Raw genomic sequence first — 56828 nt, forward strand, 5'->3', positions numbered from 1 at the left:
CCGGGTCCCGTTCGCAGAACGCGGCCCGCACCCTGGCCGGCCACGGCGTCGTCGCCGGCAGCCTGACCGGCGGGACCGGCGCCTGGTCCGCGGCCGGGCACGCCCTGGAGTACCCCGCCGAGGGCCGTCGGGCCGTGTGGGCCATGGAACGGCAGGTGAGGATCACCGTCGGCACGCTCGTCCTGCTGGGGTTGGCCCTGGGCGCCCTCGCGCACCCGGCGTTCCTGCTCCTGAGCGCCGCGGTGGCGGGTGGCCTCGTGTTCTCCGCGCTGACCGACACCTGCGCGATGGCGTCGGTGCTGGGAAGGCTGCCGTTCAACCGGCGCCGGTGATCCGAGCCCGCCCCTGGCCGCGTCCCCCTCCACCGCCCCGTCCCTCCACCGCCCCACACCGTCCCACTTCCCGGAACTCTCGCGTCCACGATACGGACCGCGCTTGTCCCGGATGGTCGAACCCCGACAGGATGCGGCCATGGCCCCCCTTCTCGTCTCGCGTCGTCACGTGGATCTGCTGCGCGTGTCGACCATGCTCTGTCGGGCCGACTCCTCCCGTACGCAGGGCTGTTGATCCGCCGCTCCTGACACCGTACGGATGACCGCGCGCCGCCCGGCGCGCCGCGATCCGCGTGCCCGTCCGCCCTCGCGCGGCTCCGGCGCGCCGCTCTCGCACCCACCCGGGCGTCCTCGCTCCCTCCGCGCTCGCCCTTGACTCCCTTCTGCCCGTGTACACGTGCCACCGCCGGGCGGTGGCACGTGCCGCGCTGCCCCGACGAGGTTTCACCATGCCCGAAAGCCCCCTCCTGCTCCACTGGTTCCTGCCCACCGGCGGGGACGGCCGCGACCCCGGCGGGGTGACCTCCGTCCAGGGCCGCACCGGAGCGGCCACCCGGCGACCGGCCGACATCCCCTACCTGGCGCAGGTGGCCCGGGCCGCCGAGCAGGCCGGCTTCCACTCGCTCCTGACACCGGTGGGGCTCGGCTGCGTGGATCCCTGGATCCTCACCTCCGCACTGGCCCGGCACACGGACCGGATCGGGTTCCTCGTCGCCTTCCGGGCGGGCCTGGCCACCCCCACGCTGATCGCACAACAGGCCGACGCCTTCCGCCGGTTCTCGGACGGTCGGCTCGGTCTGAACGTGGTGACCGGTGGCGACCCCGCCGAACAGCGCGCCTACGGGGACCACTTGGAACACGACGCCCGTTACGCGCGCACCGACGAGGTGATGGCCGTGCTCCGGGACCTGCTGGACGGCAAGCGGGTGGACCATCACGGAACCCACCTGCGGATCGAGGGGGCCCGGCTCACCGATCCGGCGACGAGACACCACGTCCCGCTGTACTTCGGCGGGGCCTCGGCCGTCGCGGAGGACGTCAGCGCCCGCCGGGCCGACGTACAACTGCTGTGGGGCGAACCGCCCGCCGCCGTCGCCGCACGGGTGGGTCGGCTCCGGGAGAAGGCCCGCGCCGCCGGCCGGGCCCTGCGCTTCGGGCTTCGGCTGCACGTCATCAGCCGGGATTCCGCGGCCGAGGCCTGGTCCGAGGCCGACCGGATCCTCGCCGGGCTGGACCCGCAGGCCGTCGGGGCGAGTCAGGAACGCTTCGCGACCATGGATTCCGTCGGGCAGGCCCGGATGACCGCGCTGCACGGCGGGGTCGCGGACGCGGCGCGGCTGACCGTGTCGCCGAACCTGTGGGCGGGCATCGGCCTGGTCCGCGAGGGCGCCGGCACCGCGCTGGTCGGCTCGCACGACGAGGTGGCCGCACGGCTCGCGGAGTACCGGGCCCTGGGAGTCGACGAGTTCATCCTGTCCGGATATCCCCACCTGGAGGAGGCCTTCCGGGTCGGCGAGGAAGTGGCGCCTCGACTGCGGGCCCTGACCGGGACGGCGGCCTCGACGTGAGCGCCCTGCTGACCGCCGCGACCGACCGGCTCCCCTCCCCCGACACGGACCCGACCGTCATCTCCGGGCGCCGGCGCCGGCTCCGGGAGGCATCGCGCCGCGGCGCCCTGCGGCTCGTGTCGCTGATCGTGTTGATCGGCGTCTGGCAAGCGGTGGTCGCCGCCGAGGTGTGGCCCCGGGTGCTCGTCCCCTCACCCGGTGACGTGTGGCGGCAGTTCGTGCTCGCCTCCACCACGCACGACGGGGTGCGCGGCCACGGCGGGCACCTCCTGATCGAGCACCTCGGGGTGAGCCTGGGCCGGATCGGCACCGGCGTCGGGTACGCCGTGTTGGCCGGGGTGCCGCTCGGGCTGCTGATCGCAGTGGTCCGGCCGCTGGCCGTCGTACTGGAACCGGTGGTGACGTTCCTGCGGACCCTGCCCCCACTCGCGTACCTGTCGTTGCTCGTCATCTGGTTCGGCATCGACGAGGCCCCGAAGATCTGGTTGCTGGTGATCGCCGCCCTGCCACCGATCGCCGCCGCCACGGCCGCGGCCGTCCGCACCGTGCCCGATCAACTGGTCGAGGCGGCACGCGCCTTGGGGTCGGGCCCGGTCCACCTGCTGCTGTCGGTGCGACTGCCCGCCGCGCTGCCGGAGATCCTCACCGGCATCCGGATCGCGGTGGGTGTCGCGTACACCTCCGTCGTCGCGGCGGAGACCATCAACGGGACTCCGGGCATCGGCGGCATGATCCGCGACGCGCAGCGCTACAACCAGACCGCGCTGGTGATCGCGGGCATCCTCGCCATCGGACTGTCCGGGATCGTGCTGGACGCCCTGCTGCGCGGCGTGGAACGGGTCGGCGTGCCGTGGCGCGGCCGCACCTGAGCGGCCACGCCGAGCCCCTCACTCGCACCACTCACGCCCCTCGGACACACCAGTCAGACCACTCAGACCACTCAGACCCTCAGACCGGAGCACAGCCATGACCGGATTCCTCTCGCGCCGCACCGTCCTGCTGGCCGCCGTCGTCACCCTGACCGCCGCCGGCGCCACCGCGTGCGGGGACGACGGCGCGACTGCGGGCGGTGCGGGACGCACCACCGTGCGGATCGCCTACCAGGCGATACCCAACGCCGACCTCGTCGTGAAGAACCAGCGACTGCTGGAGAAGGCCCTGCCCGAGGCCGATGTGAAATGGGTGAGGTTCGAATCGGGAGGTGATGTCAACACGGCTGTCCTCGCGGGGGCGGTGGACATCGGCCTGGCCGGGTCCAGCCCGGTCACCAAGGGGCTGTCCGCGCCGCTGAACATCCCGTACAAGGTGGTGTGGATCCACGACCTGATCGGTGACAACGAAGCTCTCGTCGCCAAGCCCGGGATCGGCTCGGTGAAGGACCTCGTCGGGAAGAAGGTCGCCACCCCCTACGGTTCCACCTCGCACTACTCGCTGCTCGCCGCGCTGACCGCCGCGGGGGTCGAGCCGTCCTCCGTCAAGACCGTCGACCTGCAACCCCAGGACACGCCGGCGGCGTGGCAGCGCGGGGACATCGACGCCGCGTACGTGTGGACGCCCACGCTCGGCGAACTGACCAAGGACGGAAAGGTGTTGATCACCAGTCGGCAGGTCGCGCGGCAGGGCAGGCCGACGGCGGACCTGGGGGTGGTGACGAACGACTTCGCCGCCGGGCACCCGGAGGTGGTGACCGCCTGGCTGAAGGCCCAGGACCGGGCCGTCGCGCAGGCGCGCACCGCGCCCGACCAGGCGGCCAAGTCGATCGGCGCGGAGCTCGGGCTGTCGGCGGACGAGGCCAAGCGCCAGCTGTCGGAACTGGTGCTGCTGAGCGCGAAGGAGCAGACGGGGCCCGAGTACCTGGGTACGCCCGGCGCCCCCGGCAAGCTGGCCGGCCACCTGCACGACGCCGCGGTGTTCCTCAAGGGGCAGGAGGCGGTGGACGCGGTCCCGGACGAGGCCGTGTTCGGGCGGGCGCTCGCGGTGGAGGAGCTCGGCCGTGCCACGAACTGACGCGTCCCCGGCGACCGCCGCCGTGGAGCTGGCCGGGGTGTCGGTGCGCTTCGGTCCGGCGAAGCAGCGGGTCACGGCGGTCCAGGGGGTGGACCTGCGGATCCGCGCGGGCGAGTTCGTCGTCCTGGTCGGCCCCTCCGGCTGCGGCAAGACGACCTTGCTGCGGGTCGCCGCCGGATTCGAGCGTCCGGCGACGGGAACGGTCCTGGTCCGGGGCGGCGCCCCGGAGCCCGGCCGGGGCGCGGGGGTGGTGTTCCAGCAGCCGCGACTGTTCCCGTGGCGCACGGTCGGCGGGAACCTCGACTTCGCCCTGGCCCGGCACGGGGTCCCGCGCGCGGAGCGGCCCGCGCGGATCGCGGGACTGCTGGAGCGGGTGGGGTTGCCGGGCCTGGCGGGGCGGCGTACGTGGGAACTGTCGGGCGGTCAACAGCAGCGGGTGGCCATCGCCCGGGCGTTGGCGGCCGAGCCGCAGCTGTTACTGATGGACGAGCCGTTCGCCGCGTTGGACGCGCTGACCCGGGAACGGCTCCAGGAGGAGGTGCGGACGCTCGCGGCCCGCCTCGGCACGACGGTGCTGTTCGTGACCCACTCGGCGGAGGAGGCCGTCCTGTTGGGCTCCCGCGTCCTGGTGATGGCGGCGGGCCCGGGCAGGGTGGTGGCGGAGCTGCCGATCCCGCTCGACCGCGCTCCGACCACGGACGTCGCCGCACTGCGTTCTTCCCCGGAGTTCGCGCACCTGCGCGGCCGGCTCACGCAGGCCATGCGTCGACCGTGACCGGCCCGGCGGCCGGGCCGGGCGGGGGCCTGGCCTCACCGACCGCTCCGGCCGCCCGGCCGCCGCCGCTCAGGCCGTTCGCCCGCCCGCCCGCCCGGTCAGTCAGTCGGTCAGTCGGTCAGTCCGACACCGACTCCCGGCCCCCGGCCCAGCGTGATCGCGGTGTTCACCAGGCCGACGTGACTGAACGCCTGCGGGAAGTTGCCCAGTTGGCGGCCGGCGACCGGGTCGTACTCCTCCGCGAGCAGACCCACGTCGTTGCGCACGGACAGCAGCATCTCGAAGAGTTGCCGCGCCTCCTTGCCCCGGCCGGTCATGTGCAGGGCGTCGGCCAGCCAGAACGAGCAGGCCAGGAAGGCCCCTTCGTCACCGGGCAGACCGTCCACGGAGGGGCCTTCGGTGCTGTAGCGGCGGACCAGGCCGCTGCGACCGAGTTCCTCACGGACCGCGTCGACCGTGCCGACGACGCGTGGGTCGTCGGGAGGCAGGAACCCCACACGGGGGATCAGCAGGGTCGCGGCGTCCAGTTCGCGCGAACCGTAGTACTGGGTGAAGGTGTTGCGCTCGGGGTCGAAGGCCTTCTCGCACACGTCCGCGTGCACCTCGTCCCTTATCGTCCGCCAGCGTTCCAGGTCGCCCGGCATCGACGGGTCCGCCTCCAGGGTCCGCACCGCCCGGTCGGCGGCCACCCAGGCCATCACCTTGGAGTGCGTGAAGTGCCGGCGCGGGCCGCGCACTTCCCACAACCCCTCGTCCGGGCGGCGCCAGTTCTTCTCCAGGAAGTCGAGCAGCGCGAGTTGGATCTGCCAGGCGTGGGCCTCCTTGGCCAGCCCGGTGGACCGGGCCAGATACAGGGAGTCGATGACCTCGCCGTACACGTCGAGCTGGAGCTGGTCGACGGCCGCGTTGCCGACGCGGACGGGGGCGGACTCCGCGTACCCGCGAAGCCACGGCAGGTCGAACTCCGGGATCCGCCGTTCGCCCGCGATCCCGTACATGATCTGCAGGTCGGCGGGGTCGCCGGCGACGGCCCGCAGCAGCCACCTCCGCCACTCGCGGGCCTCGTCCTTGAAGCCGGTCGCGATGAGGGAGCCGAGGGTGAGGGTGGAGTCGCGCAGCCAGCAGTAGCGGTAGTCCCAGTTGCGGACGCCGCCGAGCTCCTCGGGCAGGGAGGTGGTGGCGGCGGCGACGATCCCGCCGGTGGGGGCGTAGGTGAGGGCCTTGAGGGTGATCAGCGAGCGGGTCACGGCCTCCTTGTAGGGGCCCTCGTAGGTGCACTGCGCGGACCACTGCGCCCAGTCGACGAGCGCGTGCTCCAGCGCCTGGTACGGGTCCACCTGCTCGGGGCGCGGCTCGTGGGAGGGGTGCCAGGTCAACACGAAGGCGACCTTGTCCCCGGCGGAGACGGTGAACTCCGACAGGGTGGTGTTCTGCTCGCCCCAGGTCCGTACGGCCGGCTCGCTGCGGAACCAGATGGAGTCGGGGCCCGCGACGGCGACCCGGTCACCGGCGGAGCGTCGGACCCAGGGGACGACGTGCCCGTAGTCGAAGCGCAGGCGCAGGGTGCTGCGCACGGTGACCTCACCGGAGAGGCATTCGACGATCCGCATCACGTCCGGCGCGGTGTCGCGCTGCGGCATGAAGTCGACGACCTTGATCGTGCCGTCCTCGGTCTCCCAGAGGGACTCCAGAACCAACGAGCCGTCGATGTAGGCCCGGCGCGTGCACCGCTCTCCGTCGGCGGCGCCCTCCGGGGCGATGCGCCAGTGGCCGTTGTCCTTCTCGCCGAGGAGGGCGGCGAAGCAGGCGGCCGAGTCGAAGCGCGGCAGGCACAGCCAGTCGATGGACCCGTCTCGGCCGACCAGCCCACTGGTCATCAGGTCGCCGATGAGTGCGTAGTCTTCGATGGGTTGTGTCATTTGTGCGCTCTTCCCCCGAATACCCGGGGCCAATCAGACCGGCCCCGGGACACCCTCTTGCGCGCGGGTTTTCGGTGGGTTTCGCCGCCGCCGGCGACCGGACGCGACGGGGGTTGCGCGACCGGGCCCAGGGGCCTGTCTAGCCGCGCACCAGCAGCAACGCGGCGCCGAGCACCACGCCGAGGGCGAGCGCGAGCGCGCCGTGGGCCGCGCGGTTCTCGCGCAGGACCGGGAGGAAGCGGTCGGCCGCGTACCGGCCGGGGCCGGTCAGGGCGAGGGCGGCGGCGCCGACGGTCAGGAGCAGTTCGTACTCGATGCCCTCGGGGGCGAAGAACGAGCCGACGCCGTGGACGGCGATCGCGTTGATCATGGTGCCGACAAGGGCGGCGCCGGCGAGCGGGGTGAGCAGGCCCGCGGCGAGGCCGAGGCCGCCGAGGGTCTCGGTGAGTCCGGCCAGGACGGCCATGGCGTCACCCGCCGGGTAGCCGCTCGCCGTGAAGAACCGGCCGGTGCCGTCGATGCCGCCCCCGCCGAACCAGCCGAACAGTTTCTGGCTGCCGTGGGCGGCCATGGTGAGGCCGAGGACGACGCGCAGGAGCAGCAGGCCGGTGTCCAGGCCGGCGGTGGTGGCGGGGAGGGCGGCCGGTGCGGCGGCCGGAGCCTTCGTCGTGGTGGCGGAGGCGCTGGTCATGGGGGTTCCTTCCGGTCGAGTCGGTCCGAGTCGGTAGTTCAAATTCGAACCGGCGGTCCGACCCTAGCCATTGATTCAAATTGGAACAACTTGTGTACCCTGGGATCATGGCTGAAACGAGATGGCTGGATGACCGCGAGATGCGGGCCTGGGACGGCTTCCTGGCCGCCTCCGCCCTGGTGAACCGACGCCTCGACCAGCAGCTCAAGGACGACTCCGGGCTCTCGCACCCCCAGTACGAGATCCTCGTTCGACTGGCCGCGGCGCCGGATCGCGAACTGCGCATGACCGAACTCGCCAACGGGCTGATCAACTCCAAGAGCGGGCTGACCTACCAGGTGACCCAGATGGAGAAGGCCGGGTTGGTCCGCCGCCGCAGCTGCCCCTCCGACGTGCGCGGGGTCTTCGCCGTCCTCACCGACGCGGGCAGCGCCCGGTTGGACGCGGCGGCGCCGGGCCATGTGGCCGCGGTCCGGGAGGCCCTCATCGACGTGCTCACGCCGGACCAGCTGGACGCCCTCGCCGCCGGCCTCGGCGAGGTCACCCGCCGACTGCGGGAACAGGGCGCCTGAGGTACGGACGGGCCGCCCGAGGTACGGACGGTCCGAGGAACGGGCCGCCCGAGGTACGGACGGTCCGAGGAACGGGCCGCCCGAGGTACGGCGCGCCCGGGGAACGGCCCGCCCCGAGGTTTGCGCCCCACGAGCGCCCCCGGAGTTTCCCCCGAGGGTTCCCGCCCGCACGGGGTATAGGAGTGGCATGGACGGAAAAGCCTGGCTCACCCTCGCCGTGATCGTCGCCGTCGGGCTGGCGGCCCTGGCCGCCGTACTGCTCGTGCGGGTGTTCAAGGCGCGGAAGCTGCTGGTCGACGCGGGCATCCCGCTGCGGGACAAGGCCCTGTTCTGGGTGGCCGTGGCCTACACGATCTCGCCGGTGGACCTGATCCCGGACCCCGTGTACCTCGACGACGTCGGGGTCCTCCTGCTGGCCCTGCGCTCCCTCCAGGCGGCCGCCTCCGCGGCCCGCGGCGCCGGGAGGGCCCCGGACCGCGCCCTGCCCTGAGCCGACCCCCGCCGCACCGCCCCCGCCACTCCCCCCGCCCCTGTCGCCCCCGTCGCACGCCAGGCACCCTGCCACCTGCCGCCCTGACGCCCCAGGCGCCACCCGCGCACCGGCCAATGAAACGATGGCCCGACCCAGGCGCGCCGGCTCCGACGCCGCGCGCCCCGGGGCCGAGAGTCGGGCCCGGCAGGACAGGAAGCGGCACCCATGGAACCTCTCGGCCCCGGCGATCCGATCCGACTCGGCCCCTACCGCGTCATCGGCGTCCTCGGCGAAGGCGGCATGGGCAAGGTCTACTTCGGCCGCGACCACACCGGCGCCACCGCCGCCGTGAAGGTGTTGCTGCCCGAGCTGACGCACGACCAGAACCTCGTCCAACGCTTCCTGCGCGAGGCGCAGACCGCGCGGGCGGTCACCGGCGGCGGCGTCGCCCGGGTCCTCGGCGCCGAGAGCGAGGGCAACCGCCCCTGGATCGCCACCGAGTTCCTCTCCGGTCCCACCCTGGACGAGGCGGTGCGCGCGTACGGCCCGTTCGACGGAGCCGGGGTGCGCGCGCTGGCCGCCTCCCTGGCCGACACCCTCCGCGACATCCACGCCGCGGGGCTGGTCCACCGCGACCTGAAGCCGGCCAACATCGTGCTGACCTCGACCGGACCACGGGTCATCGACTTCGGCATCGCCCGCCCCGAGCACGGACTGACGCTCACCACCACGGGCCAGGTGCCCGTCACCCCCGGGTACGGCGCCCCCGAGCAGGTGCTGGGGCAACGCGTGGGCCCGGCGGCGGACGTGTTCTCGCTGGGCGCGGTACTGGCGTTCGCGGCCACCGGGCAGCGCGCCTTCGACGGGACGCACGTGGCGGCCGTGCAGTACGAGGTGGTGCACGGGGAGCCCCGGTTGTCCACCGTGCCCGAGGAACTGCGCGCGCTGATCGCCCCCTGCCTCGCCAAGGATCCGGGGCCGCGCCCCACGCCCGAGCAGATCGCCGGGGCCTTCGCGCCGCCGCGCGGAGCGGACCGGGCCTGGCGCAAGGGCCCCCTCGCCGGCGACATCGCCCGCCGGCGGGCGGAGGCGGAACGCCAGGCCGCGCCGGAGGGGGTCACGCTCACCGGGGCGCCCTCGCGGCGCCGGTTCCTGCGCACCTCCCTCGGCGCCGGCGGGGTGCTGGCCGTGTCGGGCGGCGCCGCAGGGATCTGGTGGTCGACGCGCGAGGAGACTCCGAAGGGGCCGCCCCGGAACGGAGTCGTCCACCGGGCGGCCCTGTTGGACCGCCCGGCCAAGACACCGGGCCGCGCGCCGGAGCCCCTGTGGGGCCCTCTGCCGGTGGCGGCGAAGGAGTCGGACGGCGTGCCGACCACACCACTGTCGCTGGTCGACGTCGTGATGTTCGCGGGCAGGGACGGTGGCCTGGTCGCCCACCTGGCCACGACCGGCGAGGAGAAGTGGCGGCTGCCCGACATCGCCGCGCGCGCCGGCCTCCTGGCCATGACGGAGCGTCTGTTCCTCGCGGCGGACCCGGAGGGCGTCCTGCGCGTCCACAACGCCTCCACCGGCGCGTTGGAATGGTCGCTTCCCGCGGCCGAGGCGGCCCGCCTCCTCGCGTTCGACGGCGAGGCCGTCTACGTGGTGACCAAGGACAACCGGCTGCGGGCGATCAACACCGGTCTGCGCACCGTCCGTTGGACCGTTCCGATGCCCACCCTCGCCCTGCTCGGGTCCGGCCCCAGGGCCGCGGCCGTCCGCAACAAGCTCGTCCTGTCCGGCGCCAACGGGAACGCGTGGGCCTTCGAGTGCTCCCAGGGCACCGCCATCTGGCAGGCCGAGGGCCGGGCGGGCTTCGCCGTCGAACCGCTCATCGTCACCCACAAGCACCCTGACACGATCACGGAGTCCGTCTTCCTGGGCGGGTCGACCCTGACGGTCCGCGACCTCACCAGCGGCCGGGACACCTGGTCCGACGCCGCGGCCGCGACGTCCGTGGACGACGCCGGCGGCTGGGGACCGCTCGTGAGCGACGGCGACGCCGTGATCGGCGTGAAGGACGACACCCTGGTCAGGCTCGGCTCCGAAAGGATGCTGGTCCTCGGATACGGCGCGGTCGGCCCCGGCCCGCTGCCGCACGTCCGCCCCGTGGTCCAGGGCCGGACCGTGTGGGTGGTGCTGGCCCAGGGGAAGGGCGTCGCCGCGCACTCGACCACCGACGGCACGCGCTTCTGGAGCTGGTCCACCACCTCGCACGGGCCCTGGGCGATGTCCGGCGCCGAGAACCGCGTCTTCCTCGTCAACGACGGGAAGATCACGGCCATGCCCTCCGTCGGATGATCCCGGGACGCCGGCGCCCCGCCCCACCCGGTTCCCCCACTCCCCCGACCACCGCTTAGGCTCGGTGGGCCATCAGCCGACCCCGGGGGACCTCGCGCATGGAACGCCTACGTCAGGACGACCCTTCGCACGTCGGGCCGTACGTGACCCTGGCGCGGCTGGACGCCGGATCCGCGGAACGCGGCCTGCCCGAGCGCCGGTTCCTCGCCCGCGGCGCCGACGGCCGGCGGACCGTCCTCCTGTGTCTGCCGCGCGTGGGCGCCGACCCGTCCCGGTGGGCGGTCGAGGCCGAGGGCGCACGGCGGCTCCGTTCGCCGCGCCTGCTCCCCGTCACGGAGGTCGGAGGCGGCGCCGGATCCCCCTGGTCCACCACGCCCTACACGCCCGTACTGCCCCTGCCGGCCGCGCTCGCCGCGTACGGCGGACCGCTCCCCGAGGACCTCGTGCGCCGGCTCGGCGCCGACCTCGCCGAAGCCCTGGCGGACCTGCACGACCGGGGGTTCACCCACGCCGGGCTGTCGCCGGCGGCCGTCCTGCTCACGGCGGGCGGACCCGTGTTGACCTGTTTCGGCGCCGTACGGGCCGCCGCCCCCGACGGGACGCCTCGCTCCGGGCTGCCCGGTCTCGACCCGGGCTGTCTGGCCCTGGAGCAGGCGGCCGGCGGGCGGCCCACACCGCTGGGGGACGTCTTCGCGCTCGGCGCCGTACTGGCCTACGCCTCGACGGGCCACACCGTGCCCGAGCAGAGTGAACTGCCGCCGGGGTTGCGGCGGTTGATCGGATCCTGTCTCGCGTCGGCGCCCGCCGACCGGCCGCGGTCGGCGCGGGACCTGCTCCACGGGCTCACCGCGCACGCGGCCGACGCCCCGCCCGGCGCACCGACTCCGGCGACGGCCCCGGCCGGGCCGCCCACGCTGCCGGGGCGGGTCGTCGCCGCGCTCGCCGCCCAGTCCGCCGGACTCCTCGCGGCCGAACCGCCCTCCGCCGCAGAGCCCACCCCGCCCCCGCCGTTCCCGCCGGCCGCCCGGAAGGTGCACTGACCCCGATGCCCGCCACCCCGGCCGCCCGTTCCCCCCTCGCACCGCTCACCCACGACGATCCCCCGCACCTCGGCGGCCACGAGTTGCTCGCCCGGCTCGGCAGCGGGGGCATGGGCACCGTGTACCTGGCCCGTTCACCGCGCGGCCGGACGGTCGCGCTGAAGACCGTGCACGCCAGGATCGCCGCCGACACGGCCTTCCGTACCCGTTTCCGACTGGAGGCGGACGCGGCCCGGGTCATGGGCGGCAGGTACGGCGCGGCCGTCTTCGCGGCCGACGCGCTGGCGACGACGCCCTGGCTGGCCACCGAGTACGTCATCGGCCCGCAGCTCGACGAGGCCGTCCGTCTCGGCGGACCGCTGTCCGAGGCGTGCGTGCGGGTCCTGGGCGCCGACCTCGCCCGGGGCCTCGGCCAGTTGCACCGCTCCGACGTGGTGCACCGGGACCTCAAGCCGTCCAACGTGATGATCACGGCCGAGGGGCCCAAGGTTATCGACTTCGGCATCGCGCGGGCCCTGGGGGACGAGCGGCTGACGCGCGTCGGCGCGGCCACCGGCACCCCGGCGTTCATGTCCCCGGAGCAGGCCGGCGGACTCGACCACACGCCGGCGGGCGACGTGTTCGCGCTGGCGGGCGTACTGGTCTTCGCGGCGGCCGGGCACGGCCCGTTCGGCGGCGGTCAGGCCGCGGACCTGCTGTACCGGGTGCGCTACGCCGAACCCGACCTGAGCGGCGTCCCCGAGCGGTTGGCGCCGCTGCTCGCGCGCTGCCTGGACAAGGACCCCGCGCGGCGGCCCACGACGGCCGAGCTGGCACAGTGGCTCGCCCCCGCCGGCGGTGCCTTCGCCGACGGGCTCGCGCCCGCCGTGCTGGTCGACATCGCCCGGCGCGGCGCGGCGGTCTGGGAGGAGCCGCCGGCCCGACTGTCGCCGCCCGCCTCGGACTTCTCGACCGCGCCGCCGAACGTCGCACCGCCGGGCGGCCTGTCCCGCCGCAGGGTGCTCGTGTGGGGCGGCGCGGCAGGTGGCACCGCCCTCGCCGGCGGCGGACTGTGGGCCTGGCTCGCGAGCCGCGCAGGCGTGGCGGAGACGGCCGAGCCCCCGTTGCCCGGGGGGCCTTCGGCGCTGTGGGCGAAGGACGGCCTGAACACGAGCCGCCGCGCGGGGCCGACCCGGTCCGGGGACGTTCTCGTGGATCCGGGCGGATCGGCCGTCACCGGAATCAACCTGAAGACGGGCAAGTACGACTGGTCCGAGCTGGTCGAGGACGCCACCCGGGTCGCGGTCGACGGCAAGGCCACCTACATCCTGCGCATGTCGACCGACGCCGACAAGGCCCTCGCGGTCGTCGCCGTCCCGCGGGCGGCCGACGACAAGAAGCCGCCCGTCCTGACGCTCGCCGACTTCGACGGCGGAGAGCCGAGGAACCAACTGCTGTGCGTGCGCGACGGCACGGCCTTCTTGCACGCGAAGGCCGTGTCGGGCGACACGTGGTTCCTGCTGGCCGCGAACCTGGCGTCCGGGAAGGAACTGTGGCGCGCGCCGGCGCCGGCGCCTTCCGGAAGGTTCGACCGGGTCTACCTCCTCGCCGCCCTCACGAAGGGCGGGCTGCTGGTGTGCGAGAAGGCGCAGGCCATGGACGGCCTGACGCTGTCCCTGCGCGATCCGGCCACCGGCAAGGAGCGGTGGCGCAAGACCCTGATCGTCCCGGGCGAGCCGCCCTCCGGGTTCACCGCGGACGAGGAGCACGTCTACTTCGGCGCCGACGCCCTCCAGGCCGTGCGACTGACCGACGGAGGCGTGGCGTGGTCCTTCGGCGCGGACCGCGACCTCGGGAACAACGCCCAGGGGCAGCGTCGTTACGGGATCCCCGCGCTCCGCAACGGGGTCGTCTACGCCACGGAGGGCGGACGCGGGCTCGTCGGCGTGGACGCGCGCACCGGCGCCGGGAAGTGGGCGGAGAAGACCCGCAAGGACACCCTCACCACGGGGGAGGCCCCGCCGGTCGTGGGCGCCGCGTACGTGTACGACATCGACACGATCGGGCTGCGGGCCGTCGAGCTGGGCACGGGACGCCCCGCCTGGCGGTACACGTGCACGGCCCTCAGCCTGTACGGGGACCCGGACGGCGCGCTGCTCTACGGCCTGGAGGCGCGCAAGACGTTCGCCCTGCCGATGTCCTAGACCCCGTTCCCCTTCCGGCCGGTCCCGGCCCCGTTCGCGGCCCGGCCCCGACGTCGGGGCCCGCCCGGTGGGCCCGGGCCCGGACGGCGAAAACGGCCGTGCGGCCCCGGAGTCCGGAGCCGCACGGCGTGCGCTCATCCCTCGCGCGCACCCTGGCGCGCGTCGGTGCTACTTGGGCATCAGGACGGTGTCGACGATGTAGACGGTGGCGTTGGAGGTGGGGACGTTGCCGCAGACCACGTTGGAGGTTCCGTTGACCTTGTAGGCCTCGCCGGAGCCGGCCGTGGTGATCTTCCCCTTCTCCAGGGTGTCGAAGGAGCCGGAGTCGAGCTGCTTGGGAGCGAGCTTCTGGCCCACGACGTGGTAGGTCAGGATCTTGGTCAGCATGGCCTTGTCGGCGAGGACCTTGTCCAGGTCTGCCTTCGGGATCTTCGCGAAGGCGTCGTTGGTGGGGGCGAAGACGGTGATGTCCTTCGCGTTGTTCAGGGTGTCGACCAGCCCGGCCTGCTTGACGGCCGCGACCAGCGTGGACAGCGCGGGGTTGTTGGAGGCGGCGGTGGCGACCGGGTCCTTGGCCATCCCGTCGAAGCTGCCCGCGCCCTCCTTCGGCACACCCGCACACGCCGGTCCGAACGGGGCGTCCATCGCCGTGGCGGGCGTGGAGGCGGTGTCCGTGCCGGGGGTGGCCTGCTCGGAGGCGGCGCTGCCGGCACTCGACTTCTCACCGGAGTCCGAGCAGGCGGCCAGCGCGAAGGGAAGGACCGATGCGGCGGCGACGGCGACGGCGGTACGGCGGAAACGAAGAGCCATCATGACGGTTGTTCTCCTTGGGTTCATCTAGGGGTACTTCGGGGCGAATCAGGCATGGGGGTGGTACGGAAGGAGCGTTGTGGGGGTGGGGCCACGGCCGCCGGGGTGGGTCAGCCGGCGGGGACCACGACCGGGCGCCGACGGCTCGCGCGGCCGGTGGGGGGTCTGCGGCCGGGGCCGCCGGGAGCAACGGTGGGTGTCACGCCCGGCCGATCGGGGCGGCCCGCCGCGGCCGGGGCCGGCGTGGAACGCCCCGTCGCCGGCGGGAGACCCCGACGGGTCACCACCGTCCGGACGGGACCTCCGGACGGCAGGACTGTCGGCGCCGCCAGGGCGTCGCGCTCGATGGTGCTGCCGTTGTCGCTCACACCCCGTCTTCGCCGCCGCCGGGCGGGCGGATTGGTCTTTCCTCCTCTCGGATGACAACCGATCATCGGGTTGACGTCCTGCGAGATCCGTTCCGTCCGCTGCCCCTCCCTGGTCAACACGGGAGCGGCCGCGCCGTGCCGGGGCCGTCGGGGCGGGGTGACCGTAGGGTGGTGGAAGGACTGCCCCGGTGAACGTGAGGCGAGGAGATTCCGGTGCGTGACGCAGATTTCTTCCGACGCTGGATGGACGCCGTCGCGGCCGTCGTCGAACGGGAGGCGGACCGACTGACCGAGCTCGACTCCCCCATCGGGGACGCCGACCACGGCAGCAACCTCCTGCGGGGGTTCGTCGCCGTACGGGCGGCCCTCGCGGCCGAGACCCCCGGGGCACCGGGCGCGGTGCTGCAACTCGCCGGACGGACCCTGATCTCCACGGTCGGCGGCGCGTCCGGACCGCTATACGGAACCCTGCTGCGCCGCACCGGCAAGGAGCTGGGCGACGCCGCCGAGGTCTCCGACGACGAACTGCGCAAGGCCCTGTACGCCGGGGTGGGCGCGGTGGCCCAGCTCGGCGGGGCGGCGCCCGGTGACAAGACGATGCTGGACGCGCTGGTGCCGGGGGCGGCGGCGCTCGCCACCTCCTACCGCGCGGCCGCCGAGGCGGCGGAGAACGGGGCGCTGGCGACGGTGCCGCTCCAGGCGCGCAAGGGCAGGGCCAGCTACCTGGGCGAGCGCAGCATCGGGCACCAGGACCCGGGGGCCACTTCGTCCGCGCTGCTGCTGGGGGCGCTGGCCGAGGTCGCGGAGGCACGCGGATGAGCGCCGAGCCGGCGGTCGGGATCGTCCTGGTGTCGCACAGCAAGGAGGTCGCGGAGTCGGTGGCCGCGCTGGCCACCGGGCTGGCCGCGGGCGGCGCGACGGCCCTGGTGGCCACGGCGGGCGGCGGCCCCGACGGCGGCCTGGGCACGAACCCGGAGCTGATCGTGGCCGCGGCCCGGGCCGTGGACCGGGGGGCGGGCGTCGCGGTCCTGGTGGACCTCGGCAGCTCGGTGCTGTCGGTCAAGGCGCTGCTGCTGGACGAGGAACTGCCGGAGGGCAGCCGACTGGTCGACGCGCCGTTCCTGGAAGGGGCGGTGGCGGCGGTGGTGACCGCCTCCACCGGAGCCCCCCTGGACGCGGTGGCGGCCGCGGCCGAGGAGGCGTACGCGTACCGGAAGGCCTGAGCCCCCGGCACGCTCCGACGGGTCGCGGTACTAGCGACCGCGCAGGGTTTCGATCTCGCGGCGCTCCCGCTTGGTCGGGCGCCCCGCGCCCCGGTCGCGGATGCCGACCACCGCGGCCTCGACGGGCGTGGGCGGCGGCGGGCTGTTGTCGGTGAGGCATTCGGCGGCCACCGGGGCGCCGACCCGCTTCGCGACCGTCCGCCGCACCACGACGACGCGCTCGCGCCCCGCGTGGAAGAGCCGCACCTCGTCCCCCACCCGCACGGGCTGCGCCGGCTTGGCGCGTTCCCCGTTGACCTTCACATGGCCCGCCCGGCAGGCGGTCGCCGCGGTCGAGCGGGTCTTCGTCAGGCGCACGGCCCAGATCCACGCGTCGACCCGAACTGTTCCCGATCCCTCTTCAGCCATGCCCCGACTGTAACGAGCGGGTCGGGGAAAGCCGGAACGACTTTTGGCAGAAGCACCAATCGCCATGGCATCTGCCATGTAGATCGCCCCAATGGAATTGCAAATGCGGGACAAGTGCCCCTACCTTGTCGCCCATGCAGTCCTACACCATCGGACAGGCCGCGCGTCTGCTGGGCGTCAGCCCGGACACGGCGCGCCGCTGGGCCGACGCCGGCCGGGTCGCGACCCATCGCGACGAGGGCGGCCGTCGCCTGATCGACGGCCGCGCCCTGGCCGCCTTCTCCGTCGAGGTGGGCCAGGGAGCCCACACCGAGGACGAGGAGCCCCACACCTCCGCGCGCAACGCCTTCCCGGGCATCGTCACGGCCGTCAAGCTCGGCGACGTGGCCGCCCAGGTGGAGATCCAGGCGGGTCCTCACCGCCTGGTCTCCCTGCTCACCCGTGAGGCCGTCGAGGAGCTCGGACTGGAGGTCGGCATGCGGGCCACCGCCCGCGTGAAGTCCACCAGTGTGCACATCGACCGCGCCTGAACCCTCCCGCGCGACGGGTCACGACGGTCCCTGAACCGACCCGCCGCCGTTCAGCGGTCCCCGCACCACCGCTCAGCACCACCGAACGTCCCCACCCGCTCCGCCCGTCACCGGCGCGGGTCACCACCACGCGGTCCGGCACCGGGCCGGCCGCCGACCCGACCGAGGAGCTCCTGTCCCATGTCCCCGACGCCGAACCGCCGTCGTACCGTCGCCGCAGCCCTGACCACCGCCCTTCTCATGCCGGTACTCGCCGCCTGCGGCAGCGGTGACGACAAGAAGGACGAGTCCGCCTCCTCCCCGAGCGCCGCCCCCTCCTCGTCGGCGTCCGCAGCCCCCAAGGCCGCGAACCTGACCGTCCTCGCCGCCTCCTCCCTCACCGACGTCTTCAAGAACGCCGGCGCCGCCTACGAGAAGGCGCACCCGGGCACGAAGGTCACGTTCTCCTTCGCCGGTTCGCAGGAGCTCGCCGCCCAGGTCAAGCAGGGCGCCCCGGCCGACGCGCTGGTGACCGCGGACACCAAGACGATGGACGGCCTCGGGGCCGAGACCGACAGCCCGACCGTCATCGCCAAGAACCGCCTGGTCATCGCGAGCGTCAAGGGCAACCCGTTCAAGATCGACGAGCTGAAGGACCTCGCCGACACCAAGATCAAGGTCGTGCTCGCCGCGCCCGAGGTCCCGGTCGGCCGCTACAGCAAGCAGATCCTCGACGCCCAGAAGGTCGAGGTGAAGCCGGTCTCCCAGGAGCCCAACGTCCGCGCCGTGCTGAGCAAGGTCGAGCTGGGTGAGGCCGACGCCGGTCTCGTCTACAAGACGGACACCCTCAAGTCCGGCGACAAGGTCGCCGTCGTCGACATCCCGGACGGCCAGAACGCCGTGGCCTCCTACCCGGCCGCCTCGCTCAAGGGCTCCAAGAACGCCGACGCCGCGGCCGCGTTCGTCGCGTGGCTGAGCACGCCGGAGGCGCAGAAGATCCTCCAGGACGCGGGCTTCCAGAAGCCGTAACGGGCCCCGCGCCCGCATGCCGAGGGGGGGTTGCCCGGTCCGGGGGGACGGGCGGCCCCTCTCGGCTTGTCCCGTCCGCGTGTCGTACGACCCTCCCGCGCCGTCCGCCGCCGTCGCCGTAGGCTTCCCACCCGGCGAAGCCCCCAGCCAGGAACCCCACATGACCAGAGTCCGTACCCGTGTCAGGCCGCCCGTGGCCTTGGCGCTGCCCGCCCTGCTCGCCGTCGCGTTCCTGCTGCTGCCCCTCCTCGGCATCCTGACCCGCACCCAGTGGGGCGAGCTGACCACCCATCTGACCAGCCCCGACGTGGTGCAGGCGCTCGAACTCTCGCTCGTCGTGTCCTTCTGGGCCCTCGGTCTCTCGCTGCTCCTCGGGGTGCCGCTGGCCTGGCTGCTGGCCCGGGTGGAGTTCAAGGGGAAGGCGTTCGTCCGTTCGCTGGTGCTGCTGCCCATGGTGCTGCCGCCGACCGTCGGCGGTGTGGCCCTGCTGCTGGGCTTCGGCCGGCGCGGGCTCCTCGGGCCCTGGTTGGAGGGCACCTTCGGCATCACGCTGCCCTTCCACACCTCCGGCGCCGTCGTCGCGGCCACCTTCGTCGCGATGCCCTTCCTCGTCATCAGCCTGGAGGGGGCGCTCGGCGGGCTGAAGCCGAGCTACGAGGAGACCGCGTCCTCCCTCGGTGCCTCGCCGGTCCGGGTGTTCTTCACCGTGACCATGCCCATGGTGGCCCCCGGCCTGGTCGCCGGAGCGGCGCTGACCTGGGCCCGCGCGCTCGGCGAGTTCGGCGCGACGATCACCTTCGCCGGGAACCTGCCCGGAGAGACCCAGACCCTGCCGCTCCAGGTCTACCTGCTGCTCCAGGACAGCCCCGAGGCGGCCACGTCCGTGTCGCTGCTGCTCCTCGCGATCGCCATGGGCGTACTGATCGCCCTGCGCGGGCGGTGGACGGGAACTCCCGTCGCCCGCAAGGGCGCCGAGACCCCGACGGCGCCCGAGGACCCCCGCGCGGCCGGCGTCGCCGAGGCGCCGGCCGCCGCCCACGACGAAGGCCGCTGGTCGTTGCACGCCGAGGTGACCGGCTTCAACCGGCTGACCCTCGACGCCGAACCCGGCACCACCATCGCCGTCGTCGGCGAGAACGGCGCCGGGAAGACCACCCTGCTGCGCGCGCTCCTGGGCCTGACCCCCCGCGCCCACGCCCGACTCACCCTCGGCGACACCGACGTCACCGCCCTGCCCCCGCACAGACGGCACGTCGCGTGGGTCCCCCAGAACGGCGCCCTCTTCCCGCACCTCACCGCACTGTCCAACACGGCGTACGGACTCCGCGCCCACGGCACCCCCCGGGCGCGCGCCCGCGCGGAGGCACGGCAATGGCTCGACCGTCTCGGCGTCGGCCACCTGGCCCACCGCAAACCCGCCCAGCTCTCCGGCGGCCAGGCCCAACGCGTGGCCCTCGCCCGCGCCCTCGCCACCCGACCCCGGCTCCTCCTCCTCGACGAACCGCTCGCCGCCCTCGACCAGACCACCCGAGCCCGTGTCCGCCACACCCTGCGCACCCACCTCGCCGGCTTCGGCGGCGTCTGTCTGATCGTCACCCACGATCCCGTCGAGGCGGTGTCGCTGGCCGACCGCGTCCTCGTGCTCTCCGACGGCCACACCCTCCAGGACGCCCCGCCCGCCGAGGTCACCCGCCACCCCCGCAGTCCCTGGGTCGCCCGCATGCTCGGCCGCAACGCCTGGCCCGGCACCACCACCGCCCACGGGCTGGCCCTCGCCGGAGGCGGCCGGCTGGTGGTGCCGGAGATACAGCCCGAGGGGGCGTCGGCGCTCGCGATCATCGCCCCGGAGGCCGTGTCACTGCACCGGGACCGCCCGAGCGGAAGCGCGCGCAACGTCTGGCCCGGGACCGTACGGGAGATCACCGCGACCGGCAGCCGACTGCGCGTGCTGGTCGCCTCGGTCGAAGTGCCCGATCTGGTCGCGGAGATCACCCCGGAGGCGGCCGTCGAACTGGGCATCGTCGACGGAGCCGGTGTCTGGTGCAGCGTCAAGGCCACGGAGATCACCCTGGTGTCGCTCTGAGCGGCGCCCGCGTCAGCGCGCTGTCGCCGTCCCGGGCAGGACCGACAGCCACTCCCCCGCGGCGAAGGCGTCCACCCCGATCAGGGTCCGGCCGGCGCGTCCGACCGCGACGGTCGGCACGCCCTCGGTGCGACCGGCCGTGAAGCGGGGGGCGTCGAGGGTGAACAGGGCGGCGCGCTTGCCGGTCGTGCGCCGGAACTCGGCGAGTCGCCGGGTCAGCAGGGCGGCTTCCGTCCGGTCGACGACGCCCGGCGCGTACCGCTGCACGACGGCCACCGCGCCCGTGCCCGGCTCCCGGCCGGCGGCCGTCAACGCTTCGGCGAGGGCCCGCATCCGGTCCAGGCCGCCCCCCGCGTCGAGGGTACGACGACGACCGTCGAGCGGCACGAAGCGCACGCCCCGGTGCGTGAAGCCCGGCGGGCCGGCCGCCCGACCCAGTACGAAGTCCACCCCGCGGCCCGGTGGCCGCCCGTCCGACGAGACCGCGAACCGCCAGGGCCGCGCCCCCACCCCGGCGGGCGTCGACACGACCGGGTCCGGGGGGAGGGTGGCGGTCGGGGCGGGCCCGGTCGGCGGGGTCTCGGCGGTCAGCGTGTCCAGCAACAGCCGGGCCGGGCCGCTCCCCCCGGTCGCCGACAAGCCGGTGAGGCGCAGCGGTGGCTCGGCCGTCGCCGGCAGCGGCAGGGTGATCCGGTGCCAGCCGGACCGGTCCCCGGCCGGCCCGCGCAGGGTGAGGCCGGCCCCGTTCCCGTCGCTCAGGTGCACCGCCGGTCGTGCCCCGGACCCGTCTCCGGCGACCCAGAGGGACACCGAACGGGCCTGCTCCGGCAGGCGGATCGGGCGGGGGGCGGTGGCGGTGACGGCCGGGGCGGCGGGGCCGGGCAGGGTCAGGGCGATCCCGGTCCCCGGCCGGCCCTCGCCCGGGGCGGCGGCCGCACCCGCGCCCGTCCAGCGGCCGGCGTCCTCCAGGTCGGCCAGGGGCAGCGCGTCCAGCCCCGCCCCGAGGGCCAGTTCGGCGGTCGCGCCGGTGGCCGGGACGGTGACGCGCAGCCGCCCGGTGGCCCGCGCGACCAGCGCCCGCACGGTGAAGCCGCCCCGCCCGTCGTGGGCGACCCGCCAGTGGGAGCGGTCGTACCGCAGGGCCGTGTCCCGGGGTTCGACGGTGGTCGCCCGGCCCTGGGCGTCGTACCCGGTCAGGTCGAAGCGGGCGCTCTGTGTCCGGTCGGCGAGCCCGATCCGGTCCCGGGTCGGGCGGACGCGGGTCAGCGGTCCGAGCACCTCAAGGACCAACGCGCCCTCTGCGGAACCCGGTTCGGCCGGGACCGCGCCCGCCCGTACGGTGACGGTCCCCGGCCGTGACCCGCGCAGGACTCCGTCGGGGCCGATCCGGCCGGCGCCCTGCGCCGACCAGGACGGTGCGCCGGCGGCCGGGCCGAGCGCGGAGTCGTGGCCGGTGGCGGTCAGGGTGCGGGTCAGCCCGGGGAAGAGGCGGGTGGCGCCGCCGGCGGCCTCGATCCGGTGGCCGGCCAGCCGCCCGGAGCCCGTCGGGGCGGTGAGCGCGAGCCCGTTGGGGACCGGCCGGGGCGCGCCGTCCGACGGGGTGTTCTCCAGGGTCGGGGCGGCCGCCCCGGCGAGTGCGGCGAGGAGGGTCGAGGAGCCGCCGCCGTCCAGGTTGAGCGCCTCGTGGGAGCCGAGCCGGCGCATCAGGCGGCCGAGCCCGGTGAGGGTGAGCCCGCCGCTGGCCGGCATCCGGCCGTCCACGGTGACCAGGCGCAACGACCGGCCGTCCCGGGAGAGTCCGACGGCCGTGCGCGGGGCGGCGGTGTTGTTCGGCTCGCCGTCGTGGTTCTGCGGGACGCCGGCCACGACGAGGGATTCACGTCCGCCGACGGCCGCCAGGGGCGCCGGTCCGGAATCCGGCAGCGGCGCGGCGGTGACGGCCACGGGGTCCCCGACGCGCAGGGCGGCGAGTTCGGCCGCCGCCGCCCCGGAGGCGACCAGCAGCGTGGTGCCGGGGGCGGGGCGTTCCCGGCGCGCCGGACGTCGGACGGCCGTGGCCGCGAGGGCGACGCGGCCGTCGCGCAGTTCCACCGCCGGGCCGGTGACGGGGAGTACGGAGCCGGGCCAGTCGGCGGTGTACACGGTAAAGCCCTCCGCGGGCGGGTGGGCGGCGTTGTAGCCGGCCGGGGTGCGGACCGCGCCGCCGGGCAGGGTGATGCTCCCGGTGAGGGCCAGGCGCAGGACGCGGCCGCTGCCGTCGGGGGCGAAACCGACGGCGGCGCCGGCGCCGGGCGACGCGGAGTGCAGCAGCCGACCGGCCCGCACGCCGGGGCCGAGGGGGGCTCCGGTGCGCCGGATGTCGAAGAAGTCCCCGTTGACGGCCCCGACGACACGGCGCCCCGGCCCGACCGGGTGGTGGGCGACGGCCTCGGCGACCGTCTCGGTTCCGCGCCCGCCCAGGTACTCGGCCCGTACCCCGCCGGACGCGGCGAGGTCGACGACGAGTTCGTCGATCCGCAGCCAACGGTCGCTCTCCAGCCGGTCGTACGACTCCAACCGCACCCCGGGAGCGACCGGACGGGAGGTGCGGGCGGTCTCGACGCCGTCGTCGCCCTCCGCGGCGAGCGCCGTCGACGGCCCGGCGAGCAGGGCGCCGCAGAGGAGCGGGGCGAGCAGGGCCGCCAGGGGCGGCCGGGGGATCGACACCCGGGAAGGATTTCGCGGGTCCGCGCGGGCACGGGAGCACGACCCGGGCGGGGAGCGGCGTGTTCAGCCATTCGCCGCGTGTGCAGCCGTCGCCGCGTGTTCAGCCGTTCGCCGCGCCGGGCCGGGCGGCGGGTACCGCTACGCGGCCCGTCCGGGGACGAGGAACTCGCACCACACGCACTTGCCGCCGCCGCGGGGTTCCACCCCCCAGTCGTCGGCGAGCCGGTCCACCAACAGCAGACCGCGGCCGGAGACCGCCCAGTCGCCCGCCTCGCGCCGGTGCGGCAGGGCGCTGCTGGAGTCCTCGACATCGATGCGGATCCGCCCCTCCGCGGTCAGCCGCAGGCTGACGTGCCCGCCGCCGTCGGTGTGCACCAGGACGTTCGCCATCAGCTCGTCGGCGGCCAGCTCGATCTCGTCCGCCCGGTCCCGGGCGCCCCAGGCGGCCACCGCAGCCCGGATCAGGTGCCGGGCCAGCGCGGGGCCGTCCGGGTCGCCGGGCCTGAGTTCGTGGCGCAACGGGCCGCCGCCGCGCGGGGCGGGGGTCCCTCGGCGGCGCAGCAGGAGCAGGGCCATGTCGTCCCCGGCGCCCGCGTCCCCGACGAGGTCGCACAGCACGTCGGCGAGCGGCTCGACCTCGACCGGGCCGGCCCGGACCGCGTCCATGACCTCCCGCAGCCCGGAGTCGCGGCCGACGCCGCGACGTTCCGTCAGGCCGTCCGTGCAGAGCAGCAGCGTGTCGCCGGGGTGCAGTTCGACGCTGGTCACGGGGTACCCGGTGCCGGTCCCCGGCTCGTCGCGGGCGGGCAGTCCGAGTGGCAGGCCGCCGGCCACCTGGATCCGGTGACAACTGCCGTCGCCGCGCCGCACGACCGGGTCGAGGTGGCCGGCCCGGACGAGGTGCAGCATGCCGGTGTTCAGGTCCACTTCGCCGTAGGTGCAGGTGGCGAACCGTTCCGTCGCCAGCTCCCGCAGGAAGGTCGAGGCCCGCGCCATCGCCGTGCCGGGCGTGTGCCCCTCGGCGATGTAGGCCCGCAGGACGATCCGCAACTGGCCCATGACGGCCGCCGCGTCGGTGTCGTGGCCCTCCACGTCCCCGATCATCACCCCGACCCGGCCCTCACCGAGGGGGATCACGTCGTACCAGTCGCCGCCGATGTCCCGGCCCATCCCGGCCGCCCGGTACCGTACGGCGATCTGCGCGCCCGGCACCTCCGGGATGCGGCGCGGCAACATGGCCCGCTGGAGTCCCTCCGCGAGATCGTGTTCCTGCTCGAAGAGGATGGCCCGCTGAAGGCTCTGCGCGATGCCACTGCCCAGGGCCACCAGCAGGTTGCGTTCCTCCGCGGTGAAGTCCCCGTCCCGGCCGTAGAGCAGCCCGAGCGCGCCCACGGGACGGCCCTGGGCGATCAGGGGCAGGTACACCCCGCTGCGCACGTCGAGCGGTTCGATGTACGGCCACAACTGCGGGTAGCGCCCCTGGAACTCCTCGCGGGAGGCGATGTAGACCGCCTGGAGGGTGCGTACGGCCTCGCTCATCGGCAGTCGCGCGTCGATGCGGGTGTACTCGATCTCGGGCACGTAGGAGCCGAGCTGTCCTTCGGCGACCAGGTGGACCCGGGCGCCGTCGACGACGCCGAGCATCACGCTGACGGCTCCGAGGTGCCCGAGGGCCTCGGGGTCCTTGAGCACGTCGGTCACGTCGTTGACCGTGCGCGCGTGCGCGAGGATCGCGGTGGTCCGTTCGACGACGCCGGTCATCCGGCGGCGGCCCTCGTTGCGTTCCCCGGCGGCTCCCGGCTCGACCGGGTCGTGGGCGGCGTCGCGGAGGATCCCGATGACGCGGTACGGACGGCCGTCGCGCGGGTCCCGCAGGATGTGGCCCTGGATGTGGGTCCAGCCGGTGGCTCCGTCGCGCCCGCGGGTGCGGAAGTACGCCCCGTAGTGGCTGCGGCCGTCCTTCAGCGCCTGGGCGACGCGCGCGTCGATCCGCGTCTCCTCCCCGGGTGCGAGCCGGTCGCGCAGTCCGGCGGGGGTCCCGTCGAACTCCTCCGGACGCAAGTCGAGGACCTCGAGGGCGGTTGCGTCCAAGTGCATCTGTCCGCTGTCGAGGTCCCAGTCGAAGGTGCCCATGCGGTTGAGCGCGAGACTCGTGTCGGGCCGCGCGGGCCAGTCGACCTCGGGGGTCGTCTTTCCCCGCTGGTCCATGCAGCCAGGGTCTCACTCTTCCCGGTCCGGGGCGCGCGGTCACGGCGTACGGGGACCGGCGTCCGAGGGGGGCGCCGGCGAGGACGGCGTGAGCGGCGGGCTGTCCGACGGGGCGATGCGGGCGGGCGGGGAATCCGCCGGGGCGTCGCTCGGGGTCGAATCACTCGGAGTGGAGTCGCCCGGGGCCGAGTCGCTCGGGGTGGAGCCGGCGGGCGAATCCGAGGCGGGGTCCTGCGGGGACCGCCCCGGGGGCCGCGCGGAGGACTCCGCGGGGCTGTCGGACGGGGTGACACCGGGGGTGTCGCCCGGAGACCGCGTCGGGGTGTCGGTGGTCCTCCCGGTGTCGTCGACCGTCGGCGAGCCGCTCCCCGGGGGCGCGGTGGTGTCCGGGGGCGTGGTGCCCGTCGGGGTGGGGGTCGCCGGCGGGGGCACCGGCTTGTCGCGCTCGCCGTCGTGGTCGGCGCGGTCCCGTCCGTACCAGGTCCCGTCGTGGTGGTCGTAGATCACGAAGGTGTTCACGACCTTCGTCGAGGGGGCGACGACCACCACCCGCTGCGGCCGGTACGCGGGCCACGACTGGCCGGTGCGCTTCGCGTCGGCCCGCGACGCGACCGGCTCACCGAGCGGATTGCCGCAGGCACAGCGCACGCGCGGTACCCCGCGGTCGTCCACGAGCACGGCCGTCCCGGCCTGGAGCACCGCCTGATAGGGGGTGGCCGTGCCGTCGCGGTAGCCGTGGTTGGTGACCCGGGTGTCCGCGCGCAGCCGGAGGGGGGTCAGGGAGCGCAGGTAGTCCGGTACGGCCTCGGGTCGGATCCCGAGGGCGGACGCGAAGGCGGTGTTCTTGGCCGGTTGCCCGGTCAGCGCCGTGATCTGCTTCCCGACGTCACAACTGGCGGTGTTCCGGGTGCCCCCGTACAGCCCGGGTGCGGCGCCGCTGACGCTGCGCGTGACCGTCGCGCCGGTCGCCGGCGCGCTGTCGCTCGCCGACGGCGGCGGGCTCTGCGCCGGCGGTGCGGCCTCCTCGGCCGCCGTGGACTCGGTGAACGGGGCGGGACCCGTGGCGGAGGCCGGCTGGAGGAAGACCTCTCCACCGCCGGCCCGGGTGGAGGAGGGCGTGCCGCTCGGCCGGGTGAGCACCACGACCAGCGCCACGACGGCCGCCAGGGCTACGACCGCCGCGGCCAACCGGGGTCCGGAACGCCACCACGGGCCCTTGCCGGACGGGCCGGTGGGCGCGGGACCGGCGGGGCCGGCGGGCCCTCCGGGCGGTGGTTCGGGCGGTCCTCCCCGCCGCCCGCCCGAGAGGGGGCCGGAAGGGGGACCGGACGGGCGCTCGGACGGCGACGGTGACGACCGCGGGGGCAGCGGCGGTTCCTGGCCGGAGGGTTGCGTGGTCACGGGCTCTTCTTCCAGGCGGAGGAGTTCCGGTTCCGGGGTGGACGTTCCGTGACGGTGTACGGAAATCTCCGGATTTCTTGCGCTCCTGCGGACCATTGTGTGGGGCGTCCGGGTGGTGGCCGCAAGCCGAGGGTGCCTACCGTTGTCGGGTGAGCCGAACGTCAGCAACGACCTCCGGTGGCTCCGCGCGGGCTTGGCGTGACGCCCTCGTCGCCGTCGTGGCGGGATTCGCGGTGATGATCGTGATCGCCGCGGCGGGACTGGCCTGCGCGGGTGCGGGTGACCTTCCGGGGGGCGCGTTCCCCCACGTGGTGGCCGCCGTGGTCGTGATGGCGGCAGGCGGCTCGGTCGGGGTGTCCGGCGGCGCCGGCTTCCTGGCCGAGGCCGACGTGAGCCTGTCCGTGCTCCCCCTCTCGGTGACCCTGGCCGGCGCCCTGACCGTCGGCCTGTGCTTCCTGCGCCCCCTGCACAACCGGGCGGTGGCCCACCCGCGCGAACTGCTCGGACGGGTCGTGCCGTTGGTGGTGCTGTGGCTGCTCGTACTCGTCGGCGTCGCGCTGCTCGCCCGGCGGGACTTCGGGATCTCCACCGGCGACTCCCCCGTCGGGGAGATCGGCGAACTCCTCGACGCCGCCCCTACGGTGGGCTTCCGCGCCGAGCTGCCGGCCACGCTGTTCTTCGGACTGCTCTGGATCCTGGGCCTGTTGGCGATCACCCTGCTCGTCTCCCGGCGCGCGCCGCTGCCCGCCGCCCTGGTCCGCTTCCACACGGCGGTGCGCCCGGCCGCCTTCGCCACGGTCGTGCTGCTGCTGACGTACGTGGCCCTCGGCGCGGTCGCCGGCCTGGTGGTGGCGGCCACCCGGGGGCATGCCGCGCAGACGTTCGCGGTGATCCTGCTGGGCCTGCCGAACCTGGCGTGGCTCGCGCTGACGCTGGGCTTCGGCGGGTCCTGGGAGGGCCGTGTGGAGGGGCCGTTCGGGCTGCCGATGCCGCAGTTGCTGGACCAGGTGCTGCGCGGCCCCGACCTGTCCGCGGTGGACGTCGCCTCGCTCGCGGGGCACGACTCCCGGGCATGGTGGCTGGTTCCGGTGGCGGCCGTCCTGCTGCTGGGCACCGGGGTGCTGGCGGCCGTGCGCTCCCCCGCGCACGTGCGGGCCCGGCAGCACGCGCTGCACTTGGCGGTGGCCCTGGCGCTGGCCACCCTGTCGGTGTGCCTGACGGCCTCCGTCCAGGCCGAGTTCGGTCTGTCGCTGCTCGGGATCGGCGACGCGGGTGGTCTCGGGGGCAAGGTCGATCTCACCCCGCACCTGTGGCGCAATGTCGGCCTGGCCCTCCTGTGGGGCGCCGTGGCGGGCTTCCTCGGCGCTCTGGTGGCCCGGCCGCTGCGCCGCCGCGGCCGGGTGCGGCAACCCTGATCCCGCGGGGCAGCGACCCCGATCCCGGGAACCGATGGGCCGTACGGGTGAAGAGCGGGAGGCCGGTTTGTCGGGGCATCGCCGGTCCGCACGGGCGCGGGGGCCGGTCGACGGTTTCAATCCCGGCCCCGCGACCGGAAGACCGGCAGCGCCCAACGCGGCGGCGGGGGCGCCGGTCCCGGCTCGACCGGCGCCGCGGCGTCGTCGGGCGGCGGGGCCGGCGTCGTCCCGGTGGGCGGGCGCCGGCCGTCCGTCGGCGGTTCCTCCCCCGCCCGGCGCAGCGCCCCGGTGAACTCCAGGCAGGTGCGCCAGCGTTCCTCCGGTGACTTGGCCAGGGCCTTGGCCAGCACCCCGTCCACCGCCGCCGAGAGGTCCGGCCGCTCCGCGCTCACCGGCGGCGGCGGGTCGTACTGGTGGGCCCAGAGGAGGGCCATGTCGTCGTCCCGCCGGAACGGTGGGCCGCCGGCCAGCATCTCGTGGACGACGCACCCCAGGCCGTAGACGTCGCACCGTCCGTCCACCGGCTTCCCGGAGATCTGTTCCGGCGCCACGTAGTCCAACGTCCCGACGAACTGTCCGACGCTCGTGAACCCGGTCAGTGACAGGGATTTCTTCGTCAGTCCGAAGTCCGTCAGGTAGACGTGTTCGGGGTGCTCGCTGTCGGTGCCCGCCGCGACCAGGATGTTGCCGGGTTTGACGTCCCGGTGGACCAGGTCGTGGTCGTGGGCCGCGTCCAGGGCCGAGGCCACCTGCCCCGCGATCCGCGCGGCCGTCGCCACCGGCAGCGGACCGGTGCGGTCGAGCATCGCCCGCAGGTCCTGCCCGGCGACGTGGCGCATCGCGATGTACAGCAGACCGTCGGCCTCGCCCGCCTCGAAGACCGGCACGATGTGCGGGTGGTCGATGGACGCCGCCACCCTCGACTCGTGCGCGAACCGCTGCCGGAACGTGTCGTTGCGGGCCAACTCGGGGGCCAGCAGCTTCAGGGCCACGACGCGGTCCAGGCGCAGGTCCCGCGCCCGGTAGACGACGGCCATGCCGCCGCGCCCGATCTCGCCCTCCAACAGGTATCCGGCGATCCGCGTCCCCGGCTCGGCCGGTCGGCCTCCCGGGGCCCCCGCGGCGGGCATCACGTGCCACCGCCCCCGGGCGTCTCGACGATCCGCGTCGGCTCGTGCCCGTCCGCCGGCCCGGGGGGCGCCTCGCCCGCCCCGTCGTCGGCCACGGTCCCGTGAGGGGGTGGGGTCCCGGCGGGCGTCCGTCCGCCGGGTTCCGGGGCGTCGACCGGCGGCTGCGGCCCGGGGGCGGCGCCCGGTTCCGCGACGACCGCGTAGGTCGCCGGCCGGGTCCCGTCGCCGTACGTCCACCGCCCGGCGGCCTCGTCGTAGAGCCAGATCTCGGCCCCGTCGAGGACCACCCCGGTCCGCAGGTCCCGGGTGGCGCGCCGGAAGCCGTCGGGGTCGATCCGGCCCGAGGCGAGTTCGTCGACGGCCCGGCGATAGCGCTCCAGGGCTTCGGCGCCGCGGGCGAGCAGGGGTCGGGGGTCCTCGCTGCGGGACAGGGGGCGTCCCGCCGTGGGCGGCGGCCGCGGGACCACGACGAGCAGCCGGCCGTCCACCCAGGCGGACCAGCCGTTGGCGCAGAGGATCTCCGCCCATTCGCCGCGCCGGGCCAGGAGTTGCACGGGCAGGAAGGCGTCCAGGGCGGCGGCGGGCCGCGAGACGTCCGGTTCCTCCCAGGCGGGCAGCCCTTCTCGGGGCACGACGTGGGTGGGCCGGAAGTCGGCGACGCCTTCGGGGCTCGTCACGCGGCCTACTTCCGCATGATGGCGGGTTCGTGCCGGCGCAGCAGTCGGGAGACGAGTACGCCGAACAGCACGGACAGCGCGACCAGCATCCCGAGGTTCAGCAGCCACACGCCGACGGAGTGGGCGAACAGCGGGTCGTCGGTGAGGGGACCGGGCACGATCGCGCCCAGGTCGATGGTGCCCGCCATCGCGCCGAGTGCCCAGCGGGAGGGGACCAGCCAGGACAGTTGTTGGATCACCGGTACCCCGTCCAGTTGCAGGAGCGCCCCGCAGAAGACCACCTGGACGATGGCGAGGAGGACCAGCAGCGGCATGGTGACCTCCTCCTTCCTGACCAGGGCGGAGACCAGCAGGCCGAGCATCATCGCGGTGAACGACAGCAGGGCGACGGCGAGGGTGATCTCGATCAGCGGTGGCATGAGGACGCCCTTGCCGTCGGGGGCGCCGAGGTTCACGCCGAGCAGGGCCACGAGCGTCAGCACGACGGCCTGGGCCACGGTGATCGCGCCGAGGACCACCACTTTGGACATCAGGTAGGCGGAGCGGGACAGCCCCACCGCGCGTTCGCGCTGGTAGATGGTCCGTTCCTTGACCAGCTCGCGCACCGCGTTGGCGGCGCCGGTGAGCACGCCGCCCACGCACAGGATGAGCAGGGCGTTGATCGCCGTCTCCAGGGTGAGGGTGCTCCCGGCCAGGGCGCGGGCCATGGCGCCCATCACGAACGGCAGCGCGATCATGATGGCGAGGAAGGTGCGGTCCGCGCTCAGCGCCGCGGCGTACCGCCGGATCAGAGTGGAGAGCTGGGAGCCCCAGCTCTGCGCCTTGGGCGGAGGGGCGACGAAGCCGGCCGGTCCGGTCCTGCCGGCCGCGGCCGGGGGCTGGGAGGCGGCCCCGCGCACGTACCTGCGGTGCAGGGGGGAGGCCGCGTACTCGGCGGCCCAGTCGCGGTCCTGTTCGTTCTCGAAGGCCTCGAAGGCCTCGGGCCACTGGTCGTAGCCGAAGAAGGCGAGGGTCTCGTCGGGCGGTCCGAAGTAGGCGACGCGCCCGCCGGGGGCGAGTACGAGCAGCCGGTCGCAGACGTCGAGGCTGAGCACGCTGTGGGTGACCACGATGACGGTGCGACCGTCGTCGGCGAGGCCGCGCAGCATGTGCATCACGGAACGGTCCATCCCGGGGTCGAGACCCGAGGTGGGTTCGTCGAGGAAGAGCAGGGAGGGTTTGGTCAGGAGTTCCAGGGCGACGGACACCCGCTTGCGCTGGCCGCCGGAGAGGCTGTGAATGGGCTGGTCGGCGCGCTGCCCGAGGCCGAGCTCGCCGATCACCTCGTCCACCCGCGCCTGGCGTTCCGCCTTCTCGGTGTCCTGCGGGAAGCGCAGTTCGGCGGCGTAGGTCAGGGCGCGGCGCACCGTGAGTTGGGCGTGCAGGATGTCGTCCTGCGGCACGAGGCCGATGCGGCTGCGGAGTTCGGCGTAGTCGCGGTAGAGGTCGCGCCCGTCGTACAGGACGGTTCCCTGGTCGGCGGGGCGCAGGCCGGTGAGGGCGCCGAGCAGGGTGGACTTGCCGGCTCCGCTGGGGCCCACGACGGCGAGCAGGCATTTGGCGCCGACGGGGAAGGAGACGTGGTCGAGCAGGACCTTGCGGCCGTGGTCGACCGCGACGGCGAGGTCCTGGACGTCGAGGGAGACCTCACCGGTGTCCACGTACTCCTGGAGTTGGTCGCCGACCAGGCAGAAGGCGGTGTGGCCGATGCCGACGACGTCCCCCTCGGCGATCGGCGCGCGCTCGACGCGGGCGCCGTTGAGGTAGGTCCCGTTGTGGCTGGCGAGGTCGACGATCTCGTGGGTGCCGTCCGCGAGCGCCCGCAGTTCGGCGTGGCGCCGGGAGACGACGAGGTCGTCCACGACGAGGTCGTTGTCGTCGGCGCGCCCGATGCGTACGGCGGTCCGCGCGGGCAGCGGGCGGACCGAGGTCGGCCGGGCGAAGGTGCCGGTGAGCCCGGGGTGCGCCACGGAGGACGGCCGCGAGGCCCCGCCGGCGGACCCGGTGGACGCCACATGCGCCGCCGGCCAGGCGGGGGTGGCGGACGGCGCGGGGGCGGCCGCGGGCGCGGGCGGCGCGGCGGCCTCCGGGGTGACCGAAGGCGCGGCGGCGGCCTCGGGGGTGACCGCGGGCGCGTCAGCCTCGGGAGTGGCCGCGGGAGGGGCGGCGGCCTCCGGGGTGACCGCAGAAGCGGCGGCGGCCTCGGGGGGCATCGCACGCTCGGCTGGCGTCGTGGACGGCGCGGGTCCGAGCAGGAGGGCGCGCGGGCCGTCGTCGACGCTGCCGAAGCGCAGTTCGCTGCCGGCGCCGACGTTCCACGCGTGGACGCGGCGCCCGTCGGCCCAGGTGCCGTTGGTGCTGTTCTCGTCCTCGACGGTCCAGTGGTCGCCCTCGGCGCGCAGGACGGCGTGGTGCCAGGAGACGCGGGCGTCGTCGAGGCAGATCTCGCAGAGGGGGTCCCGACCGACGTGGTAGGTGCGGACCGGGCTCAACGCGGTGGAGCCCCCGGTCGTTTCCACAACGAGTTCGGGCGCGGTCGGCACACCGGGGCGCTGGACCATGGTCAGATTTTCCCACGATCCGACCGACTCGGCATAACCGCAGGTCAGAGCCGCCTTATGGGTAATGACAACGGTCCCCGTTGCAGCCTTTGCCCATCTTCGAAAGGTGCGCTTCACTTCACGCGTCGGAACCGAACAGACGGGGGATTGCGATGACCGGGCACGATCACGCGAAGGATCACACCCACGGCCACGGGGCCCACGGCCACGGCGGCCACGGCCACGGGGTCGACCCGAACGCCGACCGCCGCTGGCTGGGAATCGCCCTCGCGCTGATCGCGGGCTTCATGGCCGTCGAGGTGGTCGTCGGCGTCATGGCGCACTCCCTGGCGCTGATCTCCGACGCCGCGCACATGCTGACGGACGCCGTCTCGATCGTCCTCGCGCTGATCGCGATGCGACTCGCCGCCCGTCCGGCGCGCGGTGGGTTCACGTACGGCCTCAAGCGCGCCGAGATACTCTCCGCCCAGGCCAACGGCCTCACCCTGCTCCTGTTGGCCCTCTGGTTGGCGTACGAGGCGGTCCGCAGGCTCCTCGACCCGCCGCCCGTGGAGGGTGGGCTCGTCCTCGTGACGGCGCTGGCGGGGATCGTCGTGAACGTGGTGGCGGCCTGGTGCATCTCGAAGGCGAACCGCTCCTCCCTCGCGGTGGAGGGCGCCTATCAGCACGTGCTGAACGACCTGTTCGCCTTCATCGGCACCGCCGTGGCCGGCCTGATCGTGCTCACCACCGGGTTCGTGCAGGCCGACGCGATCGCCTCGCTCGTGGTGGTGGCGCTGATGGTGAAGGCGGGCTACGGGCTGGTCCGCGAGTCCGGTCGGATCTTCCTGGAGGCCGCCCCGGCCGACACGGATCCGGACGCGGTCGGCGATCGGCTCGTCGGGCACCCGCCGGTGACCGAGGTCCACGACCTGCACATCTGGACCATCACCTCCGGTCAGGCGGCGCTCTCCGCGCACGTCCTGGTGGAACCGGCGGGCGACTGCCACGCGGTGCGCCGTGACCTGGAGGGGCTGCTGGAGAAGGAGTACGGGATCACGCACACCACCCTCCAGGTGGATCACACGCAGGACGAGTTGCTCTCGGTCGGGCGGGGGCCGGGCCAGGTCCCGGCGGGCGACTCGCACTGTGCGGACGCGCACGGTCCGGTCCACCGCGAGGGCCCGCACGACCACTGACGGTCCGGCGGTGCCGGCGTCCCGTCCGCGGGGCATACATACCGGCATGGCACAGAAACGCAGCGCCGGCCTGCTCCTCTTCCGTCGGGCCGGCGAAGAGGAGACCGACATCGAGGTCCTGCTCGGCCACATGGGCGGGCCGCTGTGGGACCGGCGCGGCGACGCCGGCACCTGGGCGATCCCCAAGGGCGAGTACGGCCCGGACGAGACCCCGCGCGACGCGGCCCGCCGGGAGTTCACCGAGGAGATCGGTCTGCCGCCCCCGGACGGCCCGTACCTGCCCCTGGGCGAGATCCGGATGCCGAGCGGGAAACTGGTGACGATCTGGGCGGTACGGGCGGACCTCGATCCGGCCCTCATGGTGCCGGGGACCTTCACGATGGAGTGGCCGCCGCGCTCGGGGCGGATCGGCGAGTTCCCGGAACTGGACAAGGTGGCCTGGTTCACTCCGGCGGTGGCCGAATCCAAGCTTCTTCCCGGCCAAGTGGCTTTCCTGGAGCGGCTGTTGGTGCTCCTGAAGGGTTGACCCGACCTTGACTTGCCAACAAACCCCACCTGCGTGGACATTGCACATATGACGAGCGTCGTGCTGGTGGGGACCCTGGACACCAAGGGTGTGGAGTACGGCTGGTTGCGCGAGAGGCTGCTGCGCGCCGGCGTCGAGGTGGTACTGGTCGACACGGGGATCATGGACGAGGCCCGCGTGCCCGCGGACGTCCCGCGCGAGGCCGTCGCGCGGGCGGCGGGAACGGAACTCGCCGACCTGCGCGCGGCCGCCGACCGGGGGGCGGCCGTCACCGCGATGGCCGCCGGGGCGGAGGCGACCCTGCTGCGCCTGCACGCCGAGGGCCGGTTGCACGGGGTGCTCGCGATCGGCGGGAGCGGCGGCACGTCCATCGCGACCCGGGCCATGCGGGCCCTCCCGCTGGGCGTGCCGAAGGTGATGGTCTCCTCGATGGCGTCCGGGGACGTGGCCCCGTACGTCGGATCCTCGGACATCACCATGATGTACAGCGTGGTGGACATAGCGGGAATCAACAGCGTCTCCGCTCCCGTGCTCGCGAACGCCGCGGCGGCGGTCGCCGCGATGGCCGGGGGCTTCGCCCGCGCATCCCGGGAGCGCGGCCCGACCCGGTTGGGCGCGGGGAGCCGGCCGCTGATCGCGGCGAGCATGGCCGGCGTGACCACGATCGGTGTGGACGCGGCCCGGGAAAGACTGACCGAACTGGGCTACGAGGTGCTCGTCTTCCACGTCAGCGGCACGGGCGGCCGGACCCTGGAGAAGCTGGCGGGCCAGGGGATCTTCGCGGGGGTGTTGGACCTCACCCTGAGCGAGCTGGCCGACGACCTGTGCGGGGGCATCCTGACGGCGGGCCCCGACCGGCTCAGCGCGGCCGGCAGGGCCGGGGTTCCGCAGGTGGTGAGCCTGGGGGCGCTGGACATGGTGAAGTTCGGCCCGTTGGAGAGCCTGCCCGAACGGGCCCGGTACCGGCGGGTGCGCGTGCACAATCCCTCGATCACCGTCATCCGCACCACCGCGTCCGAGTGCGCCGAACTGGGCCGGCGGGTCGCGGCCAAGCTGCGCGCGGCCACCGGTCCCACGGCCGTGTGCGTCCCACTGCGCGGACTGTCCACGCTCGGCGCGCCGGGTGGCCCCTACCATGACCCCCGTGCGGACGGGGCGCTGTTCTCGGCTCTGCGCGAAGGATTGCGGGGCAGTGCCGCCCGGCTGTACGACCACGACACCCACATCAACGACCCGGCGTTCGGCCGGGACGCGGCCGACCGTCTGCACGCCATGATCGGCGCGGAACGGGCGGCGGCCTGACACCCGTACGAGACACCCCGTGAGGTTGGGAACCAGCCGTGGCGGAAACCGTGTCCCAGGAGGTGGCCGGTCGGGGGACGACCGGGAACCGGGCGCGGCGACGCCACGGACGGGGGCGAACGATGGACGACGTGTGGACCGTACCCGGGTACACCCAGGTCCGGGAGCTCGGTGCGGGCGGCAGCGGCCGCGTGGTCCTCGCCGTGCACGGGGCGACGGGCACGGCGGTCGCGGTGAAGTACCTGAGCGACCGGTTGCGCGAGGACCCCGCCTTCGTCCGTGAGTTCCGGGCGGAGGCCCGGCTGCTCGGCGGCCTGCGCTCGCCGTACGTGGTCGGCCTGTACGAGTACGTGGAGGCGCCCGGCGGCGCCGCGATCGTCATGGAACTGGTCGACGGGATCTCCCTGCGCGCCCTGCTGAAGCAGTCGGGCCGGGCGGACGCCGAGTCCGCGCTGGTGGTGCTGAAGGGTTCCCTGCTGGGCCTGGCGGCGGCGCACCGGGCGGGGGTGGTCCACCGGGACTACAAGCCGGAGAACGTGCTGGTCTCGCCGGACGGTTCGTCGAAACTGGTGGACTTCGGGATCGCGGCGGGCCGCGGCACCACGCCCGGCGTGGCGGGCACGCCCGCCTACATGGCGCCCGAACAGTGGCAGGGACGGCCGGCCTCCCCCGCCGCCGACGTGTACGCGGCGACGGCGACCTTCTTCGAGTGCCTCACGGGCCGCAAGCCCTTCGACGGGACCAACTTCGCGGAGCTGGCGGTCCAGCACATCGAGGCGCCCGTGCCGGAGACGGAGGCCCCGGAACCGGTGCGCCCGCTGATCCGGCGTGGTCTGGCCAAGGAGCCCGAGCGGCGGCCGGAGAACGCCGAGGCGTTCGTCGCGGAGTTGGAGGGCGTGGCCCTGGCCGCGTACGGGCCCGACTGGGAGGAGCGCGGGCAGCGCAAACTGGCGGCGCTGGCGGCCTTGTTGCCGTTGCTGTTCCCCTCGGCGGGGGCGCCGTCCGCCGGCGCCACCGCGCTCGCGACGACCGTCCTGAAGCCGCCCCCGACGAGCCTGCTGCCGGGCCGGCGCGGAGCGCTCGCGGCGGGCGCGGTCCTGGTGGTGGGGGCGCTGCTGATGTTCACGTACGACGCGGTCGGCGGCGAGCCGGACGGCGCGGCGGCGCTGAGCGCTTTCGCGACGACCAGCCCGGGTACGCCGACGGCCTCGCCGGCGCCCGGCCCGAGTCCGTCGGGCTCCCCGTCGGCGTCGGTGTCGCCGTCCGCGGATCCCTCGACGTCCGCGTCCCCGTCCGCCTCGCCCTCGACGCCCACGAGCCCCGGCGCGAGCGTCACCCCGACACCGACGCCCACACCGACCCTCACCGAGCCGACCCCGACCCCCACTCCCACCCCCACGCCGACCCCGACGCCCACCGCGACCCCGGTGGTCGTCTCGGGGGTGTCCGTCACCCTGTCCGCCGCCCCGGGCTCCGGTCGGGCGACCGTGTCCCTGGACGTACGGGGAGGACCGGCGACGGTGACCCTCGCGTGGTTCCGCGGCGACGGCCCGGGCGACCTGCGCTCCGCCGACGGCACGGATTCCGTCGCCGTCGAGGCCGGGACGGGTCCGGTGACGGTGAGCCATGCCCTCGCCCGGGTCGGCGGCTGCCAACTGAGCGTGCGGGTCACCACCGAGCCGGCGTCCGGCAAGGCCGCCGTCGACTCGACGCTCATCCCCAGGTGTCGGCAGGAGGTACCGCGATGAGCGAGGCCCGTCCTCCCGAGGCAGACGACTACAGCGCCACCGTCCTCGGCAGTCACTGGTTCAGCGGCCCGGCCCGGGACCCGGCCGACGAACCGGCCGTACCGGCGGCGGCCGAACCGGCGACGCGGCGGCTCGACGAACCGGACACCACGAGGCGGTTCGACACGCCGCAGACCACTCCCGGAGCGGTGCCCGACCGGATCGAGGGCTCGGTCCTGCGCTTCGGCCCCGGGGTGACGGCGGCCGTGCCCGCGCCGTTCCCCGTGGTCGTCGGGACCGCGGTGGGCGCCCCGCGCCGCCGGGGCGGTCAGTGGCGTCGGTACACCCTGGCCGCCGTGGTGCTGGCCGCGGTGCTCGCGTACCTGGGCTGGCAGCGCTTCGGACCGGCCGTCGAGGTGCGGGACGTGGCGGTGAGCACCGATCCGAAGGGCCCGAGCTGCGATTCCGCCGCCGACGTGGTGGCGCTCGTACGGACGAACGGGCGGCCGGGAACCCTCGCGTACCGCTGGCTCCGCAGCGACGGCACCCGCTCGGAGCGGCTCACCGAGCGGGTGCCGAGCGGGCAGCGGGAGGTCTCGCTGCATCTGCTGTGGACGTTCCAGGGCGCGGGGACCTACCCCGCGCGCGCCGAGATCGAGTTGGTGTCGCCCTCGCGGCGCACGGCCTCGGTGGAGTTCGTCTACCGCTGCCGCTCCTGAGGGGCCCCGTCCGGCGGGCAGGCCCGCGGCCCCCTGCGGGGAGTGGCCGCGGACCGCTCCGTCCCCGTCGGGCGGGACGTGACGACAGGACCTAGAACCGGGCGTGCGCGGTGATGTCCGCCGCGAACTCCCCCGTCATCGCCGGGGTCACCGAGGGCCGGCACTGGGCGACCGCCGCGAGGTAGTCGTCGGTGCTCGCTCCGAGCTGCGCCGCCGACGCGCCCCGGGTGCCCACGGCTTCCAGGTCCCGTTCGAAGGACGCCTGCGCGGCGGCCCGGGCGGCGTGCTCGATGTCCGCCGGGGTGAACAGTTCGCTCGCCTCCACCAGCGCCGCCACGTCCACGTCCGCCCGCCCGGCCGTGTGGCGCGACCAGATCGCGGCGCGGGCCCCGGCGTCGGGGGTGCCGATGGGGATCAGGTAGTCGAAGCGGCCGGGGCGCAGGAAGGCGGGGTCGAGGGAGCGGACGGAGTTGGTCGCGCAGACCAGCAGCCGTTCGTCGCCCTCCCGGAAGCCGGGTATCAGTTTGAGCAGTTCGTTGGTCACCCCGTGGATGCCGCCGGGCTGCGCGGGCTCGGTGCGTACGGGAGCGATCTCCTCGACCTCGTCGATGAAGACGAGGACGCGTTCGAGTTCGCCGATGCGGGCGAAGGCGTCGCGCAGCGCGGCGGCCAGGTTCCCCTCGTCGGCGAGCCGGGAGGGCAGCAGTTCCACGAAGGGCCAGCCGAGTCGGGAGGCGATGGCGCGGGCGAAGGTGGTCTTGCCGGTGCCGGGGGGCCCGAAGAGGGCGATGGCGCGCGGCGGCCGCACCCCGTGCGCGGCGGCCCGTTCGGGTTCGGCGAGGGGCAGCACCACGCGGCGCTCGATGAGGTCCTTCTCCTTCTCCATGCCGGCGACCTTGGTCCACAGGTCGTTCGGCAGGAACCGACCGCCGAGGTCGTCGAGGAGTCCGGCGGCCGGTCCGTGCAGCGGCTCGGTCTTCTCGAAGTAGGCGACGGCCGGCTGGCGGGTGTAGCCGGCGTTGAGCAGGCCTTCGCCGAGCAGGTCCTCCTCGGGCAGGACGTAGGCGATCCGCCCGACGCGGGCGGCGATGAGGCGGCGCTCCAGTTCGACGAGGAGGGCGCTGGCCAGGCCTCGGCCGCGCCAGCCTGCGGCGATGGCTATCCGCATCACCCAGGCCCGCTCGCCGGTCACGCAGGCCAGGGCCGCGCCGATCGGGACCCCCTGGTGGACGGCGACCACGCAGGGCTGCCGGTCGGTCAGGGCACTGATGCACTCGGCGAGCGAGAAGACGGACTCCTGGCCGAGTTCGGCCGTGGTGTCGATCAGATGCACCACCGCTGCGAGATCGCTCTCGCGGTAGTCGTGGATGAGCCAGTTCACCGGGTACCGCCCCTCGTTGCGTGCTCCTGCGGCGAGGCTAGGGGCGGCAGGGGCCGGCGATCACGTTCCGTCGTGCACAACAGCCGTGCGGGAACCGTCCGTGTCGTCCATAGACCGGTCCCTTCCGCCGTCGCTTCGCACGGAGGTCCCGGGTTCCTTCATGACATCCCACACCTCATGACATCCCACAGGTCCGCGCCGCACGGGTGGGGAGGTCAGTGCGTGTGGGAGTCCAACCAGCCGAGCGAGGCGCGGGCCAGGTCCGGCCAGCCGTGGTCGACGGTCAGGGAGTGGCCCCGGTCCTCGAAGCACTGGTACTCGGTGGTGGCGTGGGAGTCCCGGTACTGCTTGTAGGTGGAGCGGGTCAGCACGTCCGGGACGGTGTGGTCGAGGCGGCCGGACAACAGGAGCAGCGGGCCGCGGGTCTCGTTGCCGGTGTTCACCCGAGCGGCGGAGTGGGGGACGAAATTGCCGAGCGCCAACTGGAACAGGGGACGGGCCGGGCTCGGGATCGTCCACTCGTCGTACAACTCGGCGGATTCGCGTGCGGAGACCGCGTTGGCGAAGCCGTAGCGGAACTGTTCGGTGTTCAGCGACACCGCGTGCTTGATGTTCACGGGGTCGCGCAGGAAGGCGAAGGTCGATTTCGCCTGCGCCGGGGCGATGGCCTTCACGCCTTTGATCTGGCCGGGGCAGACGGCCACGGCCGCCGATCCCAGCCCCTGGCCGAGCAGGTGCTGGGCGATGAACCCGCCCACCGAGTGCCCCACGAGCACCGGCGCGACGGGCAGCTCGCGGATGACCCGGGCGTGCGCCTCGGAGATCTCGGCCAGCCCCACGCCGGCCTGGTCGCCGGGGCGTCGGCGGGCCTCGGTGACGGTGTCGGGGACCCCGGGCCACTCGGGCAGGATCGGTTCGAACCCCGCGTCGAGGAAGGCCTCGGCCCAGCCCTGCCAGCTCGTGGAGTGCAACCAGAGCCCGTGGATGAACACCACGGGCGTGCGGTGCGGTGTGGTCATGGCGGGACACCTCCTGGGACCCCCGGCGCCTCTGCCAGTCTCGCCCCGGCCGGAGGGGGACGCCTGCGGAGTCCTCGCCGGGGCGTTCCCACGAGCGGGATCGGCGCGGGCTCCTGCGAGCGGGATCGGCGCGGGCTCCTGCGAGCGGGATCGCCGGGGAGCCCGGATCCTGGATGGACCCGGGTCGCGGAGAGACCGGGCTTCGCAGGGTGATTCGTCCGGGTCCGCCATTCACAGCGGATTCATATGGAATTCCGGGATCCGGACACAGTCTCGAAGGGCAGGCTCGGAACATGATCCATCGCGCGCTTCCCCGACAGACCGGCCGCGCCCGCGCCAGGCGGGCACCCCGGATGGTGCTCGCGCTGGCCGCGATGGCCGCGCTGCTGGGCATCGACCTGCCCGACACGGCGGTCGCGCCGCCCGAGGGAGTCACGGCGCAGGCCGTCCCCGACCGGACGGCGGACCGGGTGGGCGCGCTGTTCGCGGGCGGGCTGGACGGTGGCCACTTCTGTACCGCGGCCGTGGTGCGCAGCGCCGGTCGCGACGTGATCGCCACCGCCGCGCATTGCCTGGACCACCCGGAGGTCACCGTGTTCGCACCGGGCTACCGGGACGGTCGGGCCCCGTTCGGACTATGGAAGCTGCTCGATGTGCACGTGGCCCCGGGCTGGACCGACGACGAGGACCCGGACGAGGACATAGCCTTCGCCACGGTCGCCCCGCTGGACGGCGGAAAGGCGGCGATCGAAGACGTGGTGGGCGGGTTCCCGGTGGCCCCCGAACAGCCGGACGACGTGTCGGTGACCGTCCTCGGCTATCCGAGCACCGAGGAAGCCCCGCTGCGCTGCGCGAACGGCACGTCGATGTTCTCCGAGACCCAGCGCCGCATCGAGTGCCCGGACCTCAGCGGCGGCACCAGTGGCAGCCCCTGGCTGGCGAACGGCGCGCTGGCCGGGGTGCTCGGCGGGTACGAGGGCGGCGGCACGGTGCCGGACGTCTCGTACAGCGCCGTGGTGGGGGACCAGGCGCTGGAGCTGTACCGGGAGGCTGCGGTCCCGGCGGGCTGACGGACCCGCGCCGTACCCGGGCCCTCCGCCCCGTCACTCATCGCCCGCCGCGTGCGCGGGCCCGTTCGACGCGGCGGTCAGCGCCTCGGACGGGATCTCGAACCAGGTCGGCCCGTCGGTCAGGGCACGGTGGATGCGGTCCAGGCCGAAGTCGTCCAGCGGGGGCAGGTCGTCCAGTTCGAACCAGGCCACTTCCAGCGACTCGTCGTCGTTGGCCCGGGCCTCGCCGCCGGTGGCCCGGCAGCGGAAGGTGATGTCCTGGAACTGACAGACGTCCCCGTTCGGGTACACGATCGGCTCGAGCATCTGGACCAGGACGACCCGCTCGGGAACGCAGTGCACGGCCGTCTCCTCGAAGACCTCCCGCACCGCCGTCTGCGCCGGCTGCTCGCCGGGCTCGGCGATGCCGCCGATCACGGCCCACCGGCCGGTGTCGGACCGGCGGCCCAGCAGTACCCGGTCCCGGTCGTCGATGACGATCGCGGTGACCCCGGGCAACAGGAGCAGTTGGTGCCCGGCGGTGGCCCGGATCGAGCGGATGAAATCAGGTGTGGTCATGACCCGACCCTACGAGGCGCGGGCCGTCTCCTTCGGATCGTGTCGGTGGGGCCCCGCAGTGTCCGTGCCGTGTCCGGCGCGGCCGGCCGTCACGCCGCCCGGCGGGCCCGGATCCGGCGTACGAGGACCCATCCCAGGCCGCCCGCGGCGATCAGGACCAGCGCGTACTCGGGCAGCGGTCCGAGCCGGGTGGCCGGGGTCTGCGTGGAGCGCAGCGGGACCTCCTCCACCAGCGCGTCGGCGGTGAACATCCTCGTCTGCCGCACGACGCTTCCGTCGGGCCGGATGACGGCGCTGACTCCGCTGGTGACGGGGACGAGCACGGTCCGGCTGTGTTCGACGGCGCGGACGCGGTCCATGGCGAGCTGCTGGTAGGTCATCTCGGAGCGGCCGAAGGTGGCGTTGTTGCTCGGTACGGCGATGACCTGCGCGCCGGCCCGGACCGTGGAGCGGACGGCGTCGTCGAAGGCGGCCTCGTAGCAGGTGACCATGCCGACCCGGCTGCCCGCCATGTCGAAGACGCCCGGGTCCTTGCCGGGTCCGAAGTCGCGGCGGACCCGGTCCACGTCCTTGCTGAAGATCCGGATGACGGAGCGCATGGGCATGCGCTCGCCGAAGGGTTGGATCTTGCGCTTGTCGTAGGTCCGGGTGGGGCCCTTGGCCGGGTCCCAGAGGATCATCGTGTTGCGCAGGGGGCCGGTCGGCGGCGCCAGGACGGAGCCGATCGCGACGGGGACGCCGATGCGCTTGACGGCGTTGTCGATGACGTCGTGGGCGTCGGCCTCGGCGTAGGGGTCGATGTCGGAGGAGTTCTCCGGCCAGACCACGAAGTCGGGCTGCTCGACGCGGCCCGCCTTGACGTCGTCGGCGAGCTGGAGCGTGCGGTTGGCGTGATTGTCCAGGACGGCGCGGCGCTGGGAGTTGAAGTCGAAGCCGGCGCGCGGGACGTTGCCCTGGATGACGGCGGCGACCGAGGTGCCGTCCTCGGCGGCGTCCGACACGAGCGGACGGGCCGCGAGGGCCGCGACGACGGGGGCGGCGACGGCGAGGACCGCGAGGGCCACCGTGGTCCGGCGGGGGTCCCGGCGGGCGACGCGTACGACCTCGTACAGCCCGAATCCGCAGAGGGCGACCGCGAAGGACAGCAGCGGGGTGCCGCCGAGGGCGGCGAGCGGGAGGAGGAACCCGTCGGCCTGGCCGAAGGCGAGCTTGCCCCAGGAGAAGCCGCCGAAGGGGACGCGCGCGCGCAGGGCCTCGGCGGCGACCCACAGGGCGGCGGCCCACAGCGCCCGGCCGGGGAGCTTGCCGACGAGGGCGATCCCGAGCCCGGCGAGACCGAGCAGCAGGGCTTCCAGGGTGGCGAGGGCCAGCCACGGGACGGGGCCGACCTCCTCGCCGGTCCAGGCGAGCAGCGGGACGAGGTAGCCGAGGCCGAAGAGGAAGCCCAGTCCGAAGCCGGCTCGGGCGCGGCGGCCGTACAGGCAGCCGGCCAACAGGGCGAGGGCGAACGGCGCCAGCCACCACAGGGGGCGTGGCGGGAAGCTCGCGTAGAGCAGCAGTCCGGCGAGGACGGCGATCACGGAGCGCGTCTGCCACGGGGCCTTGCGGGCACCGGCAAGCACGGCCCGCGACAGGCGGGCGGCCGGCCGCTTCCCGTCGTCGGGACCACCGGGACGCGTGTCGGCCGCGGCTGCCGCGGTGGAGGGGGAGGGCTCGTTCCCGGCCGCGCGGGTGACACTGCTGCTCATCTGGCGGAGTGTACGTCCCCCCGCGCGCGAAGCGGGTGACCGGCTCAGTGGGCCAGGGCCCGCAGGTGGGTGCGGATGACCCGGACCGCGTTCTCCGCGTCGTCGACGGTGACCGTGAACAGTTTCCCGTCGCCCAGGCGCAGCTCCACGCCCTCGCCGCGGCGGACGACGACGGCGGTGCCCTTGTCGGGGCGCCAGCGGTAGCCCCAGCCGCCCCAGTGCTGGGGGGTGATCCGCGGCACGAACTCGGCGGAGATCACCTCGGACAGCGCGATGGTGCGGCGGGGCAGCCCGATGTGGCCGCACCGCACCTCCATGGCCCGGGAGTCGACGGTGACGGCGACGTGGACGAAGGCGAGCGTGCCGAAGAGAACGAGCAGGCCCACCGCCAGGCAGCCGATCACGGCCATGAGCAGCGGGATGATGCCCGCCGTCCACGCGTAGTCGACGGCGAGCTCGACGCCGAGGGCGAGGCACGCCACACCGATGCCGGCGAGCAGCCACTGTGCTCGGTTGGAGGCGCGGCCCGTCCAGAGCGGACCCGGAGGGTGACCCGTCATGTGTAGCAGCGTACTCACGTTCCGCACGCGCGCCACCGTCCGCGCGCCGCCCGGTTCGGCGGCGTCGTCGCGGGCCTGCCGGGCGATCGGGCGTCCACCTCGGCGGACTCCCGGCCGACTCCTCAGCCGGGGAGGAGCCCCACGAGGGCGTCCCGCAGGGCCGGGTGGCGGCCGGTCATGAACCGGTGCAGGGTCCGGGAGGCGAGAGCGACGCGCTGGGCGCTGCGGCGGCGTTCGGTGTCGTACGCGCGCAGCGCGCCGGGCAGGTCCGCGGGGCCGTGCAGGGCGACGGCCCGGGTGAGGGCCTCGGCGTCGAGGAGGGCGGTGCAGGCGCCCTGGCCCAGGTTCGGGGTCATGGCGTGGGCCGCGTCCCCGACGAGCGCGACGCGACCGCCGGCGGTGAAGCGCGGCAGGGCGGGGTGGAGGTGGCGCATGTCGTACCGGATCCAGGTCGCGGGGTCGGTGTCGGCGAGCAGCCGGGGGATCGGGTCGTGCCAGTCGGCGAAGGCGGCCCGCAACCCCTCGGCGGCGCCGGCTCCCCCGCCGGTGTTCCCGTTCTCCCCGGCGGCCTTGGGGACGACGGCGTACCAGTTCGTGCGCCCGGGCTCCACGGGGGTCATGCCGAAGAAGCGGCCCTCGCCCCAGGTCTCGCCGTACGTCCCGGTCTCGAAGTCGGCGATGCCGATCCAGGCCTCGGTGGCCAGGGAGCGCACCGCGCTGCCGGTGCCGAAGCGGGTGGTGCGCACGACGCTGTGGATGCCGTCGGCGCCGACGACGAGGTCCGCGTCGAGCGGGGCCGGGTCGGTGAGCCGTGTCCCGTACGCGATCTCCGCGCCGCCGAGTCGGCGCAGTTCGGCGAGGAGGGCGTCGAGGAGGTGGGGTCGGGAGACGAGGAGTTCGGGTCGGCCCGCCTTGCGTTCGACGCGTTCGAGCGGGAGGGCGGCGAGCACCCTGCCGTCGGGGCGTCGGATCCGCGCGGAGCGGTAGGGGACGGCGCGGGCCCGCAGCGCCTCTCCGAGGCCGAGCCGGTCGACGGCCGCCTGGGCGGTGGGGTGGATGCCGAAGGCGGTGCCGTAGCGCTCCGGTGTGGCGCGGCCTTCCATGACGGTCACCGCCCAACCGGCCCGGCGCAGTCCGACGGCGGTGGCGAGGCCGCCGACGCCCGCTCCGACGACGACGGCGGTCGCGCTCCCGGTGGCCTTGCGGGCGTTCGCGTTCATGGCGGCTCCTCGTCGGATCCCACGACCACCACAGCCGTGGTACTCCACCTGTGGTACCACGTTCGTGGTTAGGCTGACAAGGTGAATCAGGAGAGAAGGGACCGGCTGCGCGACGCGGCCATGGCCGTACTGGCCGAGGCGGGCGGGCGCGGGCTGACGCACCGGGCCGTCGACACCGCCGCGGCGGTGCCCCCGGGCACGACCAAGAACTACTTCCCGTCCCGCGACGCGCTGCTGCGCGGCGTGGCCGAACACTGCCTGGAGCGGTACCGGAGCCGCGCGGCCGCCCTCGCCGGCGCGGCGCCCCCCGTCGACCGGGCTGGGCTCGCGCGATTCCTCGCCGCCCTGCTGGGGGACGTGGCGGGTCCCGGTCGGGCGCGCGTCCTGGCCTACCTGGAACTCCAGGTCGAGGCGGCCCGGCGGCCCTGGCTCGCGGCGCTGCTGGACCCGATCGGCGCGGCGGACTTCGCGGCGCACGGGCATCTGCTCGCCGCCGCCGGGCTGCCGGGCGGACCGGAGCGGGCCCGCGCCCTGACCCTCGCCCTGCACGGGTCGATCCCGCACCTCCTCGCCGGCGCCCCGGACACGCCGGCCGCCGCCGGGCTGGACGACCTGGAGGGTTTCGCGCGCGGCCTGCTGGACAGCATCTGCCCCGACGAACAGGAGACCCCGTGACCAGTCGGCTCGATCGCGCGGTGGGAGCGGTGCTGGGCTCGGCCGCGGGGGACGCGCTCGGGGCGCCCTTCGAGTTCGGTCCCGCCGGCGAACTGGCGGCGCGCGGAAGGGAAATGGCCGGGGGCGGCGGCTGGGATCCGGGCGAGGCGACCGACGACACGCAGATGGCGGTGCTGGTCGGCGAGTCCCTGTTGGAACACGGCGGACTCGAACTCCCCGACGTCTTCGCGAGGTTCCGACGCTGGGCGGCCGGCCGGCCCAAGGACATCGGCCTCCAGACGCAGGACGTGCTCACGAACGGCGAGGCGTGGGACCTGGCCGCCGCCCTGCACTTCCAGGTCAACGCCCGCGCGGCGGGCAACGGTTCACTGATGCGCGCGGCCACCTCGGCGGTGTACTTCGCGACCGCCGGACGGGAGGCCACCATGGAGGCGGGCCGACGGATCGCGGCCCTCACGCACGGCGACCGCGCCGCCTGGGAGGGCACCGCCGTCCTGCACGAGCTGGTACGGGTGACCCTGGACGGAGCCGATCCCCTGGCCGCGCTGCCCGCGACGCTCGACGCCGTGCACCCGGACCACCGCGCACGCTACGGGCGGGTGCTCGCCCCCGACTGGCACCCGGACCTGGCCACCGAGTTCAACGGGGCCGTGTGGCCCTGCCTCGGCTCGGCGGTGTGGGCGCTGCGGACCACCGCGGGGTTCCCCGAGGCCGTGCGGGCCGCGGTGAACCTGGGCGGGGACACCGACACCGTCGCGGCGGTCACCGGGGCCCTGGCGGGAGCCCGCTACGGCCAGGGCGCGATCCCGGACACCTGGACCGGACCGCTGCACGTACCGCTGCCCGGATACGGGGACCGGACCCTCGACGCGTCCGGGCTCCGGGAGCTGGCACGGCGGCTCGCGGCCGCCGGTCCGGGCGCCGCGGCCCTCGACGTCGTCGCGACGACCGCGGGCGGCTCCCCCTGATCGTCGTGGGCCGCCCGGGCGGCCCGCGCGGTCACTGACCGACGGTCGCGCCCGCCCCCGCGAACAGCCGGCCCTCGGCGTAGCCGAGCACCTCGGCGGGCAGCTCGGACGGGCGCCCGCTGAGCAGCACGCTCAGAGCGCCCGTGCGGGGCAGGCCCGGCTCGGGGCGGGCGCCGATGCGGCGCAGCGCCTGTACGGCGACGGCCTCGGCCGACCCGTGGAAGACGAACCCGTTCCCGCCGGTGCGTTCGATCAGGGCGGCCCGGATGGGCGCCTCCACCAACTCGTAGTGCGTACAGCCGAGGACCACGTCCGTGACGTCGGGCGGGGTCAGCGCGGCGGCCGCGGCGACGGTGCGCGCGACGGCCTCCTCGTCGGCGTACTGCACGGCGTCGGCCAGGCCGGGGCAGGGCACTTCGGTGACCGGGACCCCGGCGGCGAACGCGCGGATCAGGTCGCGCTGGTACGGGCTGCCGGTGGTGGCGGGGGTGGCCCAGATGGCCACCCGGCCGCCCGCCGACGCGGCCGGCTTGATCGCGGGGACCGTGCCGATGACGGGGATACCGGGCTCCAGCTCGGCCCGCAGGGCCGGCAGGCTGTGCACGGAAGCGGTGTTGCAGGCCACGATCAGCGCGTCCGGCCGGAGCGCGGCGGCGGCCCGGGCCACGGCCAGGGCCCGCCCGGTGAGGTCGGCGGGGGTGCGCGGTCCCCACGGCATCCCGTCGGGGTCGGAGGAGAGCACCAGATCGGCGTCCGGCCGCAGCCGGCGCATCGCGGCGGCCGCCGCGAGGAGGCCGATTCCCGAGTCCATGAGCGCGATCTTCACCTGGTCACCTTAATCGACGACCCCCTCGAACCCGACCTCCACGCCCCACGACGCCGGCCCTCGCCCGCCGCGGCGGCCGTTCCCGCCACTCCCCCACCCGTCGTCCCGACCCTCGTCCCGACCCTCGCCCGACCTTCGTCCCGGCCCTCGCCCGCCACTCCCCCACCCGTCGTCCCGACCCTCGTCCCGACCGTCGTTCCACCGCCCCGCCCGCGCGTGCGACGAGCGGCCCGGAGTCCGGCACCACACCCGCCGGGTCGCCACGCGCCGATGCGCGCGACACGCACCGCGGGTTTCGGCACACTGCGGCCATGGGCCTCCTCCTCACCGCCGCGCATGCCTCCCTCGCCGCCTGGCTCTGGCTCACCCTCGCCCAGGGCATGTTCTGGCGCACCGACGTCCGGCTCCCCGGGCGCACCGATCCCGCGCACTGGCCGTCCGTCGCGATCGTCGTCCCGGCCCGGGACGAGGCGCGGGTGCTCCCCCACAGCCTTCCCTCCCTGATCGCCCAGGACTATCCCGGAGCCGCCGAGATCTTCCTGGTCGACGACGGCAGCACCGACGGCACCGCCGACCTCGCCCGGCGCCTGGCGGCCGAACAGCCGGGGCTCCCGCTCACGATCGTCTCCCCCGGCGAGCCGGAACCCGGTTGGACCGGCAAGCTGTGGGCCCTGCGCCACGGCATCGGACAGGCCCGCGCGGCCCGTCCCGTCGAGCCGGACTACCTCCTGCTCACCGACGCCGACATCGCCCACGAACCCGACAGCCTGCGCGAGCTCGTCGCCGCCGCGACCTCCGCGGACCTCGACCTGGTCTCGCAGATGGCCCGGCTGCGGGTGGCGAGCGTCTGGGAGCGCCTCGTCGTCCCCGCCTTCGTGTACTTCTTCGCGCAGCTCTACCCGTTCCGCCGGGTCAACCGCCCCGGTGCTCGGACCACCGCGGCCGCCGGCGGGTGCGTGTTGCTCCGTACCGCGACGGCCGTCCGCGCCGGCGTCCCCGACTCGATCCGGCAGGCCGTCATCGACGACGTGTCGCTCGCCCGCGCCGTCCGCCGCTCCGGCGGCAGGATCTGGCTGGGGCTGGCGGAGCGGGTGGACAGCGTGCGCCCGTACCCCGCGCTGGGGGACCTGTGGCGGATGGTCTCGCGCAGCGCGTACACCCAACTGCGCCACCAGCCGCTGCTGCTGGCCGGCGCGGTGGCCGGGCTGACGGTGGTCTACCTCGTCCCGCCCGTCGCCCTCGCCGCGGGGCTGCTCGTCCCGCGCCCCGCCCTGGCGTGGCCGGGCGGGCTCGCCTGGCTGCTGATGGCGGGCACCTACCTGCCGATGCTGCGCTACTACCGTCAGTCGGCCCTCTTGGCCCCGCTGCTCCCGTTCACGGCGCTGCTCTACCTCCTGATGACCGTGGACTCGGCCGTCCTGCACCACCGGGGTCGCGGGGCCGCCTGGAAGGGACGCACCTATGCCCGTCCCACCGACGCCTGAAACGACCGCCGCCGACCTGAAGCCGCGTCATCCGAGGTCACCGCGTTGTGACGGAACGTCAGCACCACATGGGTGCAACGCACAACCGGTCGGTACGAGTAGCAGCAAGTCGGGGCGGAAGTGGCGAATCGTGCACGTGGACGTGAAGTGAAGCCTGGGGCCCTGACCTGCGAATATGCAGGTCAGGGCGGTGTTGGCCACACCTCGCTATGGACCCGGTGAAGTCGTGGGCTTAACTTAGGTCCCATGACCTCCCCCCGCTCCACTTATGGCGGCGGTTACTACTCCGCGCCCTCCTTCCCGGACACCCCCATCTACGACTCCCTCGTCGCCGAACGCGGCACCCCGCAGATCGCGCCGATCCGTGTCCCGGCCCAGTACGACTCCCCGAGTGCCGGCTATTCGAGCGGTGGGTACCTGCCGGCCCTCCCGTCCGCCCTGCCCGCCCTGCCGCCCGCACCGCAGCAGCAGCAGGCCTCGGCGTACGGGTACCCGTACCAGCAGCAGTCCGCGCCGCAGCAGATGCCCGTGCCGTTGCAGCAGGCGCCCGCGCCGTACATCCCGCAGCAGCAGCCCGTCGCCTCCCGCCCGGTGTACGCGCAGCAACAGCCGCAGCAGCCCCGCCCGGTCGCCTCCGGCACCGGGTACGAGGCGATGCGTCCGGCGGCGCCCCGGCCGATGCAGGCACCCGTGCAGGCCCCCTCGTACGAGGACCCGTACGGCCGCCAGTACCAGGGGCGCGGCTACTGACCGGTCCCCGGGGGAACCGGGGTGTCGGCGCCGCACGGCGCCGACCCGGGCAAGGGTGAGGGCGGCCGGAAGGACGTCCTCGTGCCGAGCCTGTACGTCCAGGCGCTCCACGCCCATCCGTCACATCGGCGGCGGGGATTGCTCCCGACGAGGTGGCCGTGGAGCGCCGGGGTCTGTCCGGCGGCGCCGCCGGGCCGTGATCGACGTCGAGGGTTCGATCGTCACCAACGGCGGCGGCCCCGACCGGCCTTGGCCTCGTCGCGCCCGCTCGCGACCATCCGTTCGACGCCGGCCGTTCGACGCCGTCGGCGCCTGGGATGCCCGCCCGGCCGGCGCCTCTCGACGACCCGGGGGTCCGGCGCGCCGCCGGACCGGGACCACGCGACGCGGCTGCCCGGCGAGAGCGCGAGCCCGGCCGACGCCCGGCTCCCGCCGATCACCACCGTGGCCTCGCCGCAGGCCCCGCAGGAACCCATCGCCCGCGGAGACCACCCCGACGAGGGGCCGCCGCCGATGGACCGGTCCCGCCGGAACAACACCTTCGAGGGGCTCGACCCGCCCCCCGGAACCAACCGGCACAGCGGGGCCGTTGAATGACTCGGGACGGGTGACACCGATACGGCCGGGGCACGGGGGACGTGCACCGGATCGGGTGGCACACGTCCGCGCGTCCCGGAATGCGCGTCCACCGGGCATGCGGGAGGCTTGGACGCGCAGACAGACGGAGGCAAGGGGGTGCCGGACCGTGCGAACAGCAATGGGTGTGTGGCGTTGGCGGCGCAATCCGCTGCGCCGACCGACCGATCTCATCGAGGCGTGGGCGGCGTTCGCCGCCGTGGTCTGCGTCCTGGTGGTCGCTCCGGCCGTCGGCTGGCTCACCGGGCACCAAGTGGACGGAACCCTTCAGCGGGCCGCGCACGAACAGCGGCAGGAGCGGCAACTGGTCCCGGCGGTGGTGCTCCGGGCGGCTCCGGACCCGCCCGCCGGCGCGGAGAGCGATCCGCCGGCAGACCGACAGACCCCGGCACGGACACAGGTCGTGGCCTCGTGGATCGCTCCCGACGGCACCAGCCGCCAGGGAACGGTGCCGGCCGCGGAGGAACCACCGCGTCCCGGCGACAGGTTCCGGATGTGGACCGACTCCGGGGGGCGGCTGGTGGGCCGCCCGCTCGATCCGTCGGCGGCGTCCTTCCACGCCACGATGGCCGGCCTGGCCGCCGCCCTGGGTCTGGCCGCGTTGGTGGAGACGGTCCGCCGCCTGGTCGTACGCCGGCTCATGCATCGGCGGTACTCGTGTCTGGACCGGGCGTGGGCGGCGGCCGGCCCGGACTGGGGCCGGGCGGGTGCGGGCAGCTGACCTGGCAACTCACCGGCCCCGCGCGCGCTACGGTGGACCGGGTGGTTCAGCCGCTCCGGGCACTTCGATCTCTTTGAGCTGCCTCGGTGACGCCAGTCGCCCCGGCAGCGCGATGACCACGAATACGAGGGTGGGGGCACGACAGCACCATGGCTCAGGGCACGGTCCAGGTGACACACGGCGGGGCTTCGCGGTGGCGCCGCCGCTCCGGTGAGTATCCGACGCTGAGCGCCGCGCTCGCCGTCGCGGGCGACGGGGACGTCCTCTCCATCGGCCCCGGCACCTACCGCGAGAACCTGGTCCTGGAGCACGCCGTCACACTGCGCGGCCTTGAGGGCGGCGTGGGTTCGGTACGGATCGCCCCGCCGGACGGGGTGGCGCTGACGGTGCGCGCCTCGGCCGTGGTCCAGGACCTGTACCTGGAGGGCCAGGACCGGGCGGCGCCCGCGCTGCTCGTGGAGGACGGCTCCCCCGAACTGACCGACCTGCGCGTCAGCACCCGCTCGGCGGCCGGCATCGAGGTGCGCGGCAGCGGGGCCCGGCCGCTCGTGCGTCGCTGCACGGTGGAGAATCCCACCGGGGTCGGCATCGCCGTGCTCGACGGCGGCGGCGGGGTGTTCGAGGAGTGCGAGGTCGTGGCCGCGGGCCAGGCCGGCGTGTCGGTGCGCGGCGGGGCGCGGCCGCGCCTGGAACGCTGCCGCATCCACCACGCCACGGGAGCGGGCATCGGCGTCACCGGCGAGGGCTCCGGCCTGGAGGCGCTGGGCTGCGAGGTGTACGAGATCAAGGGCGCCGGCGTACAGGTCGCGGCGCGGGCCACCGCCCGGCTCACCGACTGCGCGGTGCACCGCACCTCGGCCGACGGGGTCACCCTCGACACCGACGCGGTGCTCACGCTCGCCGGCTGCGACATCCACGACATCCCGGAGAACGCGGTCGATCTGCGTTCCCGTTCGGTGCTGACGCTCAGCCGCACCACCGTGCGGCGCTTCGGTCGCAACGGCCTGTCGGTCTGGGATCCGGGGACCCGGGTGGTCGCCGAGTCCTGCGAGATCCACGACAGCACCGGCGACTATCCGGCGGTGTGGGTCAGCGACGGGGCCACCGCCTCGCTGGACTCCTGCCGCGTGCACGACGTGCCGGACGCGCTGTTCGTCCTGGACCGGGGCTCGCGGGTCGACGTCGTCGACAGCGATCTGTCCCAGGTCCGCAACACCGCGGTGTCGGTGAGCGACGGGGCGACGGCGCAGTTGGACGACTGTCGGATCCGGGAGGCGGCGACCGGGGCCTGGTTCCGCGACCACGGCAGCGGCGGCACCCTCGCCAACTGCACCGTCGACTCGGTGCAGACGGGTGTGATCGTCACCAAGGGCGCCGATCCGGTGTTGGAGCGGTGCACGATCAGCTCCCCCACCGAGGCCGGCTTCTACGTGTCGGCGGGCGGCCGCGGCACCTTCACGGCCTGCCGGGTGACCGGCAGTTCCGGCTTCGGCTTCCACGTCATCGACGGCTCGCGCACCACCCTCGCCAAGTGCCACACCGAGCGCTGCGCGCGCGGCGGCTACGAGTTCGCGGAGGACGGCCCGGTGACCGAGGACTGCACCAGCGACGAGTCCGGGCCACGCCTGGCCGCCCAGTCGGCCGCGATCGGCGGACCGGGCGGGGCGCAGAGCGGGATCCGTACCGTCGCGGCGGACCGGGTTCCGCCGGCGGCGGCGGACGTGCCCCCGGCCCGGTCCGGCGAGCCGGCGGCGGAGCGGGCGACGCCGGCCCGCGGGTCGGGCGAGGTGCTGGGCCACCTCGACGCGCTGGTGGGCCTGGACAGCGTCAAGCGCGAGGTGCGCGCCCTCACCGACATGATCGAGGTCGGTCGCCGACGGCAGCAGGCGGGCCTCAAGGCCGCCTCGGTGCGCCGGCACCTGGTCTTCACCGGTTCCCCCGGCACGGGCAAGACGACCGTCGCCCGCCTGTACGGGGAGATCCTCGCCTCCCTCGGGGTGTTGGAGCGCGGTCACCTGGTCGAGGTGTCCCGGGTGGACCTGGTCGGCGAGCACATCGGTTCGACGGCGATCCGTACGCAGGAGGCGTTCGACCGGGCGCGCGGCGGGGTGCTGTTCATCGACGAGGCGTACGCGCTGGCCCCGGAGGACTCGGGGCGGGACTTCGGGCGCGAGGCGATCGACACACTGGTGAAGCTGATGGAGGACCACCGCGACGCGGTGGTGGTGATCGTCGCCGGGTACACCGCGGAGATGGACCGGTTCCTGACCGTGAACCCGGGTGTGGCCTCGCGCTTCTCCCGCACCATCACCTTCGGCGACTACGGGCCCGAGGAGCTGTTGCGGATCGTGGAGCAGCAGGCGGAGGAGCACGAGTACCGGCTGGGCGAGGGCACGGGGAAGGCCCTGCTGGCGTACTTCGCCGACCTTCCCAAGGGGCCGGCCTTCGGCAACGGCCGCACCGCGCGCCAGACCTTCGAGGCGATGGTCGAGCGGCACGCCGGGCGGGTGGCGCAGCTCGACGATCCGGGTACCGACGAGCTGACCCTGTTGTTCCCGGAGGACCTTCCGGTGCTGCCGGGGCCGGCCGCGGCCCTGCCCGCCGGCGCGCTCTGAGCCCGGTCGGCGAGGCCCGTTCACGACGGCCGCTGCGAAGGGCGGTTTCCGACGGCTGTTCCCGGCGGCCGCTCACGGCGCCCGTTCACCGGTCGAGTCGGCTCCCCGGGCGTGGGTGCGGGACATCGGTCCCCGACGCGGCGGCCAGGCGGGCGAGCAGTCTGTCCCGTTCGGCGGCGAACGCCGGATCGGCCTGGTAGTCGGAGTGTCCGAGGATCGGCGCGGGCAGCGGGTGGAGCGCGCTGCGCCCGTAGGCGAGCGGATCGGCGAGCGGGCCCCGGTCCACGTCCTCCTCCGGGCCGGCCCCGACGGGACCGCCGATGGGATCGGTGGCCCGCCACAGGTTGCGCCAGCAGTCCAGGTCGCGGTGGAGTGCGGTGAGGGGCCCGGGGCCGAAGTAGGCGGGGAACCAGCGTCCGTAGAGCCGGGCCAGCGGGGATCCGTAGGTCAGCAGCGCGACCCGGCCGCGGACGTCCGGCGGCAACTGCCAGACGGCGGCGGCCGCGAGGACACTGCCCTGTGAGTGGCCCGAGATGACCAGGCGGCCCCCGGTGAGCCCGGTCCAGGCGACCATCCGCCAGGTCAGGTCCGGCACGGCCCGCTCGGCGTAGCAGGGCGGGGCGAAGGGGTGGGCGGCGCGCGGCCAGAAGGTTCCCACGTCCCACAGGATCCCTATGGTGCGTCGGGCCGCCGGGTCCCGGTAGGCGCGCCGGCCCCAGGTGACGAACAGGACGAAGCCGAAACCGATCAGCCAGGACCCGGTGTCCTGGGCCGCGCGGGCGGCGGCCTCCACGGCGGGGTGGCTGCCCCGGGCCGCCTCGCCCGGTACCTGCTCGGTGATCCAGGCCCCGGCCAGGGCGCCCGCTCCGAGCAGGAGCGTTATCCCGGAGACGGCCGCCACGAACCAGGGCGCGGAGTCGGTGAGGGCGGCGGCGGCCCGGGCTCCGGCGATGCGGCGGCTGCGCGCGGGGTCGGGCGACTCACCCGGGTATTCGGCGGCGACGGTGGCGGCGAGCCGCCGCGTCGTGAGGGCGCCGCGCAGGGCGAACCAGGCGGCGAGCAGGGCCAGGACGAGCAGCAGCGGCGGCAGCACGGCGGCCTGCCAGGACAGCAGCACGGGCGGCCCGGGCAGGGTGGCTCCGGCCATGCCGGGGGTGGCTCCCCCGTCCAACCAGTCGGCGACCCGCTGGGCGACGCCGCCGGACATGACACCGCCGAGCGCGCACCCGAGCATGGCCACGGCCGGGCCGCCGAGGCCGCGCAGGGCGGCCGCGGGGTCGGGGGCCGCCCGGTGGAGGCGGCGGGCGACGGCGGCCAGGGCGAGGGCGCAGCACCCCTGGCCGAGCATCAGCGCCCCGAACGCGAAGTCCCCGGGCAGCCGTCCGGCGGAGGTCCAGTCGGGTCGGGACCAGCACGCGTAGACCAGGGCGGCGGCGAGCAGTCCGAGGGAGCCGCGCGGCAGCAGGGTCACGGCGGCCCGGTCGAGCCGGTGGTCGGGGCGCGCCTCGGTGCGGCCGCGGCGGCAGACCACGCAGGCCACCGAGACGGCCGTGCCGGCGAGCAGGACCTGGAGCGCCCAGCCGGCGGCTTCCAGGGCCGGGGCCCCGGCGCGCCGGTCGAACGCCGCGGTGGGTACGGCGACGGCCACCGCGACGGTGAGCAGCCCGGCGGCGGTGTGGGCGGCGCGCAGCCGGGCCACGAGCCGGCGCCCGTACCAGAATCCGGGGCGCCCGAGTGCGGGGGTGTCGTCCTCGGGGTTGTCCGGCTCGGCGGCGCCGGCGGGCGGCGGCTGGGACTCGTAGGCGCTCCAGGTGCGGTTGGACAGGTACCAGAGCAGTCCGGTCAGGGCGGCGGGGAGCAGCGCGCCGAGCGCGAGGCGTGGTCCGGGTTGCCCCCACCGGCCGCCGGGCCGGGGGAAGGGCAGTTCGTCCGCGCAGTCGCCGGACCCGGCGCACTGCCAGGCGACAAGGTCGAGCGCGACCTCGCAGGCGGCGGCGATCAGCAGCACGGTGAGGCTGAGTGCGAGGAGCCGCACGAGGACTCCGTACGCGCGCGCCGTGCGGGGCGAGTGGCCGGCGGCCGGTGCGGCCGGCCGGGCCCAGTGGGCGAGGTTGGCCACCATGAACGGCAGGAGCAGCAGCCACAGGGCGCGGGCGCCGTTGCCGGAGGTGAGCCGCGACCAGCAGTAGGCCTCGGGCACGGGTCGGCCCACGTAGCGCTCGGGGTGGGCCTCGGCGTCGGTGTCCTCGGCCCGGCGGAACACCGCGGCGGTGGAGTCCCCGGTGATCCGGACGGTGCGCGGGTCGCCGAGGAGTTCGCCGGGTGCGGCGCCGGCGACGCCGTGGACCAGCAGTTCCAGGGCGAGGGGGAAGGGGGTGGCAGGTCGGTGGGAGGGGGTGGGAGCTGGGGGGTGGTCCGGCACGGCGGCCTCCGCTCGCGGGGCGCTTTCGGCCCCTGACCAGGATCCCGCCCGGCGGGCCCGCTGCCCAGGCCTCCGTTCGCGTGAACATTGTCCCGCCGGGGACGTCTGACGGCGCGTCGACAGGGCCTAGGGTGGCGCGCACACGTGTTCCCTCTTCGTACTCAGGAGGTACCGCCATGGCTCGCCGACTCCGCCCGGTGGGGCTGGACTTCATCGAGGTCGCCCCGGTCCGTCTGGTCTTCTCGGCGCGCGCGACG

At 74.7% G+C, this 56828-nt stretch carries 47 protein-coding genes and 1 pseudogene (2 of these 48 only partly in view); 29 read left to right on the forward strand and 19 right to left on the reverse strand.

All coding sequences use genetic code 11. The features are described 5' to 3' along the window. The 5 genes from ACIRO3_RS07570 to ACIRO3_RS07590 form a co-directional block, all read left to right on the forward strand. Positions 1 to 332, forward strand: partial view of a rhodanese-like domain-containing protein gene (locus tag ACIRO3_RS07570; RefSeq protein WP_361776774.1) — the 3' portion only. Its footprint begins 223 nt before the window's first position; only the last 332 of its 555 coding nucleotides appear in the window; the start codon falls outside the window, past its left edge; the stop codon is at positions 330 to 332. A gap of 449 nt (positions 333 to 781) precedes the next feature. Beyond that, a complete protein-coding gene (locus tag ACIRO3_RS07575; protein ID WP_404133575.1) occupies positions 782 to 1900 on the forward strand; it encodes an LLM class flavin-dependent oxidoreductase in 1119 nt (372 codons plus the stop codon). Then, positions 1897 to 2769: an ABC transporter permease gene (locus ACIRO3_RS07580; RefSeq protein ID WP_404133577.1), complete on the forward strand. Its 873-nt coding sequence runs from the start codon at positions 1897 to 1899 to the stop codon at positions 2767 to 2769. The genes ACIRO3_RS07575 and ACIRO3_RS07580 overlap by 4 nt, the downstream gene beginning before the upstream one ends. A 97-nt stretch (positions 2770 to 2866) precedes the next feature. Beyond that, complete coding sequence (locus ACIRO3_RS07585) at positions 2867 to 3907, forward strand: ABC transporter substrate-binding protein (RefSeq protein ID WP_404133580.1); 1041 nt, start codon at positions 2867 to 2869, stop codon at positions 3905 to 3907. Continuing rightward, entirely contained in the window at positions 3894 to 4682 is a 789-nt protein-coding gene (locus ACIRO3_RS07590; RefSeq protein ID WP_404133583.1) for an ABC transporter ATP-binding protein, read from the forward strand. The genes ACIRO3_RS07585 and ACIRO3_RS07590 overlap by 14 nt, the downstream gene beginning before the upstream one ends. A 110-nt stretch (positions 4683 to 4792) precedes the next feature. Here ACIRO3_RS07590 and ACIRO3_RS07595 read toward each other — a convergent pair whose 3' ends face one another. Both ACIRO3_RS07595 and ACIRO3_RS07600 read right to left on the reverse strand, forming a co-directional pair. Continuing rightward, positions 4793 to 6601: a glycoside hydrolase family 15 protein gene (locus tag ACIRO3_RS07595; protein ID WP_365996711.1), complete on the reverse strand. Its 1809-nt coding sequence runs from the start codon at positions 6599 to 6601 to the stop codon at positions 4793 to 4795. Positions 6602 to 6740: 139 nt separating this feature from the next. Next, positions 6741 to 7292, reverse strand: coding sequence for a DoxX family protein (locus ACIRO3_RS07600; RefSeq protein ID WP_361776421.1), 552 nt, complete (start codon positions 7290 to 7292; stop codon positions 6741 to 6743). Between the two features lie 107 nt (positions 7293 to 7399). Here ACIRO3_RS07600 and ACIRO3_RS07605 point away from each other — a divergent pair, with 107 nt between their 5' ends. The 5 genes from ACIRO3_RS07605 (at position 7400) to ACIRO3_RS07625 (ending at position 13899) form a co-directional block, all read left to right on the forward strand. Further along, a complete protein-coding gene (locus ACIRO3_RS07605) occupies positions 7400 to 7864 on the forward strand; it encodes a MarR family winged helix-turn-helix transcriptional regulator (protein WP_267803426.1) in 465 nt (154 codons plus the stop codon). A 187-nt stretch (positions 7865 to 8051) separates the two neighbouring features. Next, positions 8052 to 8354, forward strand: coding sequence for a YkvA family protein (locus tag ACIRO3_RS07610; protein WP_404133587.1), 303 nt, complete (start codon positions 8052 to 8054; stop codon positions 8352 to 8354). A gap of 207 nt (positions 8355 to 8561) precedes the next feature. Beyond that, positions 8562 to 10676, forward strand: a complete 2115-nt coding sequence (locus ACIRO3_RS07615; RefSeq protein WP_404133589.1) for a protein kinase — start codon at positions 8562 to 8564, stop codon at positions 10674 to 10676. A gap of 98 nt (positions 10677 to 10774) precedes the next feature. Further along, positions 10775 to 11716, forward strand: coding sequence for a serine/threonine protein kinase (locus ACIRO3_RS07620; protein ID WP_404133591.1), 942 nt, complete (start codon positions 10775 to 10777; stop codon positions 11714 to 11716). A gap of 5 nt (positions 11717 to 11721) precedes the next feature. After that, positions 11722 to 13899: a protein kinase gene (locus ACIRO3_RS07625; RefSeq protein WP_404133594.1), complete on the forward strand. Its 2178-nt coding sequence runs from the start codon at positions 11722 to 11724 to the stop codon at positions 13897 to 13899. Positions 13900 to 14067: 168 nt separating this feature from the next. Here ACIRO3_RS07625 and ACIRO3_RS07630 read toward each other — a convergent pair whose 3' ends face one another. Beyond that, positions 14068 to 14712 carry a fasciclin domain-containing protein gene (locus ACIRO3_RS07630; protein WP_404133596.1) on the reverse strand — a complete coding sequence of 215 codons (645 nt, stop codon included), beginning with the start codon at positions 14710 to 14712 and terminating at the stop codon, positions 14068 to 14070. Positions 14713 to 15290: 578 nt separating this feature from the next. Here ACIRO3_RS07630 and dhaL point away from each other — a divergent pair. Both dhaL and ACIRO3_RS07640 read left to right on the forward strand, forming a co-directional pair. Next, positions 15291 to 15896, forward strand: coding sequence for a dihydroxyacetone kinase subunit DhaL (gene dhaL / locus ACIRO3_RS07635; RefSeq protein WP_404133599.1), 606 nt, complete (start codon positions 15291 to 15293; stop codon positions 15894 to 15896). Further along, positions 15893 to 16300: a PTS fructose transporter subunit IIA gene (locus ACIRO3_RS07640; protein WP_365996715.1), complete on the forward strand. Its 408-nt coding sequence runs from the start codon at positions 15893 to 15895 to the stop codon at positions 16298 to 16300. The genes dhaL and ACIRO3_RS07640 overlap by 4 nt, the downstream gene beginning before the upstream one ends. Before the next feature lie 30 nt (positions 16301 to 16330). Here ACIRO3_RS07640 and ACIRO3_RS07645 read toward each other — a convergent pair whose 3' ends face one another. Continuing rightward, a complete protein-coding gene (locus tag ACIRO3_RS07645; RefSeq protein WP_361776447.1) occupies positions 16331 to 16708 on the reverse strand; it encodes a S4 domain-containing protein in 378 nt (125 codons plus the stop codon). A 134-nt stretch (positions 16709 to 16842) separates the two neighbouring features. Here ACIRO3_RS07645 and ACIRO3_RS07650 point away from each other — a divergent pair, with 134 nt between their 5' ends. From ACIRO3_RS07650 to ACIRO3_RS07660, 3 genes are all read left to right on the forward strand, one after another. Beyond that, entirely contained in the window at positions 16843 to 17238 is a 396-nt protein-coding gene (locus ACIRO3_RS07650) for a helix-turn-helix transcriptional regulator (RefSeq protein WP_361776450.1), read from the forward strand. Between the two features lie 180 nt (positions 17239 to 17418). After that, the gene (modA, locus tag ACIRO3_RS07655; RefSeq protein WP_404133603.1) at positions 17419 to 18246 is read left to right on the forward strand and encodes a molybdate ABC transporter substrate-binding protein; all 828 of its coding nucleotides are present in this window, start codon (positions 17419 to 17421) and stop codon (positions 18244 to 18246) included. Between the two features lie 160 nt (positions 18247 to 18406). Next, on the forward strand, positions 18407 to 20329 hold the full coding sequence (locus tag ACIRO3_RS07660; protein WP_404133606.1) for an ABC transporter permease: 1923 nt from the start codon (positions 18407 to 18409) through the stop codon (positions 20327 to 20329). Between the two features lie 12 nt (positions 20330 to 20341). Here ACIRO3_RS07660 and ACIRO3_RS07665 read toward each other — a convergent pair whose 3' ends face one another. The 3 genes from ACIRO3_RS07665 to ACIRO3_RS07675 all read right to left on the reverse strand — a co-directional run bounded on the left by ACIRO3_RS07665 (position 20342) and on the right by ACIRO3_RS07675 (position 26611). Continuing rightward, positions 20342 to 23035: a phosphodiester glycosidase family protein gene (locus tag ACIRO3_RS07665; RefSeq protein ID WP_404133609.1), complete on the reverse strand. Its 2694-nt coding sequence runs from the start codon at positions 23033 to 23035 to the stop codon at positions 20342 to 20344. Positions 23036 to 23173: 138 nt separating this feature from the next. After that, on the reverse strand, positions 23174 to 25243 hold the full coding sequence (locus ACIRO3_RS07670; protein ID WP_361776462.1) for a SpoIIE family protein phosphatase: 2070 nt from the start codon (positions 25241 to 25243) through the stop codon (positions 23174 to 23176). A gap of 39 nt (positions 25244 to 25282) precedes the next feature. After that, positions 25283 to 26611 (reverse strand): DUF6777 domain-containing protein, encoded by a 1329-nt coding sequence (locus tag ACIRO3_RS07675; RefSeq protein ID WP_404134118.1) that lies wholly within the window; start codon positions 26609 to 26611, stop codon positions 25283 to 25285. Between the two features lie 182 nt (positions 26612 to 26793). On the opposite strand from ACIRO3_RS07675, the gene ACIRO3_RS07680 reads away from it, so the two are divergent. Next, positions 26794 to 28059: a streptophobe family protein gene (locus tag ACIRO3_RS07680; protein WP_404133612.1), complete on the forward strand. Its 1266-nt coding sequence runs from the start codon at positions 26794 to 26796 to the stop codon at positions 28057 to 28059. A 116-nt stretch (positions 28060 to 28175) separates the two neighbouring features. Here ACIRO3_RS07680 and ACIRO3_RS07685 read toward each other — a convergent pair whose 3' ends face one another. The 3 genes from ACIRO3_RS07685 to ACIRO3_RS07695 are packed head-to-tail and all read right to left on the reverse strand — an operon-like array spanning position 28176 to position 32466. Beyond that, a complete protein-coding gene (locus ACIRO3_RS07685; RefSeq protein WP_404133615.1) occupies positions 28176 to 29189 on the reverse strand; it encodes a serine/threonine-protein kinase in 1014 nt (337 codons plus the stop codon). After that, the gene (locus ACIRO3_RS07690) at positions 29189 to 29866 is read right to left on the reverse strand and encodes a hypothetical protein (protein ID WP_404133618.1); all 678 of its coding nucleotides are present in this window, start codon (positions 29864 to 29866) and stop codon (positions 29189 to 29191) included. The genes ACIRO3_RS07685 and ACIRO3_RS07690 overlap by 1 nt, the downstream gene beginning before the upstream one ends. Positions 29867 to 29871: 5 nt before the next feature. Beyond that, positions 29872 to 32466 (reverse strand): FHA domain-containing protein, encoded by a 2595-nt coding sequence (locus ACIRO3_RS07695; protein ID WP_404133620.1) that lies wholly within the window; start codon positions 32464 to 32466, stop codon positions 29872 to 29874. 152 nt (positions 32467 to 32618) lie between these two features. On the opposite strand from ACIRO3_RS07695, the gene ACIRO3_RS07700 reads away from it, so the two are divergent. From ACIRO3_RS07700 to ACIRO3_RS07720, 5 genes are all read left to right on the forward strand, one after another. Continuing rightward, the gene (locus ACIRO3_RS07700) at positions 32619 to 33644 is read left to right on the forward strand and encodes a cation diffusion facilitator family transporter (protein WP_366146800.1); all 1026 of its coding nucleotides are present in this window, start codon (positions 32619 to 32621) and stop codon (positions 33642 to 33644) included. 46 nt (positions 33645 to 33690) lie between these two features. Further along, positions 33691 to 34170 (forward strand): NUDIX domain-containing protein, encoded by a 480-nt coding sequence (locus tag ACIRO3_RS07705; RefSeq protein WP_365996728.1) that lies wholly within the window; start codon positions 33691 to 33693, stop codon positions 34168 to 34170. 48 nt (positions 34171 to 34218) lie between these two features. After that, the gene (locus ACIRO3_RS07710) at positions 34219 to 35472 is read left to right on the forward strand and encodes a Tm-1-like ATP-binding domain-containing protein (RefSeq protein ID WP_366146799.1); all 1254 of its coding nucleotides are present in this window, start codon (positions 34219 to 34221) and stop codon (positions 35470 to 35472) included. Positions 35473 to 35594: 122 nt separating this feature from the next. Beyond that, the gene (locus ACIRO3_RS07715; protein WP_404133624.1) at positions 35595 to 37220 is read left to right on the forward strand and encodes a protein kinase; all 1626 of its coding nucleotides are present in this window, start codon (positions 35595 to 35597) and stop codon (positions 37218 to 37220) included. Beyond that, entirely contained in the window at positions 37217 to 37918 is a 702-nt protein-coding gene (locus ACIRO3_RS07720) for a hypothetical protein (protein WP_404133627.1), read from the forward strand. The genes ACIRO3_RS07715 and ACIRO3_RS07720 overlap by 4 nt, the downstream gene beginning before the upstream one ends. A 91-nt stretch (positions 37919 to 38009) precedes the next feature. On the opposite strand, the gene ACIRO3_RS07725 is transcribed toward ACIRO3_RS07720, so the two are convergent. The 3 genes and pseudogenes from ACIRO3_RS07725 to ACIRO3_RS07735 all read right to left on the reverse strand — a co-directional run bounded on the left by ACIRO3_RS07725 (position 38010) and on the right by ACIRO3_RS07735 (position 40318). Beyond that, entirely contained in the window at positions 38010 to 39299 is a 1290-nt protein-coding gene (locus tag ACIRO3_RS07725; RefSeq protein ID WP_361776494.1) for a bifunctional GNAT family N-acetyltransferase/ATP-binding protein, read from the reverse strand. Positions 39300 to 39457: 158 nt separating this feature from the next. Further along, positions 39458 to 39511, reverse strand: a pseudogene (locus ACIRO3_RS07730) (DUF951 family protein); the annotation flags it as partial. A gap of 3 nt (positions 39512 to 39514) precedes the next feature. After that, positions 39515 to 40318, reverse strand: coding sequence for an alpha/beta fold hydrolase (locus ACIRO3_RS07735; protein ID WP_365996732.1), 804 nt, complete (start codon positions 40316 to 40318; stop codon positions 39515 to 39517). A 293-nt stretch (positions 40319 to 40611) separates the two neighbouring features. On the opposite strand from ACIRO3_RS07735, the gene ACIRO3_RS07740 reads away from it, so the two are divergent. Then, positions 40612 to 41388, forward strand: a complete 777-nt coding sequence (locus tag ACIRO3_RS07740; protein ID WP_404133629.1) for a trypsin-like serine peptidase — start codon at positions 40612 to 40614, stop codon at positions 41386 to 41388. A 33-nt stretch (positions 41389 to 41421) separates the two neighbouring features. Here the strand turns inward: ACIRO3_RS07740 and ACIRO3_RS07745 are convergent, their stop codons facing one another. The 4 genes from ACIRO3_RS07745 to ACIRO3_RS07760 all read right to left on the reverse strand — a co-directional run bounded on the left by ACIRO3_RS07745 (position 41422) and on the right by ACIRO3_RS07760 (position 45474). Beyond that, entirely contained in the window at positions 41422 to 41946 is a 525-nt protein-coding gene (locus tag ACIRO3_RS07745; protein WP_404133632.1) for an NUDIX hydrolase, read from the reverse strand. An 89-nt stretch (positions 41947 to 42035) separates the two neighbouring features. After that, a complete protein-coding gene (gene lnt, locus ACIRO3_RS07750; RefSeq protein WP_404133635.1) occupies positions 42036 to 43694 on the reverse strand; it encodes an apolipoprotein N-acyltransferase in 1659 nt (552 codons plus the stop codon). Positions 43695 to 43738: 44 nt separating this feature from the next. After that, positions 43739 to 44254 carry a hypothetical protein gene (locus tag ACIRO3_RS07755; protein ID WP_404133637.1) on the reverse strand — a complete coding sequence of 172 codons (516 nt, stop codon included), beginning with the start codon at positions 44252 to 44254 and terminating at the stop codon, positions 43739 to 43741. A gap of 122 nt (positions 44255 to 44376) precedes the next feature. Then, entirely contained in the window at positions 44377 to 45474 is a 1098-nt protein-coding gene (locus tag ACIRO3_RS07760) for an FAD-dependent oxidoreductase (RefSeq protein ID WP_404133639.1), read from the reverse strand. Between the two features lie 81 nt (positions 45475 to 45555). Here ACIRO3_RS07760 and ACIRO3_RS07765 point away from each other — a divergent pair, with 81 nt between their 5' ends. Together ACIRO3_RS07765 and ACIRO3_RS07770 are read left to right on the forward strand one after the other, a co-directional pair. Next, entirely contained in the window at positions 45556 to 46149 is a 594-nt protein-coding gene (locus tag ACIRO3_RS07765) for a TetR/AcrR family transcriptional regulator (protein ID WP_361776515.1), read from the forward strand. Beyond that, on the forward strand, positions 46146 to 47117 hold the full coding sequence (locus ACIRO3_RS07770; protein ID WP_404133642.1) for an ADP-ribosylglycohydrolase family protein: 972 nt from the start codon (positions 46146 to 46148) through the stop codon (positions 47115 to 47117). Before ACIRO3_RS07765 ends, ACIRO3_RS07770 begins: the two co-directional genes overlap by 4 nt. Before the next feature lie 31 nt (positions 47118 to 47148). Here ACIRO3_RS07770 and ACIRO3_RS07775 read toward each other — a convergent pair whose 3' ends face one another. Beyond that, positions 47149 to 47943, reverse strand: a complete 795-nt coding sequence (locus ACIRO3_RS07775) for an aspartate/glutamate racemase family protein (protein WP_361776521.1) — start codon at positions 47941 to 47943, stop codon at positions 47149 to 47151. Positions 47944 to 48254: 311 nt separating this feature from the next. Here ACIRO3_RS07775 and ACIRO3_RS07780 point away from each other — a divergent pair, with 311 nt between their 5' ends. The 4 genes from ACIRO3_RS07780 (at position 48255) to ACIRO3_RS07795 (ending at position 54149) form a co-directional block, all read left to right on the forward strand. Beyond that, the gene (locus tag ACIRO3_RS07780) at positions 48255 to 49427 is read left to right on the forward strand and encodes a glycosyltransferase (RefSeq protein ID WP_404133645.1); all 1173 of its coding nucleotides are present in this window, start codon (positions 48255 to 48257) and stop codon (positions 49425 to 49427) included. Positions 49428 to 49673: 246 nt separating this feature from the next. Continuing rightward, positions 49674 to 50177 (forward strand): DUF6643 family protein, encoded by a 504-nt coding sequence (locus ACIRO3_RS07785; protein ID WP_404133647.1) that lies wholly within the window; start codon positions 49674 to 49676, stop codon positions 50175 to 50177. Positions 50178 to 50922: 745 nt separating this feature from the next. Then, positions 50923 to 51534 (forward strand): hypothetical protein, encoded by a 612-nt coding sequence (locus tag ACIRO3_RS07790; protein WP_361776530.1) that lies wholly within the window; start codon positions 50923 to 50925, stop codon positions 51532 to 51534. 149 nt (positions 51535 to 51683) lie between these two features. Continuing rightward, positions 51684 to 54149 (forward strand): right-handed parallel beta-helix repeat-containing protein, encoded by a 2466-nt coding sequence (locus ACIRO3_RS07795; protein WP_404133649.1) that lies wholly within the window; start codon positions 51684 to 51686, stop codon positions 54147 to 54149. An 85-nt stretch (positions 54150 to 54234) separates the two neighbouring features. Here ACIRO3_RS07795 and ACIRO3_RS07800 read toward each other — a convergent pair whose 3' ends face one another. Further along, positions 54235 to 56571, reverse strand: coding sequence for a hypothetical protein (locus tag ACIRO3_RS07800; protein ID WP_404133652.1), 2337 nt, complete (start codon positions 56569 to 56571; stop codon positions 54235 to 54237). Between the two features lie 176 nt (positions 56572 to 56747). Between ACIRO3_RS07800 and ACIRO3_RS07805 the strand changes: the two genes are divergently transcribed. Continuing rightward, positions 56748 to 56828, forward strand: the start of a protein-coding gene (locus ACIRO3_RS07805) for an SRPBCC family protein (RefSeq protein WP_404133654.1). 420 nt of this gene lie beyond the right edge of the window; the window shows 81 of its 501 coding nt (coding positions 1–81); it begins with the start codon at positions 56748 to 56750; the stop codon falls past the right edge of the window.

Origin of the sequence: Streptomyces sp. NPDC102278, from assembly GCF_044766345.1 — a bacterium.
Taxonomy (GTDB): domain Bacteria; phylum Actinomycetota; class Actinomycetes; order Streptomycetales; family Streptomycetaceae; genus Streptomyces.

What these genes read in the sequence shown, in the direction of transcription:
- ACIRO3_RS07575 (WP_404133575.1), top strand. Translation starts at nt 782, where the DNA reads ATGCCCGAAAGCCCCCTCCTGCTCCACTGGTTCCTGCCCACCGGCGGG.
- ACIRO3_RS07585 (WP_404133580.1), top strand. Translation starts at nt 2,867, where the DNA reads ATGACCGGATTCCTCTCGCGCCGCACCGTCCTGCTGGCCGCCGTCGTC.
- ACIRO3_RS07595 (WP_365996711.1), bottom strand. Translation starts at nt 6,601, where the DNA reads ATGACACAACCCATCGAAGACTACGCACTCATCGGCGACCTGATGACC.
- ACIRO3_RS07600 (WP_361776421.1), bottom strand. Translation starts at nt 7,292, where the DNA reads ATGACCAGCGCCTCCGCCACCACGACGAAGGCTCCGGCCGCCGCACCG.
- ACIRO3_RS07605 (WP_267803426.1), top strand. Translation starts at nt 7,400, where the DNA reads ATGGCTGAAACGAGATGGCTGGATGACCGCGAGATGCGGGCCTGGGAC.
- ACIRO3_RS07610 (WP_404133587.1), top strand. Translation starts at nt 8,052, where the DNA reads ATGGACGGAAAAGCCTGGCTCACCCTCGCCGTGATCGTCGCCGTCGGG.
- ACIRO3_RS07615 (WP_404133589.1), top strand. Translation starts at nt 8,562, where the DNA reads ATGGAACCTCTCGGCCCCGGCGATCCGATCCGACTCGGCCCCTACCGC.
- ACIRO3_RS07620 (WP_404133591.1), top strand. Translation starts at nt 10,775, where the DNA reads ATGGAACGCCTACGTCAGGACGACCCTTCGCACGTCGGGCCGTACGTG.
- ACIRO3_RS07625 (WP_404133594.1), top strand. Translation starts at nt 11,722, where the DNA reads ATGCCCGCCACCCCGGCCGCCCGTTCCCCCCTCGCACCGCTCACCCAC.
- ACIRO3_RS07630 (WP_404133596.1), bottom strand. Translation starts at nt 14,712, where the DNA reads ATGATGGCTCTTCGTTTCCGCCGTACCGCCGTCGCCGTCGCCGCCGCA.
- ACIRO3_RS07640 (WP_365996715.1), top strand. Translation starts at nt 15,893, where the DNA reads ATGAGCGCCGAGCCGGCGGTCGGGATCGTCCTGGTGTCGCACAGCAAG.
- ACIRO3_RS07645 (WP_361776447.1), bottom strand. Translation starts at nt 16,708, where the DNA reads ATGGCTGAAGAGGGATCGGGAACAGTTCGGGTCGACGCGTGGATCTGG.
- ACIRO3_RS07650 (WP_361776450.1), top strand. Translation starts at nt 16,843, where the DNA reads ATGCAGTCCTACACCATCGGACAGGCCGCGCGTCTGCTGGGCGTCAGC.
- modA (WP_404133603.1), top strand. Translation starts at nt 17,419, where the DNA reads ATGTCCCCGACGCCGAACCGCCGTCGTACCGTCGCCGCAGCCCTGACC.
- ACIRO3_RS07660 (WP_404133606.1), top strand. Translation starts at nt 18,407, where the DNA reads ATGACCAGAGTCCGTACCCGTGTCAGGCCGCCCGTGGCCTTGGCGCTG.
- ACIRO3_RS07670 (WP_361776462.1), bottom strand. Translation starts at nt 25,243, where the DNA reads ATGGACCAGCGGGGAAAGACGACCCCCGAGGTCGACTGGCCCGCGCGG.
- ACIRO3_RS07685 (WP_404133615.1), bottom strand. Translation starts at nt 29,189, where the DNA reads ATGCCCGCCGCGGGGGCCCCGGGAGGCCGACCGGCCGAGCCGGGGACG.
- ACIRO3_RS07695 (WP_404133620.1), bottom strand. Translation starts at nt 32,466, where the DNA reads ATGGTCCAGCGCCCCGGTGTGCCGACCGCGCCCGAACTCGTTGTGGAA.
- ACIRO3_RS07700 (WP_366146800.1), top strand. Translation starts at nt 32,619, where the DNA reads ATGACCGGGCACGATCACGCGAAGGATCACACCCACGGCCACGGGGCC.
- ACIRO3_RS07705 (WP_365996728.1), top strand. Translation starts at nt 33,691, where the DNA reads ATGGCACAGAAACGCAGCGCCGGCCTGCTCCTCTTCCGTCGGGCCGGC.
- ACIRO3_RS07710 (WP_366146799.1), top strand. Translation starts at nt 34,219, where the DNA reads ATGACGAGCGTCGTGCTGGTGGGGACCCTGGACACCAAGGGTGTGGAG.
- ACIRO3_RS07715 (WP_404133624.1), top strand. Translation starts at nt 35,595, where the DNA reads ATGGACGACGTGTGGACCGTACCCGGGTACACCCAGGTCCGGGAGCTC.
- ACIRO3_RS07720 (WP_404133627.1), top strand. Translation starts at nt 37,217, where the DNA reads ATGAGCGAGGCCCGTCCTCCCGAGGCAGACGACTACAGCGCCACCGTC.
- ACIRO3_RS07735 (WP_365996732.1), bottom strand. Translation starts at nt 40,318, where the DNA reads ATGACCACACCGCACCGCACGCCCGTGGTGTTCATCCACGGGCTCTGG.
- ACIRO3_RS07740 (WP_404133629.1), top strand. Translation starts at nt 40,612, where the DNA reads ATGATCCATCGCGCGCTTCCCCGACAGACCGGCCGCGCCCGCGCCAGG.
- ACIRO3_RS07745 (WP_404133632.1), bottom strand. Translation starts at nt 41,946, where the DNA reads ATGACCACACCTGATTTCATCCGCTCGATCCGGGCCACCGCCGGGCAC.
- lnt (WP_404133635.1), bottom strand. Translation starts at nt 43,694, where the DNA reads ATGAGCAGCAGTGTCACCCGCGCGGCCGGGAACGAGCCCTCCCCCTCC.
- ACIRO3_RS07755 (WP_404133637.1), bottom strand. Translation starts at nt 44,254, where the DNA reads ATGACGGGTCACCCTCCGGGTCCGCTCTGGACGGGCCGCGCCTCCAAC.
- ACIRO3_RS07760 (WP_404133639.1), bottom strand. Translation starts at nt 45,474, where the DNA reads ATGAACGCGAACGCCCGCAAGGCCACCGGGAGCGCGACCGCCGTCGTC.
- ACIRO3_RS07780 (WP_404133645.1), top strand. Translation starts at nt 48,255, where the DNA reads ATGGGCCTCCTCCTCACCGCCGCGCATGCCTCCCTCGCCGCCTGGCTC.
- ACIRO3_RS07785 (WP_404133647.1), top strand. Translation starts at nt 49,674, where the DNA reads ATGACCTCCCCCCGCTCCACTTATGGCGGCGGTTACTACTCCGCGCCC.
- ACIRO3_RS07795 (WP_404133649.1), top strand. Translation starts at nt 51,684, where the DNA reads ATGGCTCAGGGCACGGTCCAGGTGACACACGGCGGGGCTTCGCGGTGG.